A 57,671-nucleotide genomic window follows, 5' to 3' on the forward strand; every position below is an offset into this window, starting at 1 on the left:
GCTGAACGAATGGCCTGGCTTTTCCAATTGTCACAGCATCGCTTTGACCCAAGAGAGGCCCAATTTTTCAAATCTTCCTGTTGGGATGCAATTTACACTAAATCATTGAATTCAAATTATTTTTGTGGATTTATGAACCGGACTGCCCAAAACACCAGTCTTCCATTTAACGACCGTCAGGAATTATTCCACTTTGCCATCCATCGGGAAGTAGAGAGAAAGAGTTTATCCGAAAGAGAGGCAATTGATCAGTATCTCTGGTTTATTGAACAAAATGTGAATCAACCGGGAATTGATAGAACCTGGTATCGGCTCATCTTTTCACCGGTAACACAACCCCAAATTGATCGAATGAGCCAGTCGATCAAGATGACGACAAATCCAGAGGCGCTGAAGCGGTGCAACTGTGTGTGGGCAATGTATCGGAATTTATTACTTCATTCAAAATGCCTGCCGGAACTCAAATAATACCTGGTCAAAGATATCATTTTTTGAAGCATGGGGACCTGTCACCACTTTTTCAGCCAGCGACAAGTCGCTGCATACCAAAGCGGCAACAAGTTGCCGCACTCCAAAATGCAAAGAGTGCTTTTATTTCAGGATAAATTTTGGTTTGATTGCACTTCTTCACCAAATCTGAATTATCCCTCACATTTTGCCCGGTAAAAGGACTCACCGTTTATGGATTTGAACCTGACTCCGTCTGAATTGCAGTTTCGTGATGAACTTCGCACCTGGCTGGCCGCCAACCTTCCCAAAAATCAACCCAAACCTGGGGCCTCTGAAAGTGATTCGGCATATCTCGATTTCCTTCGCGAGTGGCAGAAAACTCTGTTTGAAGGCGGGTGGGCCGGCATTTCCTGGCCGAAAGAGTACGGAGGGCGCGGTGCCACGCTGATGGAGCAGGCCATTTTTCAGGAAGAACTCGCCCACGCCAATGCTCCCGAATTGATTGGGACGATTGGACTGGCGCTGGTTGGCCCAACCATTATCGCGATGGGAACGGATGAACAGAAAAAATACCATCTGCCCAAAATCCTCTCTGGCGAAGAAATCTGGTGTCAGGGATTTTCCGAACCCAATGCCGGCAGTGATCTGGCTTCCCTTTCAACCAAAGCCGTGCTCGATGGCGACCACTTTGTGATCAACGGGCAGAAAATCTGGACCAGTTTTGCTCATTTTGCCGACTGGTGTTTGCTGCTGGTGCGAACCGACCAGGATGCTGCCAAACACAAAGGCATCACCTGTCTGCTGACCGATATGCACACCGAAGGGATTTCGGTTCGTCCGTTGCGGATGATGTCTGGAGATTCGGCTTTCAACGAAGTGTTTTTCACCGATGTCCGCGTACCGGTTTCGCAGGTTCTAGGCAAAATCAACCACGGATGGACCACGGCGATTGCGGCACTGATGAACGAACGCGCCAACCTTGGCTCTGGATTGCAGGTCATTTTTAAACGCAACCTCGAAGCCCTGATTGCCTGCTCGAAAACGCTGTTGCGAAACGGGGCTCCGGCCAGTCAGGATCCGCTGGCTCGTCAAAAAATTGCCCAAATCCATATCGAACTTGAGATTCTGGGCTTAAACACCATGCGGGCGCTGACATCGCTGAAGAAAACTGGCATTCCAGGTGCGGAAGGTTCGATTTCCAAGCTCTACTGGAGTGAAATGAACCAGAAACTGCAGCAATACGCCCAGGAAATCCTTGGCCCCTATGCCCAACTGAGCGATTTTGACGACGGCATCTGGTCCTACGGCTACCTCCGTGCACGAGGCAACACCATCGAAGCCGGAACGAGCGAAATCCAGCGCAACATCATTGCCGAGCGCGTGCTTGGCCTGCCGAAGAGCTACTAGGCTGAGCAAAAGCGAAGTTGCGAAATAGTGGATTGTGATAAATGCTTGTTATCTTCTCAAACACATCACTTGTGTTGGGAAACATTCAGGTACCTCAATCAAATTGACTTAACGAGCTACTGACTACTGACTACTGACTTATGGAATTTGTCCTCAACGAACTGCAACAGGATTTTAAAGAACAAACCCGCAAGCTGCTCAAACGCGAATGCACACCGGAACGCGTTCGGAAATTGATGGCCACTGATACCGCGCACGATGAAACGCTCTGGAAAACCATGGCCGAACAGGGATGGCTGGGCCTCACGCTGCCTGAAGATTGTGGCGGACTGGGTCTTGGGTATGTCGAACTCGCCGTGATTGCCGAGGAAATGGGCCGGGCGTGTCTGCCGGGCGCCTTTCTGGCCAATGTGTTTGCGAGTGCGTTGATTGCCGAAGCCGGAAATGCCAGCCAAAAAAGCCAGTACCTGGCCGGTATTGCCAGCGGCGAACTCAAAGCCACCGTTGCGTTCCTTGAAGCGGGGGCGCAGTGGAACCCAACCACCATTTCATTCCCGGCGGTACATCAGGACGATCATTTTCTGCTGAATGGGCAAAAACTGTTTGTGCCCGATGCTGAAACGGCGGATGTCATCGTCTGTGTAGCGCGGTCAAATAATCAGTTGGTGCTGATTCCGGTTGAAAAGACTTCAAATGGTGTTCAAATCAAACCCATGCCGGCCATGGACAGCACCCGCAAATGGTATCAGGTCAATTTTGAAGGCGTGTCGGTCCCTGAAACAGCGGTGCTCGGTGCTGACGGCAATTCACAAGCGGCTCTGGAACACGCCATCGAAATTGCCACCGTCGCCCTCTGTGCCGAAATGGTCGGTGGAATGCAGTGGGTGCTTGAAACGGCGGTCGAATACGCCAAAGTCCGGCATCAATTTGGAAAACCGATTGGGTCGTTTCAGGCAGTTCAACACCAGTGCGCTGATATGTTGTTGATGACCGAAAGTGCCCGGTCGGCAACGCTGTTTGCGGCGTGGGCGTTGAGTGTCAACGATCCACGGGCGACAGAAGCCGTTTCCATTGCCAAAGCCTATTGCTCGGATGCCTACCGCGAAGTTTGCCACCGTGGCGTTCAAGTCCATGGAGGCATTGGCTTTACCTGGGAATATGACCTGCAACTCTACGTCAAACGCAGCAAGTCATCCGAAGCGTTCTTTGGAGATGCGATTTACCACCGCGAACGCCTTGCCCAACTGATCATTGACCAGGTCTCCAAATAATTCCTCAATTTTTGAACCACAGAGGACGCCGCAGGAACACAGAGGAATCCACAGAGGAATTCAGATTTCTTTTCTTCATTCTTCATTCTTCACTCTTCATTCGGTTTTCCTCTGTGTTCCTCTGCGTCCTCTGTGGTAAAGAATTCGACCTGCTTTTTTCTCTGAACCCTATCTGATATGACCTTTGACAAACTCAAACCCAAAGTCATCGTCACTGGCCCGCTTTTTGATGAACCGGTTGAAATCATCACTACCATTCCGATCACTCCAACCCAGGTGAAGCTGATTGGGAAAGGCGTCAAGAGCGGCAAAGTCCACGAACCGATCTTAAATGCCGAACAGGTTGCCATGCTCACGGGTTCGCCCGAAACAGCCCTCTTTGACGGCGACCCGCACCGGTTTCGGCTGGGGATCGAGGCCCTGCGCATCGGGCTGGCCTATGAATACGACCCGTTCTTTTCGCTCTCGATTGCCCGCGTTGACCCACTGCCGCACCAGTTGGAAGCCGTGTATGACTATTTTCTCAAGCTGCCCCGCATTCGGTTTTTACTCGCTGACGACCCTGGCGCTGGAAAGACGATTATGGCCGGGCTGCTCATCAAGGAATTAAAAATCAGAGGGTTGATCAAGCGAATTTTGATCCTCACGCCCGCCAACCTGACCTTTCAATGGCAACGCGAAATGCGCGACAAGTTCCGCGAAGACTTCCAGATTATCAAGGGCGATGTGCTCCGGCTCAATTATGGTTCCAACCCCTGGCAGGAAAAAGATCAGGTGATTGCCTCGATTTCGTGGGCCTCGGTAATCGAAGACGCCAAAGACAGCCTGCTCCGGTCTGACTGGGATCTGGTGATTGTGGACGAAGCCCACAAAATGAGCGCCTATAGCAGCGATAAAAAGACGCTGGCGTACAAACTGGGCGAAGCCCTGCAGAACCGCACCGACCATCTGTTGCTGATGACGGCCACGCCGCACAAAGGCGACCCCGACAACTTCCGGCTGTTTCTGGAATTGCTCGACAAAGAGGTGTATGGCGACATTAAGAGCCTCGAACACGCCATGGAGCGCAGCAGCGCGCCGTTTTACCTGCGCCGGACCAAGGAAATCCTGCAAACGTTTCCGGACCCTGAAACCGGCAAGCCCAAAAAGCTCTATACCCGGCGCAATGTCGAGACCATCGGCTTTCAAATTGATGCTGATGAACTTGGGTTCTATCTCGATCTGACCGAGTATGTCGAAGACCAGTCGGCCAAAGCGTCGGTGGACGATTCGGCGCGTGGACGGGCGCTCACGTTCACGATGGCAATGCTCCAGCGCCGGTTTGCCTCCAGCATCAATGCCGTGCGGAGCAGCCTTCAGCGAATGCAGAAAAAACGCCAGGACATCCTGCAGAATCCAGGAAAGTACCGCCAGGAACAAATCGCCAAAAAGATGCCTGAAAATTTTGATGAATTGGAAGAATCAGATCAGCAGCGCATCCTGGATGACCTCGAAGAAGTCGTCGCCACGATTGACCCGACGGCGCTCCGCGAGGAAATCCAGCGGCTGGGGCGCCTGATTGACCAGGCCAATCAGCTTGAACACCGGCAGGCGGAATCAAAACTCCGCAAGCTCCGCGAACAAATCGTTGAGCAAGGCATCTTTCGCGATCCGAAAATGAAGCTCCTGCTCTTCACCGAGCACAAAGACACGCTTGATTATCTGGTGACCAAACTCCGGGAATGGGGGCTGACGGTGACGCAGATTCACGGTGGAATGAAAGTCGGGGACCGCGACACGCCCGGCACACGCATCTATGCCGAGCGCGAATTTCGCGAGACCTGCCAGGTGCTGGTGGCGACCGAAGCAGCGGGCGAAGGCATCAACCTCCAGTTTTGCTGGTATTTGATCAACTATGATATTCCCTGGAATCCGGTGCGGCTCGAACAGCGCATGGGGCGCATTCATCGCTATGGCCAGGAAAAAGACTGTTTGATCTTCAACTTTGTCGCAACCAACACCCGCGAAGGCCGCGTGCTGGCCAAGTTGCTCGACAAGCTGCGTGAAATCCGCGCCGAACTCGGCACCGATCAGGTCTTTGACGTCGTGGGCGAAGTCTTTCCGGCCACGCGACTTGAAAAGATGTTTCGCGAAATGTATGCCCGCAGCCGGACCGAACAGGCGATTACCGACCGCATCATCCAGGAAGTTGACGTCGAACGCTTCCGCCGCATCACCGGTTCAACGCTGGAAGGGCTGGCCAAAAAGGAACTGAACCTGTCGGCGCTGATTGGCCGCACCACTGAAGCCCGCGAACGTCGGTTGATTCCCGAAGTCATCGAAGATTTCTTCATCAAGTCGGCGCCGATTTTGGGGCTGCACCCGCGTGAGACCAAAGTCAAATCCCAAATTTACCGGCTGGGACGGATTCCGCAGCCAGTGGTTCTGGTCGGTGATCGCCTGGAATCGCGCTTTGGCAAAGTCGGTCGTGAATACAAACAGATCACGTTTGACAAAAAGATTCTCGAAAAGGACGCCACGCTCGAATGGGTCACGCCGGGGCATCCGCTCTTTGAAGCCGTTCGCGAATACATGGTGGATTTGACCCGTCCGGATTTGAAGCAGGGCACCGTCTTTTTTGATTTGAATGCCGGGTCGCCCTATCGCCTCGACGTGTTTTCGGCGGCAATACAGGATGGCCGGGGCCACATCCATCACCGCTGCCTGTTTGCGGTTCAGGTCGAAGTGTCAGGCCAGATGACGATCAAACAACCAACGCTGTTTCTGGATCTGGCACTGGCACCAAAAGGGACACCAGCCCCGGTGCTTGACCACCTGCCGGGCCGCGACACAACCGAAGGCTTTCTGATCGGCAATGCCCTCCAACCACTGCTCGAAGAAGTGTCAACCCGGCGAAAACGTGAAATTGCCATCATTTCCGAGCACGTCGAAATCAGTTTGACAACGCTGATTGACAAGCAGAACCTCCAGTACGGCAAGCTGATGGAACTCCAGGCTCAGGATGAAAATTCGCCGATGCTGGCCCCCAACCTCAAACAGGTCACCGACCGGATTGACGAACTCAACCGACGGCTTGAAACCCGCCAAAAAGAACTGGCCCAGGAAGCCCACTGTGTCATCGGCGAAGTCAAATTCCTGGCTTCGGCCTGGGTGGTGCCGCATCCGGAACGCACCGCGCCGGAAATTGCGCCCATGGTTCGGGATGAAGAAATCGAACGCATCGCGGTCGAGGCCGTGACCGCGTTTGAAGCCGCACGCGGCTGGACGGTTCAGAGCGTCGAAAGCGAGAACAAAGGCTTTGACCTGATTTCGCGAAGGTTTGACCCCGACGACCTCAAAACCTGCCTCGAAGCCCGCTTTATCGAAGTCAAAGGCCGTGCCGCCATCGGCGACATTGCGCTGACGTCCAACGAATACCACACGGCGAAACGGCTCAAAGACGATTACTGGCTCTATGTGGTGTACAACTGCGCGGCCCAGCCTGAGATTCACCTGCTTCAAAACCCGGCGCAGCTTGCCTGGAAACCGGTGGTCAAAGTCGAGCACTTCTCTTTAGATGCCAAAACAATTTTCACCACAGAGGACGCGGATTAGGGTTCAGGGTTCAGGGTTCAGGGTTTTCGCCGCAGGGTGGCCGCAGTAAAATCAAAGGATCAATCATGAAAGTTCGCGATGTAATAAAATTGCTTGAATCCAACGGCTGGCAACTTGCCCGCATGCGAGGTAGTCACGTCAATTCAAACACACGACAAACAAGAATGTGATTACAGTAAGCGGCGCACCCTCTCAAGACATGAAACAGGGAACGCTCAATGACATTTTGAAGAAAGCAGGTTTGAAATGAGGAAAAAATTTCTTGTGATCTATGAAAAAGCAGATCGAAACTGGTCGGCTTATTTTCCCCAGGTTGGTGGGTGTGCCGTCACTGGAAAAACCCTTGAAGCCACTCGCAATCAGGCGCGTGAAGCGTTGGAATTTCATTTCGAAGGGCTTTTGGAAAGCGGCAATGAACTTCCTGAACCCACACCAATTGACGTAGATGCCCTGTTCCAACAGTTCCCGTTTGACTTTGCTGGTTTCATTGAAATCGAAACCGAACGTCATGCCGCTGTCGCTTGATTTTTTTCACCACAGAGGACACCGCAGGAACACAGAGGAAAGCAGAGAAGAGAGGAGGAAAAGCCATGACCAATAATGAAATCAGCGGGGCGATTGTGGATGCCGCCATGAAAGTTCATTCGCAGCTTGGGCCTGGGCTGCTGGAAAGTGCCTATGAAAAATGCCTGCTCTACGAACTCCACAAACGCGGTCTGGAAGCTCAAGCCCAGGTCGAAGTTCCGGTTCTGTATGACGAAATCAAAATTGATGCCGGTTTCCGCCTTGACTTACTGGTGGAGAATACGGTTATTGTAGAACTCAAAGCCGTTGAAGCCGTTCTGCCAATCCATCACGCTCAAATCCTGACCTACCTTAAACTGAGCGGGAAACCGATTGGGTTGTTGATCAATTTCAATGTCCCGCACCTGCGCGACGGTATCAAACGCTTTGTCAAAAAGACCTGATCTTTCGAATTTTCCCTGTATTCTCTGTATTTTTTGTATTCTCTGTATTCTCTGTGTTTTTTGTATTCTCTGTATTCCTCTGTGTTCCTCTGCGTCCTCTGTGGTGAAAAAAATCTGTATTCCCGTGGTGTCCCCTGTGGTGAAAAAAAATGTCCTATCCCAAACGTCTGATTGAAGTTGACCTCCCGATTCGTCGCATTTCCGAACACGCTCGCCGTGAGAAATCCATCCGGCACGGGCACATTTCGACACTCCACATCTGGTGGGCGCGGCGTCCGCTGGCGGCGTGCCGGGCGGTGATTTGCGCGGCGCTGTGGCCAGATCCGGAAGACGCCGTCTGTCCACAAGCCTTTCGCGATGTCGCTTCGAAGGTTCTGGTTGATTTTGCCGACAAGGTACGAACTGAAAAAACGCTCCAGGCGCTGTGTCAGCCGTCGTGGAAGCACTGGAATCGCACCACCGCCTCGACGCTCAAGGCCGATAACCCTGGCTGCTGGGGAGAGTTGCGCTACAGGTTGCTTGATTTCATCGCCGAATTTGCCAACTGGGACGCCGCCACCAATCCCGACTTTTTGGAAACGGCGCGCACGCTGACCCAGGCCGCCCACGAAGCCCTCGGCGGCACGCCCGGCACGCGACCGCTGGTGGTTGATCCGTTTGCGGGCGGCGGTTCGATTCCTCTCGAAGCCCTGCGCGTCGGTGCCGATGCGTTTGCTTCGGATTTGAACCCGGTGGCGGTGCTGCTCAACAAAGTCGTGCTCGAATACATCCCGAAATATGGCCAGCGGCTGGCGGATGAAGTTCGCACCTGGGGCGCCTGGATCAAGCACGAAGCCGAAAAGGAACTGGCCGAGTTTTACCCAAAAGACCCGGATGGCGCGACGCCGATTGCCTACCTGTGGGCGCGAACGGTGCAGTGCGAAGGACCAGGCTGCGGCGCGGAAATCCCGCTGATGCGTTCGCTGTGGCTGGCGAAAAAAGACAATCGGAAGGTTGGATTGCGAATCATTCCCAATCACGAGGCGAAACGCGTGGACTTTGCCATTGTTGAAAAGTTCAGAGTATCGCCTTCAGGCGAGAGGGTTGAGTTTAGAGTATCGCCTTCAGGCGAGAGGGTTGAGTTTAGAGTATCGCCTTCAGGCGAGAGTGGTTGTACGGAAGACTCTTTCTCGCCTAAAGGCGATACTCTGAACTTTTCGTTCGACGCTGGAACGGTCAAGCGCGGTTCGGCGACGTGCCCGGTGTGCGGCTACACCACGCCGGTGGCTGCGGTTCGCAAACAACTCAAAGCCCGTCGCGGAGGCGCCAACGACGCCCGCCTGTTTTGCGTCGTCACGACCCGCCCCGGCGAGCAAGGACGGTTCTACCGTTTGCCTACCGAACGCGATTTAGAAGCGGTGAAAAAAACTGCTGAAACTCTGGATTGGTCACTGACACCACACGAACCGCTACCTCCACAAGGAACTCTTGGTTTTCGAGTCCAATTGTATGGAATGGAACAATGGAGAGATTTATTTTCCACCCGACAATTGCTGGCTCTGACAACGCTGGCCAGGTTGGTGCGCGGCATTGCGGAAAAATTCACCACAGAGGACACAGAGGAACACAGAGGTTTAGGCGATGCGGTGCAGACATGTTTGGCAATGGCGGTTAACAGGCATGCTGATCAACAATGTTCTTTAGTTACTTGGTTACCAACGCTACAGGCAGTTTCACATACCTTTGTAAGACAAGCTTTGCCCATTTCTTGGGATTTTTGTGAGCCAAATACAATTAGTTCAAGTGGTGGAAATTTTTTAGGTGCAATCAATTGGATTCTTGCTGTTATTGAGACAGAAAACCTATGTAACCACATAGGAGGAGTAATTGAGCAAGCAAATGCCACTGTCCATCCTTTACCTGACGATGTTGCCCATAGCTTTATAAGTGACCCCCCATATACAGACGCTGTCCCCTATGCTGATCTTTCTGATTTCTTTTATGTATGGCTAAAAAGAGCTTTACCAGAATCTGTGGCAAATAATTTTCAGGATGAACTTACACCTAAAACTGATGAATGCATTGTTGATCCTTCAAAAAACAAGGATTTTGCTTTTTTCACTCGAACAATGCAGCAAGCAATGGCTGAAGGAAGACGAATTGTACAGCCATCTGGTATTGGCGTGGTTGTTTTTGCACACAAATCCACTTCTGGCTGGGAAGCCCAGTTGCAGGCCATGGTTGACGCCGGATGGACCATGACCGGCTCCTGGCCAATTGATACAGAACGGTCAGTTCGACTGCGTGCTCAAGATTCCGCCGCGCTGGCCTCATCGGTCCACATCGTCTGCCGCCCACGTGAAAACCCCGACGGCTCACTCATCGAAACCATCGGCGACTGGCGCGACGTGTTGCAGGAACTCCCCCAGCGCATCAACGCCTGGCTGCCGCGACTCGCCCAGGAAGGCGTCGTCGGCGCCGACGCCATTTTTGCCTGTTTGGGCCCGGCGCTGGAGATTTTTTCGCGCTATAGCCGGGTCGAACGCGCCAACGGCGATCAGGTCACACTCCGCGAATATCTGGAACACGTCTGGGCCGCCGTTTCCCGCGCCGCCCTCACGCTCGTCTTTGCGGGCGCCGATACCTCCGGGTTTGAAGAAGACGCCCGGCTGACGGCAATGTGGCTCTGGACGCTCAATTCTGGGGGTCAGGGGTCAGGGGTCGGGGGTCAGGGAACTGAGGAGGAAGCCGTTGAAGAAGTGGAAAGTGATGACGAAGACAGTGGGAAAGCCGTGAAGCTCTCCGGGTTTACGCTGGAGTATGATACCGCCCGCAAAATCGCCCAGGGACTCGGCGCCCATCTCGAACGGTTGACCACGCTTGTCGAAGTCAAAGGCAACAAGGCGCGACTCCTGCCAGTTTCAGAACGCACCAAAGCCCTGTTTGGCAAAGACGAAGCGACCACTCCGACCAAAGCCAAAAAGAAACAGCCGCAACGCAGCTTTTTTGAGGAACTTGAATCCGTCGAAACCACCGATGGCGGCTGGGGTGACAAAAACGCGCCGAAGCTGGGCGAAACGGTGTTGGATCGCATCCATCAGAGCATGATTTTGTTTGCCGCCGGACGCAGCGAAGCGTTGAAAACCTTCCTCGTGGTCGAAGGTGCGGGTGACGAACGCTTCTGGCGGCTGGCACAGGCACTTTCGGCGCTCTACCCTTCGTGCACGGACGAAAAACGCTGGGTAGACGGCGTCCTCGCCCGCAAGAAGGGCCTCGGGTTTTAATACATTTTCCACCACAGAGGACGCCGCAGGAACACAGACGAAAACCAAAAACCAAAAATTTCTTCATTCTTCATTCTCAATTCTTCATTCTGTATTCCTCTGTGGTGAAAAGAATCCATCCGTGCCAACATTTCAAACTGAAAAAACAGGAGGGAAAACCAATGATGAAAGAAATTACACTGACAGCCATCTTCGAACCGGCTGAAGAAGGCGGTTTTATCGGCTACATTGCGGAACTTCCAGGAGCCAACACCCAAGGAGAAACGCTGGAGGAATGCCGTGAAAACCTGGCGGAGGCGGTGGAAATGATTTTGGATGCAAACCGAGACCTTGCAAACCAGAAACTCGCAACACATTCCAATGTTACCCGTGAACAGGTAACTCTTCGTGTAGCTTGATTTTATATGAATCGCAATGACCTCATCCGTCATCTTGAAGCTCATGGTTGTGTTTTCTGGCGCGAGGGTGCCAAACACACCATTTATCACAATCCCAACAAAGGCACGTTTTCATCAGTGCCAAGACATCGCACATTAAAGAAATATCTGGCTTTCAAAATCTGTGATGATTTGGGAATTCCGAAACCATAAGTTTTATTTGAGCCAGAATCCATCAATCCTTCACCACAGAGGACGCAGAGGAACACAGAGGAATACAAGAGAAATACAGAATGAAGAATGAAGAAATTTTTGGTTTTTGGTTTTCCTCTGTGTTCCTCTGCGTCCTCTGTGGTGAAAAAATTTTGACAATCCAACCAACTTTCGGAGTCACCAAGCATGCCTCTCAAACCCTGGTACAAAGTCGTCACGCCACGCGAAGATTTGCGCACGGGAAAACCACTTGATGCGTCGGAATTTGCCGTCCACCTTGATCAGATTCGAGACCGCCGCGCCCCGGTGGATTACCAGGACCCGGAACGGTTTTTCGAGCGGACCTTCCTGACGACCAACCTCACCGGACTGGCCAGCGAAGTCATTCGACGATTGTCAGGCGAGCGCACCGAAACTTCAGCCGTGTTTAATATGGCCACGCAGTTTGGCGGCGGCAAAACGCACTCGTTGACGCTGCTCTATCACCTGGCTAAACACGGACCGGCGGCCAACGGCTGGGTCGGCGTCCGGAAACTGCTTGACCAGGCCGGAATTTCCAGCGTGCCCCAGGCAGCGGTGGCCGTGTTTGTCGGCACCGAGTTTGACGCCATTGACGGGCGCGGAGGCACCGACGGAACACCCCATCGCCGCACCGCCTGGGGCGAAATTGCCTTCCAGTTGGGCGGCGAAGCTGCCTTTGCCGTCGTGGCCGAACACGACCGGCAAAACATTGCCCCCGGCGGCGATGTCATTCGCAAATTCCTCCCGCCCGGCCCCTGCATCATTCTGATGGATGAATTGATGAACTACATCTGCCGGTGGCGAAAACAAGACATTACCTCGCAGTTTTACCTGTTCCTCCAAAACTTTTCCGAAGAAGCCCGTGCCCGTGACAACGTGGTGCTGGCGGTTTCCATTCCGGCGTCCGAACTCGAAATGACCGCCGAAGACCAGCTTGATTACGAACGACTCAAAAAGCTGCTCGACCGAATCGGCAAAGCCGTCATGATTTCGGCGGAAAAAGAAACCTCGGAGATTATTCGCCGCCGGCTCTTTGAATTTGACCCAGGTCAGGTCGGACAGGACGGCAAACCGCTGCTCACCCGCGATGCACTCGCCACCTGTTCTGAATATGCCGATTGGGTGCTCCAGCACAAAGCCCAGCTTCCGGCGTGGTTTCCAGCCGATCAGGCACGGGCCGAGTTTGCCGCCACCTTCCCGTTTCACCCGATGGTGCTGTCGGTGTTTGAACGCAAATGGCAATCGCTGCCACGATTTCAGCGCACACGGGGTATCTTGCGCTTGCTGGCATTGTGGGTTTCAAAAACCTACCAGGAAGGCTATCAGGGCGGGCACAAGGACGCGTTGATCGGATTGGGAACGGCGCCGCTTGACGATGTGCTGTTTCGGTCGGCGCTCTTTGAACAAATGGGCGAATCGCGGCTGGAAATCCCAATCACCACTGATATTTGCGGCAAACCGGATGCCCATGCCGTTCGATTGGACAAAGAAGCGGTCGAATCGGTCAAAAAAGCGCGGCTTCATCGCAAAGTCGCCACCACGATATTTTTTGAATCCAACGGCGGTCAAACCAGCGGCGACCAGTGCACCGTGCCTGAAATTCGGCTGGCAGTGGCGGAGCCGGAACTTGACATCGGAAACGTGGAAACGGTGCTCGACGCGCTTGAAAGTTCGAGTTATTACCTTTCGTCCGACAAACGAAAGTTTCGGTTTAGTTTGTCACCCAACCTGAACAAACTGCTGGCCGACCGCCGGGCAAGCGTCCAACCACCCAAAATTCAGGAACGGGTGCAGACTGAAATCCGGGCGGTTTTCGCCAAAGGAAGTGGCGTGGATCGAATTTATTTTCCGGAAAAAAGCAACCAGATTTCTGATCGCCCGGTGCTGGCCATGGTCGTGCTGGCACCAGAGTATTCCTCTCAAAATGAACGAACTATCACGCTGATTGAATCATTGACCCGTGAGAGCGGCAATTCATCGCGAACCTACAAAAGCGCCTTGATCTGGTGCGTGTGCGACTCAACCAGTACCCTCCAGGAAGAAGCGCGGAAATTGCTGGCCTGGGAGGATATCCAGGGCGAAAGTAATGAACTTCGACTCGATGAAAGCCAGCGGCGGCAATTGGTCGAAAGTTTGAGTAAAGCCAAACGCGACCTGACCGAATGTGTCTGGCGGTCGTACAAAAATGTTTACCTGCTCGGGAAAAACAACCAGTTGCGACACATAGACCTGGGGTTGATCCATTCGAGCAGCGCCAATTCAATCCTGGAATTGATTGTGGGTCGGCTCAAAAGCGAAAGCGATATTGAGGAAGCCATCAGCCCTAATTTTTTGGTTCGCAACTGGCCGCCCGCGTTTACCGAATGGAGCACCAAAGCCGTCCGGGATGCCTTTTTCGCCGTGCCGCAATTCCCACGCTTGATCAAAGCGGAAGTGATCAAAGACACAATTGTGAAAGGCGTGCTGGGTGGGCTGATGGCCTATGTCGGCAAGGATGGCGCCGGGCGCTATGAACCATTCCAGTTTCAAACCAGGCTGACGCCCGCCGACATCGAACTTTCAGACGATGTATTTATTATCAAAAAAGAACTTGCCGAAGCCTACCTCAAAGCCAAAACCGGCCCGTTGACCCCACCGCCAGCAGTTTCACCTACCCCTCAAGCCGACGTGCGAACACCAGCCGAACGACCTGAATTTACGACCAGTCACACCCCCCTGCCACGATCAACCGAAAGCGGTGCCAGAGGCACGGAAGAAAAGCGAGTATCAGCCCTGAAATGGTCCGGCAGTGTACCGTTTCTGAAATGGACTTCGTTTTACGCCAAGGTGTTGACCCGCTTTGTCGCGGGCAAAGGAATTAATGTTACAATCAATATTGAAATTCGACCCGAAAAAGGAATTTCCACCCAACAAATCGAAGAAACCAAAGCGGCCTTGCGCGAACTCGGTCTCAGTGAAGATGTCACATTGGAAGAGGAAGAGTAATACAAATCTCACCACAGAGGACGCAGAGGAATACAGAATGAAGAATTGAGAATGAAGAATGAAGAAAAAATCTGAATTTCTCTGTGGATTTCTCTGTGTTCCTCTGTGGTGAAAAATTGCCTGATTCGTGTATGCTGTCCGGCACTCGTTCAATTCACCAAAGCACCAGGGAACAATCTATGCCAAGCTGGCAAAATGCACTCTTGAGTTTTGCTATCAAAAGCCGGCTCAAACGCCGCCCCTCAGATGAAATGCACCACAACGTCAAACGGGCGCGGTCAATTTTGTCTCAGATGCCGGGGTTTGCGACACCGCCACATCACCACCATGTTTCGGTTCATACCCACGAAGATCATCATCCAATCCGTGGTGAATGGCTGAAATGGAAAAAGAAAGAACACCATTCGGATAAAGTATTATATTTCCTTCATGGCGGCGGGTATATGGCCTGCTCGACAACCACTCACCGCCCGCTGACCGTTGGACTCACACAAGCACTTCGTTCAGATACGTTTGCCATTGATTACCGCCTGGCACCGGAACACCCGTTTCCAGCCGCGGTTGAAGATGCGCTGGCTGGCTATGAGTGGTTGCTTGAACAAGGTGTGTCGCACAAGAAGATGATTATTGCCGGTGACTCAGCCGGCGGGGGATTGACACTGGCAACAATGCTGGCAGCCCGTGATCGCGGATTACCACTGCCTGCGGCATCAGTATGTTATTCTCCCTGGACTGATTTAGCCGCCACGGGCGAATCACTCCACACGAATGATCCGCACGATGTAATGTTTTACGGTGAATCCATTCGCAAAGGGCGACATATCTACCTCGGGCAAACGCCGCCGACCAACCCGCTGGCATCGCCGCTCTATGCCGACCTGACGGGATTGCCACCGCTCCTGCTCTTTGCCAGCAGCACCGAAGTCCTGCTCGACGATTCCACCCGGCTCGCCCATCGCGCCCAGGCCGCCGGAGTTCACGTGGATTTGCAGGTCTGGCACGGGTTGCCGCACGCCTGGCCCATCTTTCACCGCCTGCTCCCGGAGGGCAAAAAAGCGGTCCACTACACGGCGGAATTCGTCAAGCGACACGTGGTTTGAAATCTGGAGCTGAAAAATCCTGGGGCTCAGGGCTTGGGGCTGAAGAAAACAGGGTCAATACCCTGAACCCTGAACCCCAAACCCTGAACCCCAAACCCTGAACCCTGAACCCTGAACCCTGAACCCTGAACCCTGAACCCTTGAAAACCGATCACCCATCCAATCCCTAAATGCCCCGTAATCGCGTTTATTTGACCGTGGAGCCACTTCAAATCAAAAAAACGACTCATTACCCGTTCGGGGCTTTTTCGGCGCTTTTACGCGGGTTTTAAGCCCAAGTATCTCCCCAGTGAAAAATTTGGCGGCGTTGCTGAGCAGGGTTTCAAGTTGAACTTCGGCGGAAAAGGTCGAAATGCGCTTGAAAACCGCGCTGTTTGAGCGCTTGAGCTCCTCGCGGGCCAGCTCGGCCCAGTGTTCCTGCTCGGCCAGGGGGAGCGAACTCAGGATTTGGTAGGCTTGTTCCTTCTCATCCTCCGTCTGGGACGGGGGATCCGCAAACGACAGAAACGAAGTTTGCTGGGGCTGATCGCCGACAGGTGCGACCGGTGTGGCGTTTGAGGCCAGCGCCGCGTCGAGGTACTGCGAAATCCCGGCCAGGTTCTGGACTTGAAAATTGGTTCGCCGGGACTCGGCGTGGGCAAAATCAATCACGGTCTGGGCAATGTCGGGGGTGAGTTCGTACTCGGCCACCCACTGCTCGGCCAGTGCCAGCTCGGTTTTGAGCGGTCGGGTTCGCTTCAGGCGGAAAGTTTTCAAAAACAGGTGCACCAGATCGTCGGGCGAGATGTGGATGACCGGTTTTTCGAGCGAGGAGACGGCAACCGGCGAGGGCAACGGCTCGGTGGGTTCGAGCAGCACGGAGTCAAACAACCGGTCAATCGAGAGCAACTGGCCAGGGGTCGGGGCTTTTTTGAGCGCCACCAGTTTGTGATCTTCGCGCTCGTCGGTGCTTGGCTCGACGACGATGTGCAGGATGCCGTCCTGGATTGGAACGCCCTCCAACTCGCGCAGTGCCGACTGGATCAGGCTGACCCGGTTGGAAAGTTTTTTGTAGCGGGCCGAGTTGATCCCGATTTCCTGGAGCAATTCGCCGGTTTTGCGTTCGTGGCGGGTTTGCTTGTATAGCCTCGGTTCGAGGTACTTGTAGATCAACTGGGCCACGCCCCCACGGAAGCCAAGCAGCACTTTGAACCGGGTCGGAAGCGTGTAGTTGAGCCGCAGGTTGCTGTCGATCAGGGGCGCAAACGTCACGGCGCACTGTTCTTTTTTCGTCTGGTAGCCGGTTTCGGTGTTGATCGTAACCTGCGAGAAAATGTTGAACAGATCAATCCGCTGCACGGTGCGCCCTTTTTGCTTGTCGTAGAACGAATTTTCCCACGTGATGCTGACCTGCTTGAGCCGTTTGAGCGAGTCAATCAGGGCTTCGCGTTCGTGTGAACCATAGGTTTTTCCAAGTGTTTTCAATAAGTTGCGAATTGAAAATGTCAGTTCCGACGGTTTTCCCTGTTGTTCCCAGAGCAAAATGATCCCGTAGAGGGCCTTCTGGTCCTCGGTGGTCAGCGTGCCAAGTTCCGGCGAGGGCAGGATCGTGACCCGGGCAGTGAGTTTGTTTCCGTCGGCCAGGATGACTTCTTTTTCGAGAACCCGCTTGACGTTGCTCGGAAAGTTTGGTGGCCGCCACATACCCGGCCACTTTTCGAGGTTGAGTTCTGGGCGGATCAGCGATTGGCCATCGCTGGAAATCTGGTCGTCGGTGAATTCGGGAAAGTCGGTCATGGTGCTTTCGGGTTGTGAAATGGTCGAGGTTCAAAATCTGGCAATCTGCGTTCGGGAGACGAAAGGGTAACCCACCAACGAAAAAAAAAAAAATTTTTTACACACACACACACACACACACACACACATGCGCGCACGCGCTGTATTGTGTCTTTAAAAAGTCTTTAAAAAGTCTTTAATACAGTTGCTCCGATTTTGACAGCACTTAACACTATTTAAAATCAATAGTTTACAGGAAGTGCCGGTCCAGAGACTCCCCCATGTTGGTCCAGAGACTCCCCCATGTTGGTCCAGAGACTCCCCCATGTTGGTCCAGAGACTCCCCCATGTTTGGGCGAAAAAAAGCGATTTTGGTCCAGAGACTCCCCCATGAGGTCCAGAGACTCCCCCATGTTGGTCCAGAGACTCCTCCCCCATGTTGGTCCAGAGACTCCCCCATGTGGTCCCAACACAAAAATACCATCTGGTCCAGAGACTCCCCCATGTTTGAATTGACCTGAAAAATTCAAGTGGCACAGTAGTTGCTATGCCATTTTAGATCAAAAACTGGAAAAAAATGACAAATTATTGATTTGAAAAATACAGGAAAGAGGAGGGACAGCCCCCCTTTGAACCAGTCTGGTCCAGAGACTCCCCCATGTTTGAGAATCTGGTTGAAGGTAGGCCCGGTGGAAAAAGGATGGATTCGTTTATTGAAAACTCACTTGAGGTCTTTCAAGCTAAGCTATTGATTGATAATAGTTTCACTTTAATAGGGCTGGATGTTCGGCTGGTTTCTTTCAGGTTTTCAAATGAGATGGTCACTGGAGTTTTTCTTTTTCCCGGCGCGGCGGCTCAATCGGGTTTGTCGGCGTGGAAAGTTCGCCCAAAGGGCCTTCCCGTGTAAGCCATTGTTCAAGTTTTGCCTGCAACCGCTCGATGGTAACTGGCTTGGCCAGATAGTCATTCATTCCGGCTGCCAGACAGCGCTCTCGCTCGCCAGCCAGGGCATTGGCGGTTAAGGCGAGTATCGGAACGGGTTTGATCGAAGGCGAACACTGGCGATTGAGCGTCTCGTGTTTGCGAAATTCAATGGTTGCTGTAAATCCATCCATTTCAGGCATTTGGCAGTCCATAAAAACCAGATCGTAGGATTGTCTCAGCAGCGCGTCCAATGCCTGTTGCCCGTTTTCAACCACATCGGCCTGATACCCAAGCCGTTCCAATTGTCGCAGAACGACTTTTTGGTTCACGGGATTGTCTTCCGCGACCAGAATGGTAAATGACGGTAATGGTGAGGTTTTCAATCCGGGTTCAAATGACGGTTCAACAATGAACAGGGATCCGGTTTGTGGATTTGGGGTTGCCTCGATGGTGTTGACCAGGGTTTTTAAGAGCACCGTGGCCCGGACTGGTTTCAGGATTGTTCCGGCCAGGTCTGAGGCTTTGAGGTCTTTGACCGCAGGCCGCTGGCTGATTGAGGTCATCAGGATCATCCGGCAGGCATCCGGGCCGAGTCTGGACCGAATGTGGGCGGCCAGCTCCAGTCCGGTTATCCCTGGGAGACCAAATTCCATCAACACCAGATCAAACGGCTCGTTTTCCCAAAACCCACGTTCGATCTGATCCAGTGCCTGATGTGGCGAGTCCGTCCAGGTGGCGGTGATGCCCCACACGCGGGCCTGCTGGCATAGAAAATGCCCAACCCGGGGATTGGTATCCACGATCAAAAGCCGTTTTCCGGCCACTTGCCGTTTCAATTGGAGAATTTGAGCATCCACCGGCGCCTCGGGAACCCCGACGTGGATGGTAAACCAGAAGGTCGAGCCTTTCCCTGGTTCACTTTCGACTTCGATGGTGCCGCCCATCATTTCAATCAGTTGTTTGCAAATGATGAGCCCCAATCCTGTTCCGCCATAGCGGCGAGTCATTGAGGTATCAGCTTGAGAAAATGGCTGAAAGAGGCGGGTGCGGCCTTCGACGGGGATGCCAATGCCGGTGTCGGTAACCTGGAACCTGAGGACCACGCCCGGCTGGCCAGTCGGTAGGGGGGGTTCCCGGAGCAGGGAAACTTCGAGGGTAATTTCACCCCGTGGGGTAAATTTGATGGCATTGCCAACCAGGTTTGTCAAAATCTGGCGCAACCGGGATGGGTCACCCGTGACAAAGGCTGGAACATCAGGTGAAACAAACGAAATCAAGTTTAAATGTTTTTGATCAGCTTGCATGGCCAGCAGTTCCAGAACTTCCTCAACCAGCGGAGGCAATTCAAAACTGACTTTTTCAAGATCGAGTTTTTTGGCCTCAATTTTTGAAAAATCAAGAATGTCACTGATAATCGTCAGCAGTGTTTGCCCCGAGTGGTGGGCCGTTTCAGCAAATTCGTGCTGATCGGCGCTCAAGCGGGTGTTGAGCAGTAAATCGAGCATTCCAATGATGCCGTTGAGCGGGGTCCGGATTTCATGGCTCATATTGGCCAGAAAGGTACTTTTGGCCCGACTGGCTTCAATGGCTTCTTCTTTGGCCTGGTGGGCGACTTGCTCCGAGGTTTGCAACTGTTCAACCAGCCGGGCCAGCTCTTCAGCTTTGCGTTTGATTTCAATTTCTGACCGGGCCAGTTCAGCCGTGCGATGGCGGACTTTCAACTCAAGAATTTCATTCTGATCCTTGAGATGCTGGACTCGAAGCCGAACCAGACTGTAGAGCAGGCTGATCCCCACACCCACATACAGGGTATATGCCCACCAGCGTGTCCAGAAAGGTTTGAGAATAATGATTTTGAGTGAGGTGCCAGTTTCATTCCAAATTCCATCTGAATTCGCGGCTTTCACCTGAAAAGTGTATTCACCCGGATTCAGGTTGGTATACACCGCTTCTCGCTTGGTACCGGCTGAAATCCAGTTCGCATTGAAATTGGTGAGTTGATAGGCGTATTGATTTCGCTCCGGCGCGTTATAATCAAGCGCCATAAAGTGGAACGTAAACGAATTTTGATTGTAGGGCAGCGTCAGAACCTGGGGAAGATAGGTCAGGGTTTGCGATGACTGAGCGTGGCCGCCGATTTCAACTTCAGTAATCAAGACCGGAGGCACTGTCAGGTTATCCTGAATTTCTTCTGGCCGGAACCAGTTCAACCCATTGATTCCACCAAAATAAATGGTTCCATTCGGGCTGGCAAAAACCGCCTTTCGATTAAATTCACGGCCTTGCAAACCATCCTCAATTGTATAGACACGGAATTTTTGAGTGGCTGGAAAGTAATGATTGATTCCGTCATCCGTGCTGATCCAGAGGGTATGATGATTGTCAATCACAACGCCATAGGCATTGTTGTGGGAGAGTCCGTTATCTTCAGAAAGGTGGGTGACAAGCTGGCCGGAGGTGTCGAAGCCATACACGCCGTACCCCTTGGTCGCAAACCAGAGTGAGCCATCTGAGTCCTCAGTGATATACGTCACCATTTTTGACTCAAACAGATCCATCCGAAACGGAGTTTCCTGGTAGGGAACAGGCTGGTCAGGGGTTGGTTTCAATCGGACCAGGCCATTTGAATAGCCAATCCAAATGGTACCTTGACGGTCTTCAAAAATTGTTTGGACTTCGGATGCCCATTTGGTGTTATAAACCTGAAATGTATCCAGTTTTTGGATGGTCCCATTCTGGGGATGATACAGGAAGAGGGCAAATTCAGCTCCAAACCATAAGGTTCCGTCGCGGGTTTGGGTAATAGCTGTGACCACCGCCTCGGGTGGAACCAGCGGGGATTGGGTAAAAACACCAGTCTGAGGATCCAGGAGTTTCAATCCGCACCCATACGTCCCAACCCAAATTCGATGATCGGAACTTTCAAAAACGGCCCACACATTATCAAGCGCCAGGGAATCGGAACCCTTTTTGAGACTGGAATAAACTTTAATTTCCCGAGTGACAGGATTGTAATAATTAACTCCTCCCCCCTGAGTGGCTATCCAGATATTACCAGACTGGTCTTCGCGAATACCACGTACAAACCCATTACTGAGTGACGATTTTCCAAATGGATCATACTTGAGCAGATGGAATTTACGGCTCGTCGGGGAATATTTACTCAATCCATACTGAAGATCACCCACCCAGATGACCCCGGTTCGATCTCGAAAGAGGGCGGTGATTTTGTTGCCTGCCAGAGTGTTCACGTTTCGGGGATCACTTTGATAGCGAGTGACGGTATTCGTTTTTAGATCCAGGCAATTGAGACCCTTTGAAAAAGTTCCAACCCAGAGCTGTTGATTTTCTCCCAGTACCAGCCGGGTTGTGGCGTTTTCGCTTAAACTGGTGGCCTGATTTTCAACACTGGTCAGTCGGTTGAGTTCCTTGACGCTTTGGGTGTCGTAAATAATTAACCCCATTGGCGTGGCCACATACAACAGGTTGGTATCAAGCAAGACCATATCCGTGTTCAAATTGTTGATTCCACGGGGCAGGGTCTTCATCGGACTCGTGAGCAAATGGTGAAAGCGGGCGGTTTTCGGATCAAACAGGAACAGATGATCCAGGGTGCGGACCCACGTATGCCCAAACCGATCAAATACAATTGAGCACACCGTATTGTCGCCCGGCCAGTCAAATAATGTGTATCGGGTAAAGGATTGGTTGGTTGGATCAAATAAAACCAGTCCATGTTGAGTCCCAATCCACAGCTTGCCGGATGCGTCTTCGGTAATGCAGGCAATGACGGAGTTTCTTTGGAAAGGACCACGAAAAACACCATCCAGATAGTGCTTGAACGAACCAGTCAGTGGGTCAAATAAATCAAGCCCTTGCTCATAGGTTCCAATCCACAGTCTCCCTTTCCGGTCACAATACAAGGCCGAAACGAAATCAAAGGCAAGTGAATGAGGGTCATTGGATTTGTGGCGGAAAACATCGAAGGAAATGCCGTTATAGCGGTTGAGCCCGCTTTCAGTGCCAATCCAGATATAGCCTTCCTGGTCCTGCGCAAAACACCGAACCGCGTTGTTGGAAAGGCCGACTTCCTGGTTGATTCGCTGAAATTGAAGTTCTTGGACCTGCGCGCGCACAACCACGGGCAGGCAAAGAGCCAGGCAAAGTCCAAGCAAACTGAGCGTGACGGTTTTGAGTTGCTCAAACATGACGAGTGTTTGCGATCCGATCCCGGGCAGGGAAAGATGAAAGCGACATTCATTCCGCGACAACCCGTTCCTGAAAAATAGAGGACGGCTGATTAACCCAGGCCAAAGGAACATTGGTCACGTGACGGGTTCCGAGTGACTGGTGTTAATAACTCAACCGGCTTCACCTGCTGGGAAAGAGTCGTAATTCAAAAAACAATTCGGTAGCGGCCTGGAAAGTGGCGGATGAAGTCCAAAAGTAAACTGAGTTATTTCAGAGCGCAAACTGTTTTTGGGAAAAAAGAAGAAAGCGGCAGGGAAGTGATGTGATGCTGAACACCGGTTCCTTGCCGCACGCCTGAATGTAACTGTGAAGGAGAAATTTATGAGTGGAATCTACTTCGAGCTATGGTACTCCCTTTGCTGGATTGAGCAACTGAATACTGTTGAAAAAAAACTTCACATAACTGAAAAATCCTGGGGGCTGAAGACTCGCAAGCTCGGGGCTGAAGAAAACGGGCTGAAGACATTTGGGAATTCTGCTTTGAACCCGAAGTCTTCAGCCCTGGTTTTTCCAGCCCTTAACTTCCTGACTGGGTGTGAAGGTGGGTAAAGATCTGCCCGGCAACTTCAGCCGCGCGTGATCCACGGGTATCTGCCCCTTGCAGAACCACCACAATGGCAAATTTGGGATGAACAGCGGGGGCATATGACACAAACCAGCCGGTCCATAATCCATCCTTGACGGCGGTTCCAGTCTTACCGGCAATGCTCAGTCTGGGGTTGCGAATCGCGGAGGCCGTGCCAACTTCCACCACGTCCACCATCGCTGATTTGAGTAATTCTAGTTCCCGAGTCGGCAAGTTAGCCTGGCGACGAATGATGGGTTTGAAGTCGTTGGTTGATGTTGCCAGTTGGGGCGTATAGACCGTTCCCCCGTTGGCAATGGTTGAAACCAGAGACCCCATTTGGAGCGGCGTCAACTCCATTCCTTCAGCCGCCCCAAAGAAGTTTCGGGGTATGGCTGACTTTGGATCAGAGAGAATTTTCCCTGGGATTTCACCAGCCAGATTGATCCCTGTTGTTTCACCCAGGCCAAACTGGCCCAGCAGGTCAAGAAACCGTGACTGACCGACTTTTTCCCCTGCCTTCTGGAAATATGCAGTGCTGGACAGGGCCATCGCTTCGCGAAAATCACACTGTCGGTTTTCAGTGGGCAGGTCCACTTTCACCTCCGGCTGGATGGCGCCAGTTGTCAATCCCGCCAATCCAGTCACCAGCTTGATGGTCGAGGCCGGAGTAAAACTGGTTCGCAGTGCCCACTCCTGATTCACAATTGAGAGCACACGCCCGGTGTTGGGATCCATCACTAGAACGGTTCCAGCCCGTTCACCAAGCGCTTTGAGGGCAACCTGGCGGATTTCAGGGACTTCACCGGTTTCCGTGTCAAATGAAATAAGATGGGCAGCTTCCTCACGCAAAAACCGATCCAGAGCGCGGTTGTGGGCCAGGACCAGTTCTGGAAGCAACTGGACGAAATGTTTACGGGCACTTCCGTTCATGGGGCGCTGAACGTGATTCAGGCTATAGGATTCAGCGATTTTCCCGTTGGCCAGTGGTCGGAATTCATACCGGCGAGTGCTGGCTGGCTGTTTTTCTTCAAGGATCAAATAGCCATTGGGAGAAATAGATTTGATCCGGGTTTTGTTTGGTTCAACCTCGACATACCCGAGCGTTTGCAGGGAAAAAGTCGTTTCATTGACGGTCCAGGTTTCAACCAGCTCTTCTGTTAAGGGTGATTTTCGCGAGGCAGGTTGGGCAGGTTGGGAACGGCTCAAGGCGGGTGTCAGTTCTTTTGGGTCGGATTCAAGGGTGATCGAAAACGTAGGGGCCAGAAAGACGTTGCACATCAAGGCAACCAGACTGGCGCCAATCAAGGGTTTCAACTGCAGACCGTTAAAATTCATACTCAGTGTCCTTTGTGAATTCAAAATCAATTCAATGCGATGTGAGAGTTTTGCCTGGTTTGAAAAAATTCCGGATGCCAGTACCGGAGGTGTCCGGTGGAGGAGTTTCATCTCGGCCAGCCGGAGCAGGCATCGCGCATAGGACCGGTGATCACGGCGGGTCTGCAGTACCCAATCATCACAGGCGATTTCGCGCTCAAGTTCGAGGTTTCGAGTAAACCAATGCACTGCCGGATTAAAAAAGAAGAGTGCGCTCAAAAGACTTTGAGCCAGCTTGGCCCAGTCATCCCACCGGGCAACGTGGGCCAATTCGTGCAATAACAGTAATTCCAGTTCGGAAACCGAAAGTTGAGATATCAGTTCCGATGGAAACAAAATGATCGGACAGCCAGGTCCAATCATCAGTGGTGAGGTCACCCGATCACTTGACCGGATTTCAACTGGTCGCCCGGCACCGAATTGGGTCAGCGTCTCGGTGAATTGGGCTTCCACTCTGGCGGGTAACGGTTGACTGGTCCGTCTGAGCTGGTGCACATATCGCCAGCCCCAGACCAATCGAATCAGAAATACTCCCTGAATCAAACCGATGAGAGCCGCCAGCCATCCGACCCAACTCCCCCCTGAAATGGAAACGAGCGGTTTTCGATCAGGAATGGCTTCAGCGGGTATACTTCCCAGGTCCGGTTTCCCCGCAGTTGGGTTGAGGGCCGGTTGGTGATTTCCAAGGGATTCATCCACTGGAAATCCAATCATTGGATTGATGGTTGGGCTGGTTGTGGTATCAAACTGGCGGTCAGTTGGGCTTGAGTGAACCAAAATGCCTGGTCGTACAAAAGCAATTGTTGTGACCGGCAAGGCCAGGGCGATTACAAACGCGGTACCCAGAACTGCATATTTGGCCGAAGCCGATAAATCAGGTTTTACCCGGAGGATGAGTGCCGCCAGGCTGGCCACAATTCCAGCCTGCCAGAGACTGTTAAGGAGAATTTCCATTCCGGCATGTGACAGGTGCTCAAATACAACAAAGGTGTTCACGGCATTACCTCAGGGATTTGTATGTTGGTTGTGGCCAGTCGTGAGTCGTCAAATCCAAATATCTTATACCAGTCAGTAGTTGGTAGATGATGAGTCAGTCGTCAGTCGTCAGTCGTTGATAAGTTAGTAGTCAGTAGTCAGTAGATAAAACCCAGATCGTTGAATCCTTGGATTTCTTGACGAGAATAGTTCATAAATGACTCAAACCGAACAAAATACACTTGACACGAATTTCAACCCCCCAACACTTGACGACTGACGACTGACGACTGACTCTAATCTATCTTTTCATCAACCAGTTTTTTCAGCCGTTCAAGTTCATTCAGATCCAGTGCTTCCTGTTCCATTACATTGAGGACCAGCAATTCCGGGGAATTGTTGAAAAATCTGGAAAGCAGATGCTTTAAGGCGCTCTGACGGGCTTGTTTTTGATCAACCACCGGTTTGTAAATAAACGCCCGGCCTTCCTGAATATGCGACAGGTAGCCCTTCCGCTCTAAAATTCGCAAGGTTGTGAGCACGGTGCTGTAGGCCAGTTGGGAATTTGACGGCAGTGCCGCGACGACATCGGCAACGGTTCCTGCTCCGCGTTCCCAAATGATTTCCATCAGTTGCAATTCAGCTTCAGTAAGTGTGGGTGATGATTTTCTGGGCACGATCCAGGACTCCCTTTTGAACTATTAAATATTTAATATGTCGAGAGGATACCCAGGATTTTTCAGTTGTCAATTAAAAAATTAATAGCAAATTGAGGTAATTGCTAAGTCATTTGAAAATAAGTATTTAGAAATTACAGGTCAAACAGCGACATCTGATTGCCACTGGCCGGACCTTTGGCTTTCGGCTTCTTTTTTTCCTGAGTAGCCGTCTTTGCCGGGACTGGAGGTGGTGTTTGGGGTAGGGTGCTCAGTGGAGTTTCAGGGACGGCTTCTCCAGTAAGAGGCTTTGGCTGGAGAGGAGATTCAGCTTGCGAACGATTGGTGACTGGCTGTTTTTTTGATTTTGTTTTTGGACGGGGCTCGGAAATGGAAGGCTGGTCAACTGGATTGGCTCCTTGAATTTCGAGGTCCACGGGCGGCGAATAGTCTTTTGGATTGGGAGGTGGCGCCGGTTCAATCGGGAATTCAGCCGTATTGGGTAACACTCCCAGGACCCGTTGACGGCGAAGTTCAGCCAGATTGTCCTGGATGATTTCGGTCACTTCTTCAAAGCGACGCCGAATCCGGGCGGCTTCCTCGCCGACAAGTTGAAAAAACGTATTGGTGAGTTTTTTTCCAGTTGGGTGACTGACGGGACGAAGCATGATCCATCCCCGTTGCGGATCAAAAACCCCGGCGAATTGATCAACCACGCCGTATTCGGTGGCTTCAATCGAGACACAGAGCCTGAGTTCGGGCTGGTCATATTCATCACTCCACTCACTGGCTCTGGCGCGTGGTGGCACCGGAAGCAGAATCCCTCGCATGGTGAGGACCGCCGGAGAAATAGGAATGCTGAAGCGTATAAACTCGCTTCCTTCCGAATCCAGATCCTTTTCGCAGCGAATATCCGGCCATTCCATAACACCCTCGCTCGATATGCGATTGTTCGTGAAAAGCTTAAATGAAAAACCGCGAAGCGCAAAGAAAGAACTGCTTGTATATGATTTTGAGTGATGCCAGCTTGATATTGAAAAAAAAAGACTTGTCAGTATTGTTTGCCTGAGCAGGTGTTCATTGAAAATCGGAGGATTTGATTTTTCTGCATCTGAAAGTTCGGTTGAGTCGGCAATTGTGATATTACCTCGGTGGTGAGAGAGTGTGGGAGGTTACTCAAAAAAGTGCTCAATTCAAAAAAGCGATGGATTTTTAGGACAAGTTTCAGGTAAAGGTTAGGAACTGGAATTTAGCCCACCTGCCTGAATTCTGAATAAGTTTTCCGTAAAAATCCAGATGGGAAAAAGGCTTCAAGAATCCAGAAATCTGACTTTCAATTCACTCATTCAAACCACATGGCCAAAAAACGCAACTGGGATCAGTTTTCAACCAAAGTTCCTTCAATGAAGCCCTCGGGCTCCTTTCAATCTGAACTGCTGCAAGTCAAGCAACAGGCTCAACGCGGGCAAATTCAGCAGGCATATCACAAAGCCAAGGAACTGGCGATCCGGTTTCCAAAACAACCCAAAATCTTTGAATTTTTGCTCGAAGCTGCGGTAACGCTCAAGGATTACCCCCAGGTCTTGCGGTCCAGTTATAAACTCTATCAGCTTGAGCCGCATATTCCGGAGAATGTGTTTAACCTGGGCGTCGGGTTTTATCAAAATTCATATCCCGGAGCCGCCTATAAATTTATTTCCCTCGCGTGTCAAAAATGGCCCAAGAAGTTTCAGGACGAAAACACCCACAAGGTATTGGCCCTGTGTCGTGAGGCCATTGAGCGAACATTTCGAACTACGGCAGTTTCGGTCGAGGAATTACTGGAAATGGCGGCGGCCAACGATCACGTTCATTTTTTACTGGCCAATGCCGAGTGGGAGGAACTTGAAAAAGTGGTTCTTCCATACCTGAAGAAATTTCCACATATGAATTCGATTCGCAACAACTACACCCAGGCGCTGCGAAATCTCAATAAACCGGGCCAGGCCATTGAACTGGCGGAGTCGGTACTCAAGATTGACCCTGAAAATATTCACGCGCTCTCCAATCTGGTGGTTCTTTCACTTTCGGTTGGTGACGCAGCCGCTGCCAGAGCTTATGCGGCGCGACTGAAAGAGGTTCATTCGCTGTTCACCGACGTGTTGTGCAAACAATCCGAGACTTTGACTCGACTTGGCGACGATCAAGGAGTCCTGGATGTCTATGCCAAATTCAAATCGCTCAAGCCGAAAATAGATCAACAGATTGCTTTTCATATGTACCATTTGACGGCGGTTGCCCAGGTTGGTGTCGGAGCGATTCAACAAGCCAAAAAACTGTGGCGTGAAGCCGTCAAGCACAATCCGGCTGAACTCTTGTACCAGGAGAACCTCGACGATTTATCCAAACCCGAGGGCGAACGCCAGGGGCCGGTTCCCTTTCCTCTCAATCTGTGGCTTACGGATTCGACCATCAACGCCCTGACCAGAGCTTTTGAAGCGGGAGATTCCGCGGACTTTTCCGCTTTGGTCAACAAGTATCCAGAGCTTTTGCACCTCGCCCCGATCATTTTTGAAAAATGTGATGATCATTCCCGAGAGTTGTTCATTGATGTGGCCAGGCAGAGTCGCAACCCGCAGATGATGCAGGCGGTATTGAATTTCAGCACCGGTAAGGCGGGACCGGATAAGCTCCGAATTCAGGCTGCAATGGCCGCCAAAGAAGCCGGTTTTATCACCGGAGAGAAGCTTCAGATTCAAACCAAAGGGGCAATGGAGGAAGTCCAAATCAAGTCGTATGAAATCCATCATGAACCCACACCTTCGGTTTCACCGGAAGCTGAAGATTTAGCGTATCAGGCGTGGGAGGCACTCCACGACAACCGAGATCAGGAAGCTGAACGGCTGCTTCGAAAAGTAATTGAGCTTGATCCGAATAACCCTGGTCATCAGTTCAATTTGCAAGCTGCTATTCGAAAACAAAAACGAACTGAGGAAGCTAACGCAATGGTGGAAAAAATTCACCAGGAATTTCCTGATTACTTTTTTGCCCGCCTTGAAATTGGAATGAAACTCATTGACCAGGGAAAACTGGACGCCGCTCGTGAAATCACAGCTCCGATTCAAGCCATGACCCGGTTCCACGTCAGTGAATTTGCCATGCTGTGCGTTTTTGAAATGGAATATGCCCTGGCTTCAAAGAATGTGGATGCCGCCTGGCACTGGCATAAGTTTCTGAAACTGAATTCTCCAGACCATCCTGGGGTCAAGGTCTATAAACAGAAAATTGAGATGGCTGGTTTCAGGGAGAGTTTTAAATCCATTGGAAGTAAACTTTTTCCAGGTCGCGGTACCAAAAAGAAAAAATAACAGAGTGACGGGGTGACAAGATGACAGGGTGACAGGGTGACAGGGGGACAGATGATAGGGCATACGCACCAGGATAAGGAAACAGAGCCCGATCTGGGCAAGGGGGGACACGGAGACAGGGAGAAAAAACAACTGGTCGCCTTCCCTCGCTCTCAATCGGAACTGATTCAACCTGACAACCCTGGTGAATTGTCTCCGTGTCTCCGTGTCTCACACAGGCTCAAACTTCCGTATCCTGGCGCGTATGCCCTTAAGTACCTTGTCATAAGTTTCCTGAGATATTGGGTTTGGTAAGTGTTTGATTCTTTTCGTGTAGTTCGTGTGTTTCGTGGTTAAAATGTCTGGAAATTTTCGGTAAGGTACTTATCACCTGTCACCTGTCACCTGTCACCTTGTCACCTCAAAGGGTCAATCACCATTTAGGTTTCAGCTATCTGGAGCGGTCGAATGACCCTGACCACCGGATATTGATTCATATCTGGTTCAAGATACCCCGAGCGTTTATAAAAGAAGTTCAATCTGGCTTTTGGATCCGCGGCAAACGCTTCGTCTTCTTCAAGTCGGGCTTCGAATTCCGCATGCAGTTCTGGGTCCAGTTCGCACAAACGTTGAGCAATCGGTTCCATTACATAGGCTTCAAAGTCTTCTTTTTGCTCAAAAATCGGATTAAAAAAGCCCCATTTGACCGCCGAATCACAGGCTTCAGGTTCCAGCAGGTTCATCGCGACCCTGGCCGCGCGCTGGTTCATTGGGACAAATACTGATCCACGCGGCATAACTCGTTTTTCCATCGTAAGTTGAGCGGAAAAGTCAACCAGCAATCGTCCTTCAAACGGCTGAGGTGCCCAACTGGCATTTGAAAAGATATAACTTTCAAACACATCCGAGACCGGCTGGTTCAGAACTTTGGTCTCAACCCCGTGAAGTCGAAGCAAGTCAATAATTTGCCGCCATTGGGGAGGCACGATATACCCCAATGGAACACTTGGAGCCGCCACGGTGGTGATTTTGTTATAAAACTGGGATGGGATATCAACCGGTTCGGTTCCATACACGACATAAGGCGCGCCGGAAATTTCACCTTCTTCGATTGAAGACGCAATTCCTTTTAAAAGAACATGCTCACTTTCATCACTGGTTATTCCAGCCATAAACAGTTTATTTGATGGCTGATAGGTTGAACCCAGGGCGGCCATTCCGGCATCCGCCGCCTGGACGGCCTGTTTGAGTTCGCTGGCGTGCGAAGACAGGTATTCGAGCGTGTTGACCATCAGATCGTAATGCGCCCAGGTTTGGGTGCGGTGTGTTTTCAGGCTGTGCGTTTCAACCAGCAATCCTGGCCGATGGTGAGTGGCGACATAGCCGTTTGAATACCGGGCTTGATTGGGGCCGCCTTCGACGCCTTCGCTCAGGTCAAGGCGGTCCATCGGCTCATAATAGTACCCGATGATGTGCCCATCCGCTTCCATTCCCTGCATAACCGAAGGCAGGAATTGATTTTTGGTCCAGTCGCCCACGGTTGGCCAGATTTCCTGCTCGGTTGGCATGCAAATTGTGACGTCATACTGATGGTCAAGGCCATCCGTGACATGGTTATCCATAAAAAAGTCCGGGAGCCAGGTATTCCACAATTTCAACCAGGCACGCATTTCCGGAGTGTCTGCTTTAATGTAGTCACGATTGAGGTTATAGCGTTGGGCGTTAGCTCGAAACCCCATTTCGCGCGGACCATTCTGGTTAATTCGACTAAAGGGAGACAGTCGTTCGTGTCCATCAACGTTAAAGACGGGGATAAACAGCAAGGTCAGGTTTTCCAGCCAGTGAGCATATTTTTTACTCACCAGAATATCCCGGATGAGCATAAAAGAGGCATCTTTTCCAGAGATTTCACCTGGGTGTATCCCATTTTGAATCAGAACCACCAGTTTGTCTGATTTTCGGGCCAGATCAGGTTTAAATGCCTTGTCTTCAGAAACACAATAGACCATCAGGTCGCGATCCTGGCCTGATTTTCCAAACGACCAGGATTTGAAAAACGGAGAGTGCTTTTTCATTCTAAGTGCGTATCGAAAGACTTCGCCATAGCGCCCTGACTGATCATAATTTGTTCGTTCACAGTGAGTTAAAAGATTTTGAGGCGATGCCGCGGTACTGGCGGCCAGTGATTTGATTTCTTTTGCGGCGGGTGATTCATAACCCGAAAGCGGGGGCATGGGAGGATAATTTGGTTTCATAGGCAGCACTTTTTATTTGGGAATAATGGGGAATAAAAGGGTTGAGCGCCGTCAGGGTGTAATCCCAGGGCCTGAAAAGTCAACCCCTGTTCAAAAAATTTCAGCCCGATTGTAGCCGTTGGCTGCAAAAAAAACAGCCATTCAATTCGACCAACCATGGCAAAGCCCATATCAAAAGACCCCTTTTGTCAGGCTTCCGATAATTGACCTGGCTTGAAATGGAAAATTGATAAAATCGCGAGTTGGAGCTTTATCGTGAATTGAAAGCCATCGAGCTTCGCTTACCGGTGTTTGACGAAATGGCTGGTCTTCCTGGCATATTGGGGACTCAGTCATTTACAGTTCTCGAATTCTAAGAACTTGTATCCTATGAAATGAGATGATCTGGCTCAATGATCAATTTGTTGCTCTCAAACCCGCTGTTGCTTTTATTCCTGGTTGCCGCCATTGGGTATCCGCTGGGGAGATTGACTGTTCGGGGCACCAGCTTGGGAATCGCCGCCGTGTTGTTTGTCGGCATTGCCTTTGGTTCGCTTCATCCCACCCTGAAAGTGCCTTCGATTTTGTATGAACTTGGTCTGGGGCTGTTTGTGTATACCCTTGGTCTGAGCAATAGTGCAGCTTTTTTTACTTCGCTCAAACGCCGAGGGTTACGAGACAATTTCCTGGTCGCGGGTGGATTGCTCCTGGCGGTTGGGATCACGGTGGTGATTCAACAGTGGTTTCACTTGAAAGTGTCTCTCACGGTCGGGTTGTTTGCTGGAAGTTTGACCAATACCCCAGCCCTGGCCAGCGTGCTCGAAACCATCAGAACTTCCGTCCCAAAAGAAACCCTCACCCAAATGTTGACTGAACCAGTGGTCGGGTACTCGATTGCCTACCCAATGGGTGTGGTTGGCATGATTTTGGTGATTTTGATACTGCAAAAATTGTGGAACATAGACTATGCGGCTGAAGCATCAGCCCAGCGTGAATTCCAAACCGGGAGTGAAAAACTCTGCAATCAGACCATCCGGGTGACCAACCCTGTGGCTGATCACCAGACGATTGGAACCCTTGAACATGAATTTCCGAGCCTGGTCTTTGGTCGCATCAAACACGAAGCGTCTCAGTCACTGGCTTCGCCTGATACCCGGCTGCATTTGGGGGATTTAGTCAGCGTGATTGGGATCCGCGACAGCGTCGCCCAGGTGACTCAAAAGCTTGGGGAAGCCACCCCCGTACATCTTGAATTAGATCGAAGTCGGTATGATTTTCGACGGGTGTTTGTTTCAAACCACGACGTGGCCGGTCATCGGTTGGTTGATTTGAACTTAATGCAGCAATTTGGTGCCATTGTGACCCGCATTCGCCGGGGTGACATTGATTTGATTGCTCAGGAAGACACAATTTTGGAACTGGGTGATCGGGTGCGGGTCGTGGCTGATCGGGATCATTTGGATGCGGTCTCAAAGTTTTTTGGTGACTCGTACCGCGAGTCAAGCGAAGTTGATATTTTAACCTTTAGTCTTGGCCTGGCCCTTGGGTTGTTCCTTGGCACCATTCCCATTCCAATCACGGATGACATCAATATCAAACTTGGCCTGGCTGGAGGTCCGCTGGTTGTGGCGCTTATTTTGGGAAAACTCGAACGAACGGGCCCACTGGTGTGGGTGCCGCCCTTTAGCGTCAGTCAGGCCATTCGTCAAATTGGGCTGGTCATTTTTCTGGCTGGCATTGGCACCCATGCCGGGTATTCATTTGTGTCTACCTTGACCAGTGGTGGCGGGCTCTGGCTGCTTCTGGCTGGGGCCATCATTACCTGCACGGTGGCACTGGTGGTGCTGGTGGTTGGATACAAGGTTTTCAAAATCCCGATGGGCCTGTTGATTGGGATCTTATCGGGAATGCAAACGCAACCAGCGTTGCTGGGTTTTGCTCTGGAGCAAACCAAAAACGATTTACCCAACATTGGCTATGCCGCGGTATTTCCAGTTGCCACGGTGTTGAAAATCATTCTGGTTCAGGTGTTGTTTGCCCTGTTGTCGCACTGACTGTGGAAACAAAAGCTGGCTGGAACGCTGGTTTTCTCAATAAAAATAAAAAGGGGCGTTTGTATCGCCCCTTTTGTACAACTGGCCTGGCTATAGTTTTTCAGATAAATATTTCCATGGTGTTTTTGGTGATCATCGTTCAGAAACCATTGAAAAATTTGGCTTTCTTTTTCGTGTAGCTTGTGTGTTTCGTGGTTTCTTTATCTGAAATTCTATATATTCTGCCTTTACTCCGCTCTGTCTTTGGCGCCAACAGGACGTTCAAGCTCGGGTGTGGCAGCATCGGTGGAAGCCAGCACATTGGCTGCCTCGGCGAGAAACTGATTTAAATATTCTTGTGAAACCCGAAATGTACGGATTTTTACCTGCTCACGATTTTCAGGTGAAATTCCAACCAGAGCGGCAAGCGCGGCCCGGTTGGCTACCCGGTTAAAGTATGTATAAATCCGTACTTTTCCTTCAGGCTCAACAAATAAAACCAGCACATCGGTTGAATCTTCAAGAAAACAGACGGGAGCAATATTCAAGACCTCGGCTTGATCAATACTGAGGATTGATGCCATGCGAGGGTCAAATTTCAATGCGTCCAAATCAATTTTTTCTGAAGTCAACCGGGTTCGCTTCCCAACCGGGATGCCAGCCGCGGCAAGTTCTTCGTTGGTTCGCCGATGGCGTTTGCGGGGCAGTTCATCAGTTGATTGAGTGCCTGGGGCAGGCAGACTGATTTGATCATCTTCGTCGGGTACCCCTACTGGAAGCGAAAGCTGTACCGGTGTTGGGGTGGAGGGTGGGGTGTTTTCCGTTTTCACATCAGGCGAAAGCGGATCTGACGTGAGAGCTGGCTCTGTTTTTAAGCCGGTACGTTCGGTAACTTTCGGTTTTGGAGCCGTACCCTGTCGAGTGGCCTGCACTGCACCTCGCAACACCTGTTCAGCATCACCAAAGAAGGATTCGATGGCCTGAGCGACCCGGGGTTCAATCGGTTGAATCCGTTCCCGTTGCGTCAGAAGTTGTGCGACCAGAAATTGGGTTTCATCCATTGAAAAAGAAAACCGTACTCCCCGGCGGTTCTCACGGTCTGCAAAGCGGTCGTACTCAAATACCAATTCAAGCTGTGTTCCTTCAATGGAAACAGGAATTGTGGTTTGAACAACACCGGCGGATGCGGCTGGTGGTGCACTTACCCAGGATTGAGTCATGGCGGGTTTGGGGGCAGGCAGGGGTTGTTTCGGTGGAACGGGTTGGAACACCCGTGGAGGTTGAACTGGCTGAACAGGTGCCGGCTCGGGTGCCGGTGAGATTTTTTCCTCAGGCTCACTGGCTGCCTTTGGGACAACCGGTTCATCAATCACCCGCTCCTGAACTGGCTCAGGTTTTGGTTCTGGTGTTTCAATCCGACGTGGCACCTCACCCGCTGGCTCTGATTTTGGTGGAACTGGTGATGGTCTGTATTCTCGATTGTATTGCCTGTCAAAAGAGGGAGCTGGTTGCCGAAACCGGTCCTTTTTATATTCAGGCGGGTTTTGCGATAGTTCTGTCAAATGGGTTTCCAGATATTGAATTTCTGAGAACTGAGGCAGGATATCAAGGACGGATTCTAATTGAGCTGGTGATAGCTTTTTGAGGTGATTCTTGACTGGTGGGGGAACAAAGCGAAACTGCTTTTTGATTGCTTGAAACAGCATTTCCTTGAGGTCATACCAGTTGGGCTGTCGATTTGGATCAGATTCGTTAGTGAAGGATGGTTTTTTGTAATTCATAAGGGTACGTCTGAGTGAGAAGGGAGTTGTTTGTGAAAGGAGCCATTTATTCTCAGCCTCAGATTGATTCTCCAGTTGGAACACGGACCCAAACCAGTTTGACGTGATTCATCCCGGCGACAGTCTTACCGGTGAACGAAAAGAACTGGTTACACCTGCCATTTCTCGCAACCTGAAATCACACATACAACCAGGAGTGGCTGAAAATATCCTGAAAGAACATCTATTCTATTCAAAGTATGATAAAAAGATAGAAAAGAAAAAGCAATTGAGGCGTAATTTTGCCAAACAAATGGCTGGATCATCATTTCCAACTGGTTTTTCAACCAAAAATGGGTTTCAGAAATAGCCTGTGGGTGCACACCCTGGAAGAAAGTGGCCCGATGCCCTTAGCCCAAAATGGTACGTGCCTCGTCAGAAGTTTACTGAGAGGTTTGAATTTGGTAAGTATTTGATTTTTTTCGTGGTTTTCGTGGTTTTCGTGGTTAAAAATGTCTTGGAATTTTCGGTAAGGTCCGTTAGTACTCCTCAAATATTCAGGAACGTCGTGACCGGAGACCATCTTTGATCAGTTTGAAAATTGTCCGGCGGTTTTGAAAAATGACCTTGAGCCAGGACAGGGTGCCCATTTGAGGAAAGTAGATTCCACGAAAGAAAATGCGGGCAATGAAAAGTGTAATCCGCTGAGTGAGTGGCTTGGTTTTGATTGAATCCACGGCGGCGGCAATGGCTTCTGGGCTATACGAGTGAGTCCATCCGTGGTTGAGTTCCTGTTGTGCCTGATCAATACTCATTTTGAGGGGAGTGTGCGACATCTGGAAAGGTTTGAAATCAAGCCAGTGTGATGGGCGCGTCAATCGCCCAGCCGTTGCCAGCCGCTGATAGAGAGGTGTTCCCGGCAGGGGAGTCAAGGTCCCAAAAACGGGAAGCCCTGGCGGCCAGCTCCGGATTTGCTCTAAGGTTCGCTCGGCAGCACCTGGGGCGTCATTATCCAGCCCAAAAATAAACGACGTGATGGCCATGATATTGCGGTTTGCCAGGCGTTCGAGCACGATTTGGTACTCATTTGGCCGACTAAACCCTTTGTTGACATCGGCCAGGTTGATTGGATCAATTGACTCCATTCCAATAAAGATCCATTTGCCTCCTGAGGCTGCAATCAGGTCAACCAGTTCCTCATCCCGCAGCAAATTGGCGCTTATCTGGGCGGCCCAGTTTAATTGGGCGTCAGCGGCAATAATATCGCGAAGTAAAGATTTGGTGCGTTTGATGTTGATGGCAAAATTATCATCAATAAAAAAGACTGCCATCTGACCTTGCTCGCGAAGCGCTCGATTCTTCAATCGCAATAACTCATCAACCACACTTTCATTCGTTCGGAAGCGGATTGAATCCCCAAAAAATCCGGTTACGGTGCAAAACTCGCAGCCGTAGGGACACCCGCGTCCAGATTCAATCGGTATCACTCGAAACGTTCCCCACCCGGCCCCAAGTCGTTTGAGAATGGGAGCAAAGATTTTCGGAATTAAGTTGAACTGATCCAAATCCATTGATTCCCAGGGAATGGCTGGATAGGGTTGCAGGGAAGGTTTCATTTCCTTGCCCAGGTGATTCACCGGAGCATACACTGGTTTTAATTCACCGCGCACGGCATCCTGAACAATCCTGGGCCAGGTTTCATCTGCCTCGCCCACGGCAACCGCATCAGCGTGTTGAGGTCCACCATTTCGTCCCAGCGCTTCATCAACGGCTTCAGTAACATGCGGACCACCCATCACAACCGGTACGCCAGTTGCCCGAATGGCATCGGCCATGCGGTACGCTTTGGCAACCATTCTGGTCATGGCCCCAATGCCGACCAGTCCAATCTTTTCTTCAATCACGAAACGTGCAATCCCAGCTTCATCCATCGGTTGAGCATTTCCATCAATGAGGAGAACTTCATGTTCAGGTGGCGTTAACGATTGAAGCAAAAACATCCACAAATGAGGCATGAAATTGCTTGTGACACCATTATCAGGGTTGTACAAGAGGATTTTCATTGAGGGGGTACCTTCCGGACAGTTGCCAGAGTAAGCCTATTTTTCAATGGGCTGGATGAAAGAAAGTGCCTGCTGGCTTTTGAGAAGACACACAGAACTAAAGTCAGGTCACCTGACTGGTGGTTTTTCGTCAGTGGTGGACATATTGGTCCAAAACAGTGGGTATTGGGTTTTGGAAAGGTGGAAAAGGAAGAAAACCAGGCCCGGCCATTCAAAACAGATGTATCCTTGTACTCTGATTTGATCTGAAAAGCCAGCCAGGGCACGGAAATTTCAGGAAATCATACCAGTTTGTAATCAGTAGCCCGTGGTCAATCGTTCACTAAGCTTATTTGATTGAACTATTTGACTATTCTCTCATCCGAGAATTCCATTGCAAATTGGTGTCAGCATTGATAATCAAAAAGTACGTTCCTTTTCGGGTCTGGTGTACCCCTTATGGCCATAAGCGCCAGGAGAAGGGAACAAAGTCCGATCTGGACAAGGGGACAGGGGACAAGGGGGACAGGGGGATAAGGGGACAAGGAGACAAGGAGACACCTTGAATCGCTTCATCTCCCCACTCCCAACCGGAGGTTATACCATTTTGGAATGAAGCGGTCGTATTAGAAAACAGTCAAGTCATTCAATAAAATGAACTTAGTGAACTACTGACTACTGACTACTGACTACAAACTGGTATTATTCAAACCTGCACCGCTTGAGCATTGTCCTCTTGTTTTCCCTTCTTCTTGTCTCAATGCACTCAACTTTCCGTATCCTGTCCCTTTGTCCAGCTTTAGTGGATTGATCCGTTTGTACAATACAGGAGCGTATGTTCTGAAAATAAAAACGGGTTCGGAGAATGGTAAGCTCCTTCAAATTGAAAGAGTTACCAGCTCTGAACCCGAAATTCGAAGCCCTGATGTTGGATCAGGATTATTTGTATTTGATGAGGTTAATTCACTCCGCACGCCGTCCAGGTTGCGGCAACCGCATTTTGTTCAGCGCTGCCAGTGCCATAGAGGTCCCGAGCGGCATTAAGTGTGGCCGTCCGTGCGGCGGCGTAATTGGTCCCTGAGGTCATATAGACGGTCAAGGCGCGATACCAAATTTTTTCGGCTTTGCCCCGAGTGATACCCGTGACCGCAATTCCTGAAGTTCGGTTGGTGCCACCTTCAGACAGGAGGTAGAAAAAGTGATTGGCCAGACCGGACGAATAATGCACATCCATTCCATTGGTATACTGGCTGTAGTGGTCAATTGAGGCACCATCCCCACGCGGGTCACTCATGCTGCGCAGCCAGCCGCGGGAGGTTTTGGTGATTTCCTCGCCAATCAGGTAGTCACCTGGGTCACTGGAATTGGCGGCAAAAAATTCGGTGCAGGTGCCAAAAATATCCGATGTCGCTTCATTGAGTCCGCCAGATTCGCCTGAGTAAACCAGCCGTGCGGTTTTGCTGGTGACCCCGTGGGTCATTTCATGGGCCGCCACATCAATTGAAACCAGTGCCGTAAAGGTATTGCCATCGCCGTCACCATAGGTCATACAGAAACAACTGTCGCTCCAGAAAGCATTGTTATATTTCCGACCATAGTGAATCCGGCTGTACCCGCCCCGGCCATTGTTGGCAATTCCATTTCGACCGTGGACTAATTTATAGTAATCAAAGGTCTTTGCGGCACCATAGTGGGCATCAACGGCAGCGGATGAGGGGTCAGCACTGACCCCGCTTCCCCAGGTATTGTCCGTATCGGTGAAGACCGTACCGGTTCCAAAAAACTTCCCCTTCAGGTCCGAGGTGTAGTGGCTTCCGTGGGTCATATCGCGGAGTTCAAATTTGCCGGTAATCGAGTTGGTGCTGAGCGGCACCGTCCCGGAATACAAACTTCGCCCGCTTCCAGTTGCGGTCGCTGTCTCAAGGTTGTCATAGCTCCAGATGACCTTTCCGGATTTGGCGCTGATGAAATACACCGTTGCCGCCGGATTTTCGCTGGCGATATCAACCAGTTCGATTTGATAGGTCAAAAAATACTTCCCGTTTTTGGGCAGAATCATCAGTTCCGCCGCTGGTTGTTCGCTTGGAAATTGACCGAATTGCTGCCTGGCAATGGCGATGGCTTCGTCTGAGGTCAGGCGCGGTGTGGTTGAAATATTGATTCCCTGGAAATAATCACCAGTGATGCTCGCCAAAGATCCATCCGTCTGAAAGTGAGTAATCATCTCCCCCTGGAAGACCTTTACCCCCTGATGGGTTTGATCCAATCGCACGTGGGCCATGTGCAATTGGTCGGCAAATGCCTCGCGTGGCACAAATTCCTCTTGAGCGTTCCGAATGCCCGGCACCTGGGCCTGAAGCAAATCAAAACTGATGGTTTGGGCATGGGTAATCGCCGCTTTTTGTTCCGGGCTGAGTTCAGCATCAGTTGCCTGAACGTGATCGAGGGTGGCGGAGTCGAATGAAGTGGTGGCTTCGGATTTTTGGGACTGGGCGTTTCCGGGCTGGATGGCAACCATCGGTGCCATCGCCATCAAAACCATGGCGAACAGTAAAATTCGGCGTCTATTCATAAGTATGAGTACTCTCTATCCTTTGCGAAGTTGTTGACGGGTCGTTGAAGGTATTTTTACACCCGTGATCGGGTGTTTGGGGGAAGCCAAATCAATTGTGCCCGCTCCACATGATGTGCTTGATGGAACGAATTCTTTCAGGCAGAAAATTCGGATTGGCGAACTTGAAGTTGTTTGATTTGGGCAAGGAAGAAAAGAGGGACATCCTACCAGGGAGCATTCCAGAATGTCAATTGTTTGCAACTGAACGCTTTGCGGTGGGACAACCAAACCGGGTACCACTTTTGATGGATTGAATTACCTGGACAACCAAACCGAATTGAAATCCTGATTCAAACCCGGAGCCAATCCCTTCATCGAATTCCAGCCAAATTTCCCCATTCACCAGACGTAAAAAAGCTGGCCCAGTAATAGGGGCGGCGATATTTGGGGTCTTTCAATAATTTGAGCTGGACATTTCGTAGCGCCTGGCTGCGACCTTCGTTGTTTTTCAACCGCTGGTAATAAGCCACCATCAATTTACTGGTGGCAATGTCCGCCACTGGCCAGAGGCTCATCATCTGGGTTTCAGACCCTGCCAGAACCAGTGCCCTTCGCAAGCCATAACTGCCCTCACCAAATTGAAATTCCCCCAATCCGGTGTCACAGGCGGAAAGAACCACCAGCTTAGTGCCCCACAAATCGAGGCCGGCGGCTTCAAGAGCCGTCAAGGTACCATCGTTTTCGGCATCTCCACCATGATTGGCCCCTGCAAAAAACAGATAGGATCTGGTGAGGGGGTTTGGCATCCGAAGTTCCTCATTTGTTTCGACATCTGATTTTGGCACTGCGGATCGAGTATCAGGTGATGGTTCAGGCTTCGATTGACTCTGGGCTGAGTAGAAATAGCCATGGGTGGCAATGTGGATCAATTCTGGCCGTTTGGCATTTTTGATAATTTGTTCGGTTGCCTCTGTCCGGGTCAGGAGACTCGATTCAGGAAAAAGGTGTTTGAGGGCAATTCCTTCCTTCTGGGTGCCCTCCAACCGGGCGAGCTGACCCAAAGTTTGTCCTAACAGGAGCGGGCCGGTTCCAGTCCCATAATCAGGATCAGCCATAATCAATGGGGGACCGGCGCTTTCAATTTTGACTTTCAACCGCAACAAATCGCGACCACTGGTGAGGTAGGTCAGCAAATACTTTTCAATGCAATATTTCCCATTTTCATCAACCAGGGCGGCAAAAGGCACCAAATTCAAAATTCCATCCGGCGAAATCAGCAGATGGTCCGCAGACCCAACCAGTGCTCGGACTGGCTTTAAGATAAGCTCGTCCAGTTTTTGCGCGGCTTGAAAGAGTTGCTGATTTCGGGCCTGACGCGTGGCTGGGGGCAATTTGATTTTTGTCAGGTTTCGACCAGGGTCAGAGAGCAGAATCAACTTTCGAAATTCAGCGACTGCCTGATTGATGAGTTCGGCGTCACCTAAATCGGCTGCACGGGGTTCTCCTTCATTTTGAAGAACATAAACCCCATACCGATAATGGACGCTGTCAACTTCTTTAAAGGCGGCGTATTCAACCAGGGCCGTATGGGGTGGGATCACTTTTTGAATGGCTTCAAGTGTGATTGGCTGAAATTGGGCCCGGAATTCCGCACTTTTGGCACTAATTTTGGCCTCAAGTTGATCAACCAGTTCGGTTTGATTTTTGATTGCTTCCCGATGTTTTTGAAGTCCCTCAGTGCCGGCACCCTTCAAAATAAAAGTGGACAATTCACTTTTCTTTTTCAAAAGATCGTCAAACAACAATTTATCCTCCGGGAGGGCCCGTTTTCGGAGCGCTTCGATCCCTTCGGCCATCGCATCAAGGGAACGGCCCTTGCGCCTGAGGAGCACCGTAAACGCATTTTGACAGGCTTTCAAGTTGTTGGGCGCCAGTACCAAATTGAGGTAAAGTGATTCTTCTGTATGATTTGCCGTTTTATTTAGATAAAGCAATTTTTGTCGTTCTGAACCCGAGGCTAAATTTCGAATCAGATCGCGTTCCGCAATCTCATTACATTGAATGTAGCAATCAATTGCCTTTTCAACCTCATCAACCCGACTATAAGCCTGGCCAAGGTTTCGTAAGCAAGTCGCCACGTTCGGATGGTCATCACTCAATCGTTTCTGGTAAATCGCAAGCGCCCGCATATACAATGGAATGACCTCTGAGTTGTTGCCGAGCGCGGAATGGATCAAGGCCAGATTATTGAGCAGGGTGGCGACGTTCGGATGGTCAGGACCAAGAATTTTTTGATTGAGGGCCAGGGCCCTTTCAAAAAACGAGAGGGCTTTTTCGGGTTCCTTCAGATTTTGGTAAATCGTGCCCAAATTATTGAGCACAAAGGGAATATTTGGATGGTCCGGTGGGAGAAGTTTTTCAAACATGGCCAGCGCGCGTTGAAACAACGGTTCAGCCGCCCGATAATCCTTTTTGGAAATGTAAAGTAACCCCAGGGTACTCAAGGTGGCGCCGAGGTATTCGTGTTCGGTGCCGTAAATTTTTTCATTGATGGCCAGGGCTCTCACCAGTAATGGCTCTGCCCGGTTCAGATCGCCCTGGGCCCGATAGACCATCGCCAGGTTGCTGAGTCCCGAGGCAATGGTTTGGTGGTCAGATCCAAAAAAAGACTCTCGAAGTGAGAGGGCTTTGGCAATGTTGGATTCGGCTTTGATCAAATCGTGACTGAAAAAGTACGCCTTGCCCATTTCTTCATACACATCGGATAATATCTCTTTTGAAAAATCAGGAAGATTTTCTAACATCCTTCGGGCACGGTCTTGAAGCTGGATTGATTTTGGATAATTTCCACCCTGTAAATACAATGCCCCAATTGATGAAATTGCCTGCGCAAGTTTAGAAGCTTCTGCTGGTGAAACCTGGTCTGAACGGTCAATCAACCGGGTTGCAAGGTCATTGAACCGGGTGACATCGTGTTGGATGAAGTAAATTTCGCCAAGTTTTTCATAACATTTGAGGGCATCACCCTGGTTGATTCCCAATCCCGTTTCATAGGTTGAAATCGCAGCTCGAAACATTGCCTCAGCTTTTGAGAGTTGCTTCTGTTCGTGCCAGACCCAGGCCAGGTTATATCGGGCAATGGCCAGATCAGGATCATCGTCTGGCAATTGTTTTTCTCTGAGTGCCAGTGACCGGGCATACCAGGTTTCAGCCAGATCTGGTTTCTTTTGGGAATAGGTCACATTTCCCAGCAGATTGAAACAATCAGCCACATCAAGGGTATCTGGCCGTGAAAGTTTTTCTTTGATCGAAAGCGCTGACTCGACCAGTTGCATGGCTAAATCAAATTGGGACTGTTTGTACCTGGAAACGGCTCCATAGAAATCAGCCTGAGCTTGAACAAGAGCAGGATCAGTCGAGCGAACTGGCCGAAGTTCAACCGTTTGAAAAGTAAATGGCCCGGCAGTGTCTTTCGGGTCAGCCAGTTGAAGTTCAACCAGATATTTCCCAGGCAATTTGCTCAACCACGCCACTGGCAGGCGGCTTTGAGTCAGATTTGGACAGGTGACTTCGAGCACTTTTTGTCCGCTTGGATCGGTCACTGAGACTCGCAGATCAACGCCTCGTTGGCCCACGACAATCGAGGCAAACTCAGATTTTTTCATCTCGATTGGAAATGTCTTGTGCCCATTGACAATTTTTCCATCCACTCTGGTTGTACTCAGTTCAGATTGGTGGGCTTGAACTGAAGACACACCAGGAACTATCAGGTTGCGAACCAGGGCCGGCGGTTCTGACCCGGTGACCAGTGCGAGCAGGATCACGACCAGAACAGACCGTTGAAGAGCTGACATATGAGTGAAACTCCAATTGAGGAGAATGATTCGGTCTGAAAGGATTGCCGGATTTGGAGTTCGAGTTTGATGCTTTTTGGGTGAATTTTCCAGTGACCGGCACTGATCGAGTGTGACTTATTTGGAATTTGGAATTGGTGGCTGAACTGGAAATGAACGCATCCAGTCAAGCCGCTCCTGGGCCGGGTGTGTGATGGTTTGGGCCAGTTCGTCAAGCCGGATGAAAAGTTCCCAGGCTGCGGTTTGGGTTTGAGTTTCAAGATGATTCAAAATGGCTTGTTCAAGTTCAGGTGGCCGGTTGCCCTTCCACCAGTTATCTGCCAGACCGACCAGCAGGTCTTCAAACAGCAAAGTTGATCGGGTGTTTTCTTGCTTCCAGGCGGCATGGGTGCGGGCAAACCGGGCCAGTTCGGGTGCCACCCCGAGAGAAATGAGTAGGTCTGGACCGTGGTCTTCGTGTAACTCGCCTGATTGCTCAAGTTCCTGAGGAAAACGCGCTTTTCCCAAATCATGCGTTGCAGCACCAAACAAAACCAGATTTGGGTCAAACACTGCTCCTGGAAACAATTGCGGAAAGGCCGTCACAATCTGGCAGGCAACATCGTGGACCAGCGTCAAATGAGCCACCAGCCGAAGTGGAGCGTTGAGTGTTTCACACAGATGGAGAGCTTTTTCAGGTAGCGGATGCTGAACGAAATCCGGTAGAAGAAGTTGGGTCATAAAAGAAATCAGCGATGATACCAGTTGTAGTCAGTAGTTGGAAAGTCAGTAACCAGTCGCTCACTAAGTTTAGTTGATTGAACCAGTTGATTGCTTGTTTATAGAATGAGTCTCTCGAATTTGCAAAGAGCTCGGTTGTTGGTAGAATTGTATTTCCCTTAGCCCTTAGGGACTGTAAAAATACAACTTCCCGTTTTTATCGAAAGTCACCGGAGAGATCGAATTTCAGAACAGGAAACCACGAAATACACGAAAAACACGAAAAAGAAATCCAAAGACTTCAATGGGGTCTGAGTTTTGTCAGGGAAAGTGCCACCGAACTCAAAAGAAAATGGCTTCGACCCAAATGAAAATCGGGAAGTTGTTTTTTAACGCTCCCTTAGCCCGATACGCTCAACCTCAATAATGGTAGATTGTAAACGACTGACCACCTATGACTCATCTGGTGTTGCTTCCTGGGTTGGATGGAACTGGACAATTGTTTGAACGGTTTCGAGCGCTATTGCCTGAAACCGTTGATTCAACAGTGGTTTCCTATCCTGAAAGCAGCACCGGATATGATGTCTGTCTTGAATCCACACTTTCCAAAATTCGCCATCTGGACCGGTTCGTGGTGATTGCGGAGTCCTTTTCGGGTCCAGTGGCGGTGAAACTGGCGCAACTGGAGCCAGAACGAGTAAGTGGACTCGTGTTGTGTTGTTCGTTCCTGAACTGTCCGATTCGTGAGCCGCTCCACCCACTCATTAAGCTGATTGGCCGGGTGGTGTTTCAGCTTCCAATTCCAGTCATTGCCATTCACCACTGGATGATTGGTTGGGAAGCTGATTGGAAACTGGCCAGAGAAATATGCCAGGTACTGGAATCGGTGCCGAGTGAGGTGATTTTTAAACGGGTCAATGCGGTGCTTGAAGTTGAAGTCAGGGAAATTTTTCAAACGCTGGCCCAGCCGATCTTGATCATCAATGCCGATCAGGATCAATTGGTGCCGCGCCTTGAAACCAGTTCATTTTCAAATTCAAGTCTGATAACAGTGAAAAATATCCCTGGCCCGCATTTAATTCTGCAAACATATCCAACCCAGACCTGGGACGTGATCAATTCCTTTTTGAATCAACACCACCTTATAGAGTGCTAAGTACCTTGTCATAAGTTCCCTGAGATACTTGGATTGGGTAAGTGTTTGATTCCTTTCGTGTCGTTCGTGTGTTTCGTGGTTAAAATGTCTGGAAATTTTCGGTAAGGTACTTATGGCTTTGAATGAGCCAGATACCAGTCAATCGTTCGTTGTAAACCTTCTCGGAAGGGTGTTTGCGCGGTCCATCCCAGTTCCTGAGTGGCCAAACTGGTATCCAGACAGCGGCGTGGTTGACCGTCGGGTTGGGTTGTATCCCATACAATGTCTCCGGTGTAACCCACCAGTTCCCGAATCAACAGTACCAGGTCCCGAATTGCAATTTCCTGGCCGGACCCAAGATTCATCGGCGCTGGACTTTCATAACGTTCCATCGCCGCCAGAATTGCATCCGCTGCATCTTCGACATATAAAAATTCGCGAGTTGCCGCCCCTGTTCCCCAGACAGTCATTGTCGGCAGATTGTTTTGTTTGGCTTCAACGCATTTGCGAATCAGCGCGGGTATCACGTGTGAGGTCCGCGGATCAAAATTATCGCGTGGTCCATATAAGTTTACTGGAATCAAGTAGATTCCATTAAAACCGTATTCTTGCCGATAGGCTTGCAACTGCACCAGAAGCATTTTCTTGGCCAGTCCATAAGGTGCGTTGGTTTCCTCTGGATATCCGTTCCAAATATCAGTCTCTCGAAACGGCACCGGCGTGAATTTCGGATAGGCACACACCGTTCCGGCACACACAAACTTCTCAAGTCCGAAACGCCGTCCCTGTTCAATCAACTGAATACCCATGATGGCATTATCATAAAACAACCGTCCTGGGTGCTGGCGATTGGCACCAATACCACCCACGACGGCTGCCAGATGAATCACAATGGTTGGCCGGATAATTTCATAAAAGCGAATGACCTGGGCTGGATCAAAGAAGTCAAACTCGGCCTTACGCGGAGCAAACACGGTTTCATACCCCGACTGCTTTAATCGTTCAACCAAAAACGAGCCGAGAAAACCACCTCCACCGGTAACGGCAATGCGTTTTGAGTGCTTCATCATTCATCCTTTGGTCTATTGACTCGCCTTTCCTTCTGTTGATTGCACAAGCTTTGTAACCGCTGAATCCCAATGGTGCCAGGTCGTGAATTTCTCGGCCAGGATGCGTTTGCCTTCGCCAGGAGACTCAATCCCAGTTGTTTCAAGGTCGGCATCAACCATGATTTTTACCAAATCCTTAAAACTGACCTGGGGCGTCCAATCAAGTTGTGTTCGGGCTTTTTGAGTGTCTGCCTGGAGTGTATCAACTTCCAGCGGGCGGTAATATCGCGGGTCAATTTCGACATACTCCCGCCAATCGCAGCCCGCATAGGCAAACGCTTCGGCGACGAATTCCTCAACACTATGTGTTTCACCGGTTCCGATGACGAAATCCTCGGGGGTTTCTTGCTGGAGAATTTTCCACATCGCTTCGACATATTCGGGAGCATATCCCCAATCCCGCTGGGCCTTCAAATTACCTAAATAGAGCTTTTTTTGACGACCGGCCAGGATCAACGCCAGCCCACGGGTAATTTTTCGAGTCACGAAGGTTTCACCGCGCCGTGGGCTTTCATGGTTGAAAAAAATCCCATTACAGGCAAAGAGGCCATAGGCTTCCCGGTACATGCGGGTCATCCAGTACGAATAGACTTTGGCCGCCGCATAGGGGCTCTGTGGGTAAAACGGCGTTCGTTCACTCTGAGGCGCCGGCGTGTTGCCAAACATTTCGGAACTGGATGCCTGATAAAATCGCGTTTTGATACCGCTTCGCCGAATGGCTTCAAGAATCCGCACAGTGCTTGTACCGGTAATGTCGGCGGTGTATTCAGGCAAATCAAAACTCACTCTGACGTGGCTTTGCGCGGCAAGATGGTACATTTCGTCGGGCCGAATTTGATACATGATATCAGCCAGCCACTCAGTGCTTGCGAGATCGGAATAATGTAGAAACAGATGGGCGTCGGGGTCGTGCGGATCCTGGTAAATGTGGTCAATCCGGCGGGTATTGAACGTCGAAGCCCGGCGAATCATCGCATGTACGGTATAGCCTTTGGCCAGAAGTAGTTCCGCCAGATATGACCCATCCTGCCCGGTAATGCCGGTGATAAAAGCCGTTTTCACACGCATGTCCTGTTGCTTGAAAAATTTTCACACCCAGTGAGTGCTGATCGCTGTTTTGGCAGCGAAGGTGTACACTGTCCGGAAATTTTTAGCCGCTGTCAAATCTGTCTGGCGATGTGATTGGCTTACCTATAATACCAGTTTGTAGTCAGTAGTCAGTAGTCAGTAGTCAGTAGTTCACTAAGTTTATTTGATTGAATTACTTGACCGTTTTCTAACACAAGCATTTCATTGCGCAAATGGTATCAGAGATTTTTATGGGTACGATACTGATTAAAAATGAAAGCAAACCGCTGAAGTGCGAGATTTGCCACCAAACGGATCTTTTTGATGTTGAAACCCAGGTTTGTCTTCGCTGCAAAGATCTGGCGAGTGTGCCGTCGGCTTCGAAACCAGTCGAGGCTTTTTCAGGTGAAGATCGGGCCAGTTTTTTCAGGCGATTGAACGGTCACTATCAAACCATCTCTCATCAAGAGAGTGTGAGGCGATTGAAAAAACCAGCAACGTTTCACATCAGCGTGGCAACCGTTATTTTCAATGGATTCCTGTTTGTCGTTTTAAAGACTGCTCTGGCTCTGGTTTTGAGTTCGCCTTCACCAACTTCGATGGCGGTTTTTAGCTTTTTTGCTGTTGTGATAATTGAACTGGCGATTGTTTTTTCAATTCGGCCAACACAACCAGTGTTGGCCCAGGGAATTTTTACCGGGTTGATCATTAGTTTCTTTTCGCCCTTCATTATTCTGGTGCTTATGGCACTGTTTTATATTCTTGGGAGGAGCGGAAACATCATGATCTTAACTTTGCTTCTTTTCATCGGTTTTATCCATCTGTTTAAAAAACTTGGGTCATACCGATGAGGATCAATTCTGGACTCGATAAAACATTTTCCAGCTTTTATCTGGAAGCTGAATCACCATCGGATCGGCAATTCGGCGACCAGGCATCGGTGCCAGTCGGATTCCAGGTTCTGCGGTCCAATCCAGCCCGTTGGTTGATATAAAACTTTCAATCGTTCCACCGCGCAGGTTGAAGGCATACAACCGGAACTTTCCGCCTCCGATTTTTAATGGATTGGCTGGGCGATATTCCTTGAAACCAAAGGGTTTGACGACTTGAAAATTTGTTCCATCCCGACTGGCCGCGATAAACGAACCCTTTTGCTGGTCGAACGAAGCCACCACCATCAGCCATTCCTTCCAGCCTTTAAATACATCTCCATCAATCAGTTGCGAAGGCGGAAGAACTTCGTTTTCCTGAGTAAAGTGGACTCCATCATCTGAAATCGCGCTGAAAATGGTTTGCGAGCCGATTCCATTGAAATAATACAAACGATAGCGACCATCTTTGAGCCGAACCACGCTTGGATCCAGGGTCTTGGCGACCGTCAGGTTTTGGATGGTCAAATTGAGCGGGGTAAAGGTTTTCCCGCCGTCTTCAGAGATCGCGCAATTGGTTGTTTCCGGCTCTTTAGTGGCGTCTACATAGTAGAGCAAAATCTTTCCCTCACGCGTCACCACGGCAGTCGGCGCCGACGCATGGTCAAGCAATAACTTCTCGTCATGCGTCCACGTCAGGCCATCCGAGCTCGACGCGCTGTAAATTTGATCGAAGTACGGGCCGCCCTCCTGTTGAAAGGCGCTTGCCTGAACAGGTGGTTCCGGTTGAATTGAACAAAGGTTGATCAGGGTAAAAACAAAGACCAGGGCGATGACACATCTGAAGATCATGGAGGTTTCCTCCGGCGAGAAATTTGGTTGGAAGCAAAGGAGTGAGAATGGGTGATATGGTTCTCACAACGGTTTCCTGACTGGTATTTGGTCAGTCCAGTTTTGAGTTTGTTTTGAGTTGACAGACCCCCGAGTGTCTGGGCAGGATGTGGCAAGCCGGGATGAATGTTCTGGTTTAAAATCAGTCAGCAGTCAGTAGTCAGTAGTTCAACAGATGTATTCGGTGGGATTACGCAACAGTCTCATTTTAAAGGATATTGAGCTTCTCTATTCCATCTGGAGTCACCGATGAACCAGTTGATCATTAAAACCGAAGGGAAACCGATTAAATGCGAGATTTGCCATCAGTCAGACGTCTTTGACGTTGCAACCCAGGTGTGTCTTCGTTGTCGGGACTTGGCGAGTGTGCCGTCAGCCTCAAAGCCGGTTGAGACTTTTTCAGATGATGAGCGAGTCAGCTTTTTCAGACGAGTGAATCGTCAGTACCAGGTCACTCGTCAGGAAGAAATTCCCATTGAGCAGAAACATGCGCCTTTTCATATCACGGCGCTCACCTTTTTTCTCAACTGGTTTCTTTTTGGAGTGTTCCAACTGGGGTTCAATTTGGTTATTCCGTCATCTTTTGGAGAGTCTGGATGGTTAGCAATTTTCTGTTTTATAGCATTTACATTCGTTGAATCGGTGGTCGCTTATTTCATTCAATCTGATTTCCCAGTCCTCGCAAAAGGCGTCTTCAATGGCTTGATTTTTTTCTATGTCTCGCCTTTTTTGTTTATGCTCCTGCTGGTTGGATTTTCTTTACTGGGAGTCATGGGCAGTTGGGTTATCTTGTTGACTGGCATTGTTGGGGTGTGGCTTTACATTTTAAATGAGTATAAATAGCCTTGAACCCAGCTTTAAATATTTGTTTACAATAAGGTTATTCGTATATTACCGGAGTTTCCCATCATCACAACAATGATATTTTTGAGTAAATGAAAGGAAAGCTGGAATGTGAATGAACCAGTTGATCATTAAAATCGAAGGGAAACCGATTAAATGCGAAATTTGCCATCAGTCAGACGTCTTTGACGTTGCAACCCAGGTGTGTCTCCGGTGTCGGGATTTGGCGAGTGTGCCGTCAGTCTCAAAGCCAGTTCAGGCTTTTTCAGGTGAAGATCGAGTCAGCTTTTTCAGACGCTTGAATGCCCAATTTGAAGACTCAGTACAGCAAGAAAAAGCCATTGAACAGGAAGCTCTTAAAAGTAGTGACTTTGTCTTTCTTCTTTCTCTGTTAAATCTTGGGGTTTTCATTGGGGGTTCTGCTTTTTTCGCAGTTCTATTTCGATCCTCGGAAGGTTTTAACTGGACTGTATACTGGATGCTGGTGCTTTTAATCATTGAAGTAATCATTGGAGTTTTAATCAAACACCGACATCCTTTTCTTGCAAAAGGATTTATCTTTAATGGAGTTCTTTTTATCGTCTCGATTCCAGTTGGAATTGGTTTGATGCATTTCTATCTCTGGCTTGCCTGGCGGAACCTGTGAGGTAGTTCTATGACTTTTGATGACGCAATTTCCCGATTTCAAGCGGCTGGGTTGGTAACGTTTGTGTCGCAATCTCCACTTTCGTGGTGTGATTTGCGGGTCTTGGGTGAATGTAACCTTGATGGGATAACTGCCCGCTGGGCGTGTTTTTTGAGACATACGGGATGCTCATGGATTGTGTCAACGCCTCCGCATTATGTCCCTGGTCCGGGGCCGGAGTTCGAAGTTGAAGTACTTGAAACTGCCGTGACCCTGGTGATTTTCTTTTTTGAACATCGCCACGAAATTCGGAACGAAGACGGATTTGAAACTGAGGAACTGGCCAATCAACTCTTTCAGCAATTCCAAAATGCAATTTGATTGTCTTTGATCGTCAGTCACAGGTTCAAAATCAGCCGCAAGCCTTCATCAACTTTTTTCATTTTGGGAGCTGGAAGTGTTGAGACGAAATCTCGAAGCAGCTTTTTGTCCACGGTGACAACCTGGGAGACATTCACGACCGAATCTTTCGATAACCCGGTTTCCTGAAGGCTGACCTGTACATTCCCTGGCGCCGTGGCCAGCGCCAGATTGGAGGTCAAAATCGCGATGATGACAGTGTTGATTTGGCTGCGGTTGAACGAATCCGTCTAAATCACCAGCACTGGCCGAATGTCACCTGGGCCCGACCCAACCGGAGGCGGCAGACTTGCCCACCATATTTCGCCGCGTTTCATCCTACCACTCCTCCTTGGGCAGGATTTCACTCTGGGCCTGAAGCCAGGCCGGATCAATCGCGGATGGTTGGGTTGAATAGATTGCGTCGAGGTGTTTGGTAATTTCCGCCTGGCGCTGTTCGTCCAGAAACTGCTTGAGCGCCTGGGCATACAGCTCGCTTCGGCTGAGGTTATGCTGTTCGGCATACACTTCAGCTTGTTTGAATAAGGTATCTGGAATTGAAATTGCGGTTTTCATACCCGTAGTATAACTCTTCGTTAGACTTTTTCAACTGATCAAGTTGTCCTGTTTGGGTTATGCTTTCGCGGGTGGCAGTTCATCCCAGCAGGTTGTGTAGCGTGGTGTCCGCTGTCTTCAGCCCGATTCTTTTGTATTTTCATCCAGGACCTGACGCACTTTTTGAGCCAGACCCTGCGGAGAATATGGTTTCTGGATAAATGAAACATTGGCCCGCAACAGACCGTGACGAATCACCGCATCCTCGGTATACCCACTCATATACAGTACTTTCATGTGTGGAGACCGGGCTTGCAGGTGTTCGACGAGTTCGGGACCGCTCATGTTCGGCATGACTACGTCCGTCAATACCAGATCAATCGGTCCCTGATGGGTCTCTACGATTTGTAACGCGTCCTTCCCGTCTGTCGCGGTCAGTACCTGATAGCCGTACATTGCCAGGCTGATCAATGCCAGCTCGCGCACTCGCTGCTCATCTTCCACAATCAGAATCGTTTCTGTCCCGAGCCCCTCAGGATTGGGCGCCGACTCGGTTTGCTCAGTCACTTGTTCAACAATAGCGGGAAAATAAATCTTGAACGTCGTCCCATGTCCAGGCTCGCTGTAGACATGGATGCAGCCACCGCTCTGTTGAACGATGCCAAATACCATTGCCAGGCCCAACCCCGTCCCTTTGCCTACCTCTTTGGTGGTAAAAAATGGCTCAAAGATGCGAGCCGTAACCTCTGGCGTCATTCCGCAACCACTGTCGGTTATGGCCAGCAGGACGTGAGGTCCCGCCTTGCAGTCAATCCGTGTGGCCGCATATTCATTACTCAGCATGACGTTGGCGGTTTCAATCGTCAGTTTACCGCCCCTGGGCATTGCATCACGGGCGTTGACAACCAGGTTCATCAAAATTTGATCCAGTTGACTGGGATCAACCTTGACCAGGTTGAGGTTTTGGGCCAGAACCGTTGTGAAGAGAATATCTTCGCCAATCAGGCGGCATAGCATTTTTCCAGTGTCGGCAATGACGGTATTCAGATCCAGAATTTTGGGTTGGAGCATCGTCTGTCGGCTGAAGCCAAGCAATTGCCGGGTGAGGGCCGTCGCCCGGTCACTTGCCTCTTTGATGGCCGTGACTGATTTGCGAACGGTGTCACCGGCCTCGGGCAGTTTAAGCAAGAGTGTGCTGTAGCCCGAGATGACCGTGAGCAGGTTGTTGAAATCGTGGGCAATTCCACCCGCCACCCGGCCAATTGCCTCCATCTTTTGAGATTGGCGGAGCTGCTCCTCAAGCTGTTTGCGCTCGGTGATGTCGCGTGAGACACCGATGACTCCAATGACATTTCCGCTCTCGTCACGATACGGCGCTTTGATGGCCTGGAATGTGCGCGGGCCGCCGGGTGTGATGAGAAACTCTTCAAAGGTGTGAACCTGGTTGGATTCCATGACCAGACAGTCGCTCACCCTCACGGTATGGGCGCCTTCCGGGCCGAAAATTGCCAGGTCATCCGTGCCGAGTACCTCCTCAACCGGTTTACCGACAAACCGGGCGGTGGCTTCATTCAGGAGCAAGTACTTGCCCTCCCGATCTTTGACGAAGACCGCATCCAGCGTTCCCTCGGCCACCGCCCGCAAGAGATGGTTGGTTCGGGTGACCTCGGCTTCGGCCCGCCGCTGCTCCGTGATGTCACGAACTTCAACCAGAGACGCTGGCCGACCGGCAAATTCCAGCCCATGGGTCGAAATCTCGACCTCGATGATCTCTCCGTTTTTTTTCTGATGCCGCCACACCCTGCGTTCCTCCGTCAAGGTTCCTGACTGTGTCAGCAGGTCGAGCATGGCCGGTACATCTTCTGGCGGGCAGATATCCTTGATTGTCATGCTCAAGAATTCGTCGCGACTGTAGCCATATCGGGTGACTGCCGCATTATTGACGGCCAGATAGACCAGGGTTTCACGGTCATAGACAAAGAGCGGGTCCGTGATGGCCTGAAACAGGTTGCGATAGCGCTCTTCGCTGTCACGCAGGGCAATTTCCGTCCGTTTTCGTTCGGCAATTTCCTCCAGGAGCTCACGATTGACCAGTTCCAACTGGTGGGCCCGTTTTTCCAGCTTCCGAATCAGAACCTCGTTGTATTCCTCTAGCAGGATGGTTTCTTCAGCCGGATGATGCTCGGATGGTGCCAGTTCTTGGCGAGTCGCTTTCGCCAACACCTCCTGAATGACTTCTATAAACGGTTCCGGCTCGGCAGGTTTGGTGATGAACGCATCGGCGCCGAGGTTTCGCGCCAGGCGTTCATCCCGTGGTTCGGTGTAGGTTGCGGTGTAGACGACAAAAGGAACCTGCTTCAACTGGTCGTCCGCCTTCCATTGGCGCAGAAGCGTGTATCCATCCATCACCGGCATGAGCAAATCGGAAATGACCAGATCCGGCGGGTTTTGACGAGCTTTGACCAGCGCATCAGCCCCATGGCGGGCTTCGTCCACGCTGTAGCCATGGCCCTGCAGGAGCATCCGCAGCAAATACAGGTTCTCCAGGTTATCGTCAATGATCAGCACATGCCTCATGAGGTGGGTTCCTTGTCTGGAAAATTGAGGAATCGTTCGACTTCAGAGATGAAAGACTCTGGGTTGATCGGTTTTTCGATATAGCCTTCGGCTCCAGCCGCGAGGCATTTTTCCCGGTCGCCAACCATGGCGTAGGACGTGACGGCAATGATAGGGATGGATTTCAAATGCGGGTCGTTTTTGAGGGCGCGGGCCACGGCATGGCCGTCCATTCCGGGTAACTGGATGTCGAGCAGAATCAGATCGGGACGTGTTTGCGCCGCCAGCTCCAGTCCTTGCGGACCAGTTTCCGCCTGCAAAATTTCATGGCCACGCTGTTCCAGCATAAATGTGGCCAGGTAGCGGTTTTGTGGGTTGTCTTCGATGAGCAGAATTTTCGCTTTCATACTTTTTCTGGTCCGTGAAGTGGCAGTGTCACGCTGAAGGTGCTGCCCTTTCCCCATTCGCTCTCAACACTGATCTCGCCACCCATCAAGGTCGTCAGGCGACGGCAGATGGCCAGCCCAAGGCCAGTACCTTCGTGGTTTCGTGATAGCCCGGAGTCAATCTGGCGGAATGGCTGAAACAGGGTTGGTAGATTCTCCGGTTTGATCCCCATGCCGGTGTCGGAAACGTGCAGGCGAATGGCGGGCTGGGGGGCAGGTGCGCTGGGGATCTTGAAATCAGGAATCAGGTCTGCCGTCAGCGAGATCTCGCCGTGATGGGTGAACTTCACGGCATTGCTGAGCAAGTTGAGCAGGATTTGCTCAAACCGACGTTCATCACTCACGGCCTGACCCAACCCCGGCGGGAGGTTGACGCGTACCTGAAGCCCTTTTGCCTCAGCCTGAGGCGTGATCAGCGTGATGACTTTGGTGATGGACCGGTGCATATCAAATGGCAGGCGTGCGACCTCAAGCTGTCCAGCTTCGATTTTGGAGATGTCGAGGACATCGTTCACCAGTGCCAGCAGGTGACGGGCACTGGTTCGCACCATCGTCAGTTGTTTGGTTTGCTCTAGGTTGAGCGGCCCGGCCAATCCCTGCAGGATAATACCGGTGAATCCGATGATGGAATTAAGCGGAGTGCGCAATTCATGCGACATGGTTGCCAGAAAAGCCGACTTGATGCGGTCGGCTTCCTCCGCATGACGCCGTTTCTCTTGCTCGGCTTCGATGCGCATGCGGTCAGTGATGTCGGTGCCGATACTGAGAATCTCAACCACCTGGCCCTGGTGATCGCGCACGATGCGGTTGGTCCAGGCAACCCAGACGCGTTCGCCGTTGCGACGGATGTTTTCGTTGATGTTTTGCTCAAACGCCTCGGGCGTGGTGCGAATAATGTCCATTAGTTGGCCGAGGTCGCGACCGCCGCTTTCATTGGGTGGGACAATGGTTTCGATGACACGGCGACCAATGATTTCCTCCGCCGAATACCCGAAAAATTGCTGGCCAAACGCATTGAGGAAGGTAATGCGCCCATCAGAGTCCCAGCGCAGAATGATGCTGTTGGCATATTCGACCAGTTCCCGGTACTTCTGCTCACTTTCCGCAAGCAATCTCTCGGCACGTTTGCGGTCGGAAATATCAATCCCCACGCCGACCAAACACGACTGCTCTTCAAACGGAACTTGACGACCGGTGAAAAAATAGGGTGTGGCGGTGCCGTCCTTGGCCACAAACAGGGCTTCAATGCAAGATTCTCCCATTGCAAACACTTCCCCAATGCGTTCTTCCACCCGGATCTTGTCTTCTCCTCTGAAGAAATCAAGTGGATGCATGTGGGCAATTTCCTCAGCGCAATATCCTGTAACGGTCTCAAAGTTGCGGTTCCAGCGCAAGAATTTCCCATTTGAATCATAAAAATAAAGAATGCCAGGCATACTTTCGATCATGGTGTCTGAAAAAAGTTTTTCGCGGTACACCATCTGCTCTGCCTGCCGCCGTGCTTCCTCACGCCCAAAATTGTCCAGTGCGAATGAGAGATCACAGGTCGCTTCTTCAAGAAGTGCAATTTCCTGGTCGTGGAAAAAATTCGATTTGTCTGCATAGACACTGAGCGTGCCGGTTACTTCTCCGTTTTCCCGAATTGGGAAAGCGGCGGAAGCGTGGAACCCATGCTGCCTGTAGGCTTCGCGCCAGGGTAGGGTGGCCGGATCATTGAGCATATCGTTGCAGATATAGGACCTGCCCAAACGAAATGCCGTACCGGACGGTCCCCGGCCTTCCGGACGGTCATCGGTACTCACCGTGATGGTTTGAAGGTAGCCGGCACCCTCACCATATTCGGCCACTGGAATCAGACGGTGCGTAGCCGGGTCATGCCAGCCGATCCAGGCCAGGTGCAACCCTCCGTGCTCAACCAGGACTTGACAGACTTTGCGGAAGAGTTCATCCCGAGTCGGCGTCCAGACGATAGCCTGGTTGATCTGACTCAACGCGGCATACAGCCGGGACAGGCGATCAATTTCACGTTCGCGTTCCTTGAGCACGGTGATATCGCGCACGATACGTGCCGTCCCCACGATCTGGCCACTGGCATCTTTGAGCGGCGAGGCGGCCACCGAGACATCAAGGGGTCGTCCATCTCTGGTTTGGCGTTGCGTTTCAAAGGGTTCCACCCGCTCACCCCGTCGGATCTGCTCCAGAATCAGAATTTCCTCGTGCTGCTTGTCGGCTGGGAACAACCGTATCATCGAAACACCGATCATTTCATCAACTCGATAGCCATAGATGGCTTCCGCTCCGGCATTCCAACTTGTGATTACTCCATTTAAGTCTGTGCTGACGATGCAGTCCCGCGACGACTCGACAATGGCAGCCAGGTGCTCACGGTACGCCTGGGCCTGTTTGGAATCGGAAAGGTCACGGATCATGGCGAGAAGGGTGCCGTCAGGCATGAGCGTGGCAACTACATCCGCTGAGAAAACTGAACCGTCCTTGCGCCGAAACTGCCATTCCCGGTGAT

At 50.7% G+C, this 57,671-nt stretch carries 38 protein-coding genes and 3 pseudogenes (2 of these 41 cut by a window edge); 20 read left to right on the forward strand and 21 right to left on the reverse strand.

Annotated features, from left to right (window positions below):
* The 12 genes and pseudogenes from HY774_16025 to HY774_16080 all read left to right on the forward strand — a co-directional run.
* A protein-coding gene (locus HY774_16025) for a hypothetical protein (protein MBI4749995.1) crosses the window boundary here: on the forward strand, nucleotides 1-468 show its end. The gene continues 759 nt to the left of window position 1, outside the view; only the last 468 of its 1,227 coding nucleotides appear in the window; the start codon falls outside the window, past its left edge; its stop codon occupies nucleotides 466-468.
* Between the two features lie 213 nt (nucleotides 469-681).
* Nucleotides 682-1,857, forward strand: coding sequence for an acyl-CoA dehydrogenase (locus HY774_16030; GenBank protein MBI4749996.1), 1,176 nt, complete (start codon nucleotides 682-684; stop codon nucleotides 1,855-1,857).
* A gap of 140 nt (nucleotides 1,858-1,997) precedes the next feature.
* Entirely contained in the window at nucleotides 1,998-3,128 is a 1,131-nt protein-coding gene (locus HY774_16035; protein MBI4749997.1) for an acyl-CoA/acyl-ACP dehydrogenase, read from the forward strand.
* A 177-nt stretch (nucleotides 3,129-3,305) separates the two neighbouring features.
* On the forward strand, nucleotides 3,306-6,722 hold the full coding sequence (locus HY774_16040) for a DUF3883 domain-containing protein (GenBank protein MBI4749998.1): 3,417 nt from the start codon (nucleotides 3,306-3,308) through the stop codon (nucleotides 6,720-6,722).
* Nucleotides 6,723-6,787: 65 nt separating this feature from the next.
* Nucleotides 6,788-6,972: pseudogene (locus HY774_16045) on the forward strand (type II toxin-antitoxin system HicA family toxin).
* Nucleotides 6,969-7,247, forward strand: coding sequence for a type II toxin-antitoxin system HicB family antitoxin (locus tag HY774_16050; GenBank protein ID MBI4749999.1), 279 nt, complete (start codon nucleotides 6,969-6,971; stop codon nucleotides 7,245-7,247). Before HY774_16045 ends, HY774_16050 begins: the two are co-directional and overlap by 4 nt.
* A 65-nt stretch (nucleotides 7,248-7,312) precedes the next feature.
* Nucleotides 7,313-7,690: a GxxExxY protein gene (locus HY774_16055; GenBank protein MBI4750000.1), complete on the forward strand. Its 378-nt coding sequence runs from the start codon at nucleotides 7,313-7,315 to the stop codon at nucleotides 7,688-7,690.
* Nucleotides 7,691-7,839: 149 nt separating this feature from the next.
* Nucleotides 7,840-10,953, forward strand: a complete 3,114-nt coding sequence (locus HY774_16060) for a DUF1156 domain-containing protein (GenBank protein MBI4750001.1) — start codon at nucleotides 7,840-7,842, stop codon at nucleotides 10,951-10,953.
* A gap of 164 nt (nucleotides 10,954-11,117) precedes the next feature.
* Nucleotides 11,118-11,351, forward strand: a complete 234-nt coding sequence (locus tag HY774_16065) for a type II toxin-antitoxin system HicB family antitoxin (protein MBI4750002.1) — start codon at nucleotides 11,118-11,120, stop codon at nucleotides 11,349-11,351.
* Nucleotides 11,352-11,357: 6 nt separating this feature from the next.
* Nucleotides 11,358-11,543 carry a type II toxin-antitoxin system HicA family toxin gene (locus tag HY774_16070; GenBank protein MBI4750003.1) on the forward strand — a complete coding sequence of 62 codons (186 nt, stop codon included), beginning with the start codon at nucleotides 11,358-11,360 and terminating at the stop codon, nucleotides 11,541-11,543.
* A gap of 186 nt (nucleotides 11,544-11,729) precedes the next feature.
* Nucleotides 11,730-14,549, forward strand: a complete 2,820-nt coding sequence (locus HY774_16075) for an ATP-binding protein (GenBank protein ID MBI4750004.1) — start codon at nucleotides 11,730-11,732, stop codon at nucleotides 14,547-14,549.
* Between the two features lie 179 nt (nucleotides 14,550-14,728).
* Nucleotides 14,729-15,649 carry an alpha/beta hydrolase gene (locus HY774_16080; protein ID MBI4750005.1) on the forward strand — a complete coding sequence of 307 codons (921 nt, stop codon included), beginning with the start codon at nucleotides 14,729-14,731 and terminating at the stop codon, nucleotides 15,647-15,649.
* 213 nt (nucleotides 15,650-15,862) lie between these two features.
* On the opposite strand, the gene HY774_16085 is transcribed toward HY774_16080, so the two are convergent.
* From HY774_16085 to HY774_16105, 5 genes are all read right to left on the reverse strand, one after another.
* The gene (locus HY774_16085) at nucleotides 15,863-17,425 is read right to left on the reverse strand and encodes a replication initiator protein A (protein MBI4750006.1); all 1,563 of its coding nucleotides are present in this window, start codon (nucleotides 17,423-17,425) and stop codon (nucleotides 15,863-15,865) included.
* A gap of 800 nt (nucleotides 17,426-18,225) precedes the next feature.
* Complete coding sequence (locus HY774_16090) at nucleotides 18,226-22,536, reverse strand: response regulator (protein ID MBI4750007.1); 4,311 nt, start codon at nucleotides 22,534-22,536, stop codon at nucleotides 18,226-18,228.
* A gap of 560 nt (nucleotides 22,537-23,096) precedes the next feature.
* Nucleotides 23,097-25,517 (reverse strand): hypothetical protein, encoded by a 2,421-nt coding sequence (locus HY774_16095; GenBank protein ID MBI4750008.1) that lies wholly within the window; start codon nucleotides 25,515-25,517, stop codon nucleotides 23,097-23,099.
* Nucleotides 25,518-25,792: 275 nt separating this feature from the next.
* On the reverse strand, nucleotides 25,793-26,173 hold the full coding sequence (locus tag HY774_16100; GenBank protein MBI4750009.1) for a BlaI/MecI/CopY family transcriptional regulator: 381 nt from the start codon (nucleotides 26,171-26,173) through the stop codon (nucleotides 25,793-25,795).
* A gap of 134 nt (nucleotides 26,174-26,307) precedes the next feature.
* Entirely contained in the window at nucleotides 26,308-27,078 is a 771-nt protein-coding gene (locus tag HY774_16105) for a hypothetical protein (GenBank protein ID MBI4750010.1), read from the reverse strand.
* 429 nt (nucleotides 27,079-27,507) lie between these two features.
* On the opposite strand from HY774_16105, the gene HY774_16110 reads away from it, so the two are divergent.
* Nucleotides 27,508-29,499, forward strand: a complete 1,992-nt coding sequence (locus tag HY774_16110) for a hypothetical protein (GenBank protein ID MBI4750011.1) — start codon at nucleotides 27,508-27,510, stop codon at nucleotides 29,497-29,499.
* A gap of 419 nt (nucleotides 29,500-29,918) precedes the next feature.
* On the opposite strand, the gene HY774_16115 is transcribed toward HY774_16110, so the two are convergent.
* A complete protein-coding gene (locus HY774_16115) occupies nucleotides 29,919-31,733 on the reverse strand; it encodes a M14 family metallopeptidase (GenBank protein ID MBI4750012.1) in 1,815 nt (604 codons plus the stop codon).
* A 171-nt stretch (nucleotides 31,734-31,904) separates the two neighbouring features.
* Nucleotides 31,905-32,069 carry a hypothetical protein gene (locus HY774_16120; protein ID MBI4750013.1) on the reverse strand — a complete coding sequence of 55 codons (165 nt, stop codon included), beginning with the start codon at nucleotides 32,067-32,069 and terminating at the stop codon, nucleotides 31,905-31,907.
* 56 nt (nucleotides 32,070-32,125) lie between these two features.
* Between HY774_16120 and HY774_16125 the strand changes: the two genes are divergently transcribed.
* On the forward strand, nucleotides 32,126-33,766 hold the full coding sequence (locus tag HY774_16125; GenBank protein MBI4750014.1) for a transporter: 1,641 nt from the start codon (nucleotides 32,126-32,128) through the stop codon (nucleotides 33,764-33,766).
* A gap of 227 nt (nucleotides 33,767-33,993) precedes the next feature.
* Here the strand turns inward: HY774_16125 and HY774_16130 are convergent, their stop codons facing one another.
* A complete protein-coding gene (locus HY774_16130) occupies nucleotides 33,994-35,526 on the reverse strand; it encodes a hypothetical protein (protein MBI4750015.1) in 1,533 nt (510 codons plus the stop codon).
* Nucleotides 35,527-35,629: 103 nt separating this feature from the next.
* Here HY774_16130 and HY774_16135 point away from each other — a divergent pair, with 103 nt between their 5' ends.
* A complete protein-coding gene (locus HY774_16135; GenBank protein ID MBI4750016.1) occupies nucleotides 35,630-35,875 on the forward strand; it encodes a hypothetical protein in 246 nt (81 codons plus the stop codon).
* Nucleotides 35,876-36,062: 187 nt separating this feature from the next.
* Here the strand turns inward: HY774_16135 and HY774_16140 are convergent, their stop codons facing one another.
* From HY774_16140 to HY774_16155, 4 genes are all read right to left on the reverse strand, one after another.
* Nucleotides 36,063-37,568, reverse strand: coding sequence for a cobalamin B12-binding domain-containing protein (locus tag HY774_16140; GenBank protein MBI4750017.1), 1,506 nt, complete (start codon nucleotides 37,566-37,568; stop codon nucleotides 36,063-36,065).
* Between the two features lie 937 nt (nucleotides 37,569-38,505).
* Nucleotides 38,506-39,828 (reverse strand): M4 family metallopeptidase, encoded by a 1,323-nt coding sequence (locus HY774_16145; protein ID MBI4750018.1) that lies wholly within the window; start codon nucleotides 39,826-39,828, stop codon nucleotides 38,506-38,508.
* A 644-nt stretch (nucleotides 39,829-40,472) separates the two neighbouring features.
* Nucleotides 40,473-43,955 carry a tetratricopeptide repeat protein gene (locus tag HY774_16150; GenBank protein MBI4750019.1) on the reverse strand — a complete coding sequence of 1,161 codons (3,483 nt, stop codon included), beginning with the start codon at nucleotides 43,953-43,955 and terminating at the stop codon, nucleotides 40,473-40,475.
* A gap of 117 nt (nucleotides 43,956-44,072) precedes the next feature.
* A complete protein-coding gene (locus HY774_16155; GenBank protein ID MBI4750020.1) occupies nucleotides 44,073-44,675 on the reverse strand; it encodes a phosphohydrolase in 603 nt (200 codons plus the stop codon).
* A gap of 433 nt (nucleotides 44,676-45,108) precedes the next feature.
* Here HY774_16155 and HY774_16160 point away from each other — a divergent pair, with 433 nt between their 5' ends.
* Nucleotides 45,109-45,810, forward strand: a complete 702-nt coding sequence (locus HY774_16160; protein MBI4750021.1) for an alpha/beta hydrolase — start codon at nucleotides 45,109-45,111, stop codon at nucleotides 45,808-45,810.
* Between the two features lie 110 nt (nucleotides 45,811-45,920).
* On the opposite strand, the gene HY774_16165 is transcribed toward HY774_16160, so the two are convergent.
* Together HY774_16165 and gmd are read right to left on the reverse strand one after the other, a co-directional pair.
* Nucleotides 45,921-46,859: a GDP-L-fucose synthase gene (locus tag HY774_16165; protein MBI4750022.1), complete on the reverse strand. Its 939-nt coding sequence runs from the start codon at nucleotides 46,857-46,859 to the stop codon at nucleotides 45,921-45,923.
* A gap of 12 nt (nucleotides 46,860-46,871) precedes the next feature.
* On the reverse strand, nucleotides 46,872-47,960 hold the full coding sequence (gene gmd, locus HY774_16170; GenBank protein ID MBI4750023.1) for a GDP-mannose 4,6-dehydratase: 1,089 nt from the start codon (nucleotides 47,958-47,960) through the stop codon (nucleotides 46,872-46,874).
* 257 nt (nucleotides 47,961-48,217) lie between these two features.
* Between gmd and HY774_16175 the strand changes: the two genes are divergently transcribed.
* A complete protein-coding gene (locus HY774_16175) occupies nucleotides 48,218-48,817 on the forward strand; it encodes a hypothetical protein (protein ID MBI4750024.1) in 600 nt (199 codons plus the stop codon).
* Between the two features lie 3 nt (nucleotides 48,818-48,820).
* On the opposite strand, the gene HY774_16180 is transcribed toward HY774_16175, so the two are convergent.
* Nucleotides 48,821-49,687 carry a hypothetical protein gene (locus tag HY774_16180; GenBank protein ID MBI4750025.1) on the reverse strand — a complete coding sequence of 289 codons (867 nt, stop codon included), beginning with the start codon at nucleotides 49,685-49,687 and terminating at the stop codon, nucleotides 48,821-48,823.
* A 288-nt stretch (nucleotides 49,688-49,975) separates the two neighbouring features.
* On the opposite strand from HY774_16180, the gene HY774_16185 reads away from it, so the two are divergent.
* The 3 genes from HY774_16185 to HY774_16195 all read left to right on the forward strand — a co-directional run bounded on the left by HY774_16185 (nucleotide 49,976) and on the right by HY774_16195 (nucleotide 51,575).
* Nucleotides 49,976-50,569 (forward strand): hypothetical protein, encoded by a 594-nt coding sequence (locus HY774_16185; GenBank protein MBI4750026.1) that lies wholly within the window; start codon nucleotides 49,976-49,978, stop codon nucleotides 50,567-50,569.
* Nucleotides 50,570-50,684: 115 nt separating this feature from the next.
* Complete coding sequence (locus tag HY774_16190) at nucleotides 50,685-51,215, forward strand: hypothetical protein (protein ID MBI4750027.1); 531 nt, start codon at nucleotides 50,685-50,687, stop codon at nucleotides 51,213-51,215.
* A 9-nt stretch (nucleotides 51,216-51,224) separates the two neighbouring features.
* A complete protein-coding gene (locus HY774_16195) occupies nucleotides 51,225-51,575 on the forward strand; it encodes a hypothetical protein (GenBank protein ID MBI4750028.1) in 351 nt (116 codons plus the stop codon).
* Between the two features lie 17 nt (nucleotides 51,576-51,592).
* On the opposite strand, the pseudogene HY774_16200 reads toward HY774_16195, so the two are convergent.
* From HY774_16200 to HY774_16225, 6 genes and pseudogenes are all read right to left on the reverse strand, one after another.
* A pseudogene (locus HY774_16200) lies at nucleotides 51,593-51,931 on the reverse strand (type II toxin-antitoxin system PemK/MazF family toxin).
* Nucleotide 51,932: 1 nt separating this feature from the next.
* The gene (locus HY774_16205; GenBank protein ID MBI4750029.1) at nucleotides 51,933-52,169 is read right to left on the reverse strand and encodes a ChpI protein; all 237 of its coding nucleotides are present in this window, start codon (nucleotides 52,167-52,169) and stop codon (nucleotides 51,933-51,935) included.
* A gap of 57 nt (nucleotides 52,170-52,226) precedes the next feature.
* Nucleotides 52,227-52,280 (reverse strand): annotated as a pseudogene (locus HY774_16210) (DUF4113 domain-containing protein).
* A gap of 6 nt (nucleotides 52,281-52,286) precedes the next feature.
* Entirely contained in the window at nucleotides 52,287-54,725 is a 2,439-nt protein-coding gene (locus HY774_16215) for a response regulator (protein ID MBI4750030.1), read from the reverse strand.
* On the reverse strand, nucleotides 54,722-55,111 hold the full coding sequence (locus HY774_16220; GenBank protein MBI4750031.1) for a response regulator: 390 nt from the start codon (nucleotides 55,109-55,111) through the stop codon (nucleotides 54,722-54,724). The genes HY774_16215 and HY774_16220 overlap by 4 nt, the downstream gene beginning before the upstream one ends.
* On the reverse strand, nucleotides 55,108-57,671 hold the 3' portion of the coding sequence (locus HY774_16225; GenBank protein MBI4750032.1) for a PAS domain S-box protein. Its footprint extends 622 nt past the window's final position; only the last 2,564 of its 3,186 coding nucleotides appear in the window; the start codon falls outside the window, past its right edge; it ends in the stop codon at nucleotides 55,108-55,110. Before HY774_16225 ends, HY774_16220 begins: the two co-directional genes overlap by 4 nt.

This window comes from Acidobacteriota bacterium, assembly GCA_016208495.1.
Classification (GTDB): Bacteria; Acidobacteriota; Blastocatellia; order Chloracidobacteriales; family Chloracidobacteriaceae; genus JACQXX01.

Coding starts and splice junctions, on each gene's coding strand:
- HY774_16030 (MBI4749996.1), top strand. CDS start 682: ATGGATTTGAACCTGACTCCGTCTGAATTGCAGTTTCGTGATGAACTT.
- HY774_16035 (MBI4749997.1), top strand. CDS start 1,998: ATGGAATTTGTCCTCAACGAACTGCAACAGGATTTTAAAGAACAAACC.
- HY774_16040 (MBI4749998.1), top strand. CDS start 3,306: ATGACCTTTGACAAACTCAAACCCAAAGTCATCGTCACTGGCCCGCTT.
- HY774_16050 (MBI4749999.1), top strand. CDS start 6,969: ATGAGGAAAAAATTTCTTGTGATCTATGAAAAAGCAGATCGAAACTGG.
- HY774_16055 (MBI4750000.1), top strand. CDS start 7,313: ATGACCAATAATGAAATCAGCGGGGCGATTGTGGATGCCGCCATGAAA.
- HY774_16060 (MBI4750001.1), top strand. CDS start 7,840: ATGTCCTATCCCAAACGTCTGATTGAAGTTGACCTCCCGATTCGTCGC.
- HY774_16065 (MBI4750002.1), top strand. CDS start 11,118: ATGAAAGAAATTACACTGACAGCCATCTTCGAACCGGCTGAAGAAGGC.
- HY774_16070 (MBI4750003.1), top strand. CDS start 11,358: ATGAATCGCAATGACCTCATCCGTCATCTTGAAGCTCATGGTTGTGTT.
- HY774_16075 (MBI4750004.1), top strand. CDS start 11,730: ATGCCTCTCAAACCCTGGTACAAAGTCGTCACGCCACGCGAAGATTTG.
- HY774_16080 (MBI4750005.1), top strand. CDS start 14,729: ATGCCAAGCTGGCAAAATGCACTCTTGAGTTTTGCTATCAAAAGCCGG.
- HY774_16085 (MBI4750006.1), bottom strand. CDS start 17,425: ATGACCGACTTTCCCGAATTCACCGACGACCAGATTTCCAGCGATGGC.
- HY774_16090 (MBI4750007.1), bottom strand. CDS start 22,536: ATGTTTGAGCAACTCAAAACCGTCACGCTCAGTTTGCTTGGACTTTGC.
- HY774_16105 (MBI4750010.1), bottom strand. CDS start 27,078: ATGGAATGGCCGGATATTCGCTGCGAAAAGGATCTGGATTCGGAAGGA.
- HY774_16110 (MBI4750011.1), top strand. CDS start 27,508: ATGGCCAAAAAACGCAACTGGGATCAGTTTTCAACCAAAGTTCCTTCA.
- HY774_16115 (MBI4750012.1), bottom strand. CDS start 31,733: ATGAAACCAAATTATCCTCCCATGCCCCCGCTTTCGGGTTATGAATCA.
- HY774_16120 (MBI4750013.1), bottom strand. CDS start 32,069: ATGACTGAGTCCCCAATATGCCAGGAAGACCAGCCATTTCGTCAAACA.
- HY774_16125 (MBI4750014.1), top strand. CDS start 32,126: ATGATCAATTTGTTGCTCTCAAACCCGCTGTTGCTTTTATTCCTGGTT.
- HY774_16130 (MBI4750015.1), bottom strand. CDS start 35,526: ATGAATTACAAAAAACCATCCTTCACTAACGAATCTGATCCAAATCGA.
- HY774_16140 (MBI4750017.1), bottom strand. CDS start 37,568: ATGAAAATCCTCTTGTACAACCCTGATAATGGTGTCACAAGCAATTTC.
- HY774_16145 (MBI4750018.1), bottom strand. CDS start 39,828: ATGGCCCACGTGCGATTGGATCAAACCCATCAGGGGGTAAAGGTCTTC.
- HY774_16150 (MBI4750019.1), bottom strand. CDS start 43,955: ATGTCAGCTCTTCAACGGTCTGTTCTGGTCGTGATCCTGCTCGCACTG.
- HY774_16155 (MBI4750020.1), bottom strand. CDS start 44,675: ATGACCCAACTTCTTCTACCGGATTTCGTTCAGCATCCGCTACCTGAA.
- HY774_16160 (MBI4750021.1), top strand. CDS start 45,109: ATGACTCATCTGGTGTTGCTTCCTGGGTTGGATGGAACTGGACAATTG.
- HY774_16165 (MBI4750022.1), bottom strand. CDS start 46,859: ATGATGAAGCACTCAAAACGCATTGCCGTTACCGGTGGAGGTGGTTTT.
- HY774_16175 (MBI4750024.1), top strand. CDS start 48,218: ATGGGTACGATACTGATTAAAAATGAAAGCAAACCGCTGAAGTGCGAG.
- HY774_16180 (MBI4750025.1), bottom strand. CDS start 49,687: ATGATCTTCAGATGTGTCATCGCCCTGGTCTTTGTTTTTACCCTGATC.
- HY774_16185 (MBI4750026.1), top strand. CDS start 49,976: ATGAACCAGTTGATCATTAAAACCGAAGGGAAACCGATTAAATGCGAG.
- HY774_16190 (MBI4750027.1), top strand. CDS start 50,685: ATGAACCAGTTGATCATTAAAATCGAAGGGAAACCGATTAAATGCGAA.
- HY774_16195 (MBI4750028.1), top strand. CDS start 51,225: ATGACTTTTGATGACGCAATTTCCCGATTTCAAGCGGCTGGGTTGGTA.
- HY774_16205 (MBI4750029.1), bottom strand. CDS start 52,169: ATGAAAACCGCAATTTCAATTCCAGATACCTTATTCAAACAAGCTGAA.
- HY774_16215 (MBI4750030.1), bottom strand. CDS start 54,725: ATGAGGCATGTGCTGATCATTGACGATAACCTGGAGAACCTGTATTTG.
- HY774_16220 (MBI4750031.1), bottom strand. CDS start 55,111: ATGAAAGCGAAAATTCTGCTCATCGAAGACAACCCACAAAACCGCTAC.